This window comes from Actinomycetospora aurantiaca (genome assembly GCF_037401875.1).
GTDB classification, from domain to species: Bacteria; Actinomycetota; Actinomycetes; order Mycobacteriales; family Pseudonocardiaceae; genus Actinomycetospora; species Actinomycetospora aurantiaca.
The window spans coordinates 908,019-963,475 of sequence record NZ_JBBEGN010000001.1 but is presented as its reverse complement, the minus strand read 5'-3'; the positions used below and the strand labels follow the sequence as shown (position 1 = coordinate 963,475).

Annotated in this window: 56 protein-coding genes and 2 tRNA genes (2 of these 58 cut by a window edge); 34 read left to right on the top strand and 24 right to left on the bottom strand. The window is 74.1% G+C overall.

Features of this window, described 5'->3' with window-relative positions:
- The 3 genes in view from WCD74_RS04490 to WCD74_RS04480 are tightly spaced (at most 50 nt apart) and all read left to right on the top strand, a layout consistent with a single transcriptional unit that may run on beyond the window.
- A protein-coding gene (locus WCD74_RS04490; protein ID WP_337693616.1) for an amidase crosses the window boundary here: on the top strand, positions 1–1,424 show its 3' portion. 40 nt of this gene lie to the left of the window's left edge; the window shows 1,424 of its 1,464 coding nt (coding positions 41–1,464); its start codon lies beyond the left edge, outside the window; its stop codon occupies positions 1,422–1,424.
- Positions 1,425–1,474: 50 nt separating this feature from the next.
- Complete coding sequence (ctaJ, locus tag WCD74_RS04485) at positions 1,475–1,723, top strand: aa3-type cytochrome oxidase subunit CtaJ (RefSeq protein ID WP_337693615.1); 249 nt, start codon at positions 1,475–1,477, stop codon at positions 1,721–1,723.
- Positions 1,710–2,231: a DUF5130 family protein gene (locus WCD74_RS04480; protein ID WP_337693614.1), complete on the top strand. Its 522-nt coding sequence runs from the start codon at positions 1,710–1,712 to the stop codon at positions 2,229–2,231. The genes ctaJ and WCD74_RS04480 overlap by 14 nt, the downstream gene beginning before the upstream one ends.
- A 57-nt stretch (positions 2,232–2,288) precedes the next feature.
- On the opposite strand, the gene pepN is transcribed toward WCD74_RS04480, so the two are convergent.
- Positions 2,289–4,886 carry an aminopeptidase N gene (pepN, locus tag WCD74_RS04475; RefSeq protein WP_337693613.1) on the bottom strand — a complete coding sequence of 866 codons (2,598 nt, stop codon included), beginning with the start codon at positions 4,884–4,886 and terminating at the stop codon, positions 2,289–2,291.
- Between the two features lie 103 nt (positions 4,887–4,989).
- Here pepN and WCD74_RS04470 point away from each other — a divergent pair, with 103 nt between their 5' ends.
- Positions 4,990–5,601, top strand: a complete 612-nt coding sequence (locus WCD74_RS04470) for a mycothiol-dependent nitroreductase Rv2466c family protein (RefSeq protein ID WP_337693612.1) — start codon at positions 4,990–4,992, stop codon at positions 5,599–5,601.
- A gap of 59 nt (positions 5,602–5,660) precedes the next feature.
- Here the strand turns inward: WCD74_RS04470 and WCD74_RS04465 are convergent, their stop codons facing one another.
- Positions 5,661–7,208, bottom strand: a complete 1,548-nt coding sequence (locus WCD74_RS04465) for an acetyl-CoA acetyltransferase (protein WP_337693611.1) — start codon at positions 7,206–7,208, stop codon at positions 5,661–5,663.
- Positions 7,205–8,329 carry a nitronate monooxygenase gene (locus tag WCD74_RS04460; protein ID WP_337693610.1) on the bottom strand — a complete coding sequence of 375 codons (1,125 nt, stop codon included), beginning with the start codon at positions 8,327–8,329 and terminating at the stop codon, positions 7,205–7,207. The genes WCD74_RS04465 and WCD74_RS04460 overlap by 4 nt, the downstream gene beginning before the upstream one ends.
- A 99-nt stretch (positions 8,330–8,428) precedes the next feature.
- Between WCD74_RS04460 and WCD74_RS04455 the strand changes: the two genes are divergently transcribed.
- Positions 8,429–9,856 carry an aldehyde dehydrogenase family protein gene (locus tag WCD74_RS04455; protein ID WP_337693609.1) on the top strand — a complete coding sequence of 476 codons (1,428 nt, stop codon included), beginning with the start codon at positions 8,429–8,431 and terminating at the stop codon, positions 9,854–9,856.
- 90 nt (positions 9,857–9,946) lie between these two features.
- On the opposite strand, the gene WCD74_RS04450 is transcribed toward WCD74_RS04455, so the two are convergent.
- Entirely contained in the window at positions 9,947–10,747 is an 801-nt protein-coding gene (locus tag WCD74_RS04450; RefSeq protein WP_337693608.1) for an IclR family transcriptional regulator, read from the bottom strand.
- A gap of 118 nt (positions 10,748–10,865) precedes the next feature.
- Here WCD74_RS04450 and WCD74_RS04445 point away from each other — a divergent pair, with 118 nt between their 5' ends.
- From WCD74_RS04445 to WCD74_RS04420, 6 genes are all read left to right on the top strand, one after another.
- Positions 10,866–11,723 (top strand): isocitrate lyase/PEP mutase family protein, encoded by an 858-nt coding sequence (locus WCD74_RS04445; protein ID WP_337693607.1) that lies wholly within the window; start codon positions 10,866–10,868, stop codon positions 11,721–11,723.
- A 12-nt stretch (positions 11,724–11,735) separates the two neighbouring features.
- Positions 11,736–12,995 (top strand): 3-isopropylmalate dehydratase large subunit, encoded by a 1,260-nt coding sequence (locus WCD74_RS04440; RefSeq protein WP_337693606.1) that lies wholly within the window; start codon positions 11,736–11,738, stop codon positions 12,993–12,995.
- Complete coding sequence (locus WCD74_RS04435) at positions 12,992–13,522, top strand: 3-isopropylmalate dehydratase small subunit (protein WP_337693605.1); 531 nt, start codon at positions 12,992–12,994, stop codon at positions 13,520–13,522. Before WCD74_RS04440 ends, WCD74_RS04435 begins: the two co-directional genes overlap by 4 nt.
- Before the next feature lie 53 nt (positions 13,523–13,575).
- On the top strand, positions 13,576–14,901 hold the full coding sequence (locus tag WCD74_RS04430; RefSeq protein ID WP_337693604.1) for an MFS transporter: 1,326 nt from the start codon (positions 13,576–13,578) through the stop codon (positions 14,899–14,901).
- Positions 14,902–15,016: 115 nt separating this feature from the next.
- A complete protein-coding gene (locus WCD74_RS04425; RefSeq protein ID WP_337693603.1) occupies positions 15,017–16,327 on the top strand; it encodes a DUF1996 domain-containing protein in 1,311 nt (436 codons plus the stop codon).
- Positions 16,324–17,232, top strand: coding sequence for a hypothetical protein (locus tag WCD74_RS04420; RefSeq protein WP_337693602.1), 909 nt, complete (start codon positions 16,324–16,326; stop codon positions 17,230–17,232). Before WCD74_RS04425 ends, WCD74_RS04420 begins: the two co-directional genes overlap by 4 nt.
- On the opposite strand, the gene WCD74_RS04415 is transcribed toward WCD74_RS04420, so the two are convergent.
- From WCD74_RS04415 to WCD74_RS04405, 3 genes are all read right to left on the bottom strand, one after another.
- Positions 17,198–19,027 (bottom strand): S9 family peptidase, encoded by a 1,830-nt coding sequence (locus WCD74_RS04415; RefSeq protein ID WP_337693601.1) that lies wholly within the window; start codon positions 19,025–19,027, stop codon positions 17,198–17,200. The two genes, WCD74_RS04420 and WCD74_RS04415, sit on opposite strands and share 35 nt — an antisense overlap.
- Before the next feature lie 109 nt (positions 19,028–19,136).
- Entirely contained in the window at positions 19,137–20,915 is a 1,779-nt protein-coding gene (locus WCD74_RS04410) for an N-acetylglutaminylglutamine amidotransferase (protein WP_337693600.1), read from the bottom strand.
- Between the two features lie 34 nt (positions 20,916–20,949).
- Complete coding sequence (locus tag WCD74_RS04405; protein WP_337693599.1) at positions 20,950–23,520, bottom strand: glutamate--cysteine ligase; 2,571 nt, start codon at positions 23,518–23,520, stop codon at positions 20,950–20,952.
- Positions 23,521–23,639: 119 nt separating this feature from the next.
- Here WCD74_RS04405 and WCD74_RS04400 point away from each other — a divergent pair, with 119 nt between their 5' ends.
- Genes WCD74_RS04400 through WCD74_RS04380 form a run of 5 tightly spaced genes read left to right on the top strand, consistent with a single transcriptional unit; the run spans position 23,640 to position 26,908 of the window.
- Positions 23,640–24,101, top strand: a complete 462-nt coding sequence (locus WCD74_RS04400) for a ribose-5-phosphate isomerase (RefSeq protein WP_337693598.1) — start codon at positions 23,640–23,642, stop codon at positions 24,099–24,101.
- Positions 24,094–24,894 carry an Fpg/Nei family DNA glycosylase gene (locus WCD74_RS04395; RefSeq protein ID WP_337693597.1) on the top strand — a complete coding sequence of 267 codons (801 nt, stop codon included), beginning with the start codon at positions 24,094–24,096 and terminating at the stop codon, positions 24,892–24,894. Before WCD74_RS04400 ends, WCD74_RS04395 begins: the two co-directional genes overlap by 8 nt.
- Before the next feature lie 56 nt (positions 24,895–24,950).
- Positions 24,951–26,351, top strand: coding sequence for a hypothetical protein (locus tag WCD74_RS04390; protein WP_337693596.1), 1,401 nt, complete (start codon positions 24,951–24,953; stop codon positions 26,349–26,351).
- Positions 26,352–26,409: 58 nt separating this feature from the next.
- A complete protein-coding gene (locus tag WCD74_RS04385) occupies positions 26,410–26,532 on the top strand; it encodes a hypothetical protein (RefSeq protein WP_337693595.1) in 123 nt (40 codons plus the stop codon).
- Positions 26,533–26,536: 4 nt separating this feature from the next.
- A complete protein-coding gene (locus WCD74_RS04380; protein WP_337693594.1) occupies positions 26,537–26,908 on the top strand; it encodes an MmcQ/YjbR family DNA-binding protein in 372 nt (123 codons plus the stop codon).
- Here the strand turns inward: WCD74_RS04380 and WCD74_RS04375 are convergent.
- Entirely contained in the window at positions 26,892–28,520 is a 1,629-nt protein-coding gene (locus tag WCD74_RS04375; protein WP_337693593.1) for an APC family permease, read from the bottom strand. The two genes, WCD74_RS04380 and WCD74_RS04375, sit on opposite strands and share 17 nt — an antisense overlap.
- Before the next feature lie 97 nt (positions 28,521–28,617).
- On the opposite strand from WCD74_RS04375, the gene WCD74_RS04370 reads away from it, so the two are divergent.
- On the top strand, positions 28,618–29,304 hold the full coding sequence (locus WCD74_RS04370) for a PIG-L deacetylase family protein (protein ID WP_337693592.1): 687 nt from the start codon (positions 28,618–28,620) through the stop codon (positions 29,302–29,304).
- Here WCD74_RS04370 and WCD74_RS04365 read toward each other — a convergent pair.
- Positions 29,301–30,473 (bottom strand): FAD-dependent oxidoreductase, encoded by a 1,173-nt coding sequence (locus tag WCD74_RS04365; RefSeq protein WP_337693591.1) that lies wholly within the window; start codon positions 30,471–30,473, stop codon positions 29,301–29,303. The genes WCD74_RS04370 and WCD74_RS04365 overlap by 4 nt on opposite strands.
- A gap of 170 nt (positions 30,474–30,643) precedes the next feature.
- Between WCD74_RS04365 and WCD74_RS04360 the strand changes: the two genes are divergently transcribed.
- From WCD74_RS04360 to WCD74_RS04345, 4 genes are all read left to right on the top strand, one after another.
- Positions 30,644–31,537: a LysR family transcriptional regulator gene (locus WCD74_RS04360; protein ID WP_337693590.1), complete on the top strand. Its 894-nt coding sequence runs from the start codon at positions 30,644–30,646 to the stop codon at positions 31,535–31,537.
- Between the two features lie 121 nt (positions 31,538–31,658).
- Positions 31,659–31,850, top strand: a complete 192-nt coding sequence (locus WCD74_RS04355; RefSeq protein ID WP_337693589.1) for a ferredoxin — start codon at positions 31,659–31,661, stop codon at positions 31,848–31,850.
- 60 nt (positions 31,851–31,910) lie between these two features.
- Positions 31,911–32,588: a TetR/AcrR family transcriptional regulator gene (locus WCD74_RS04350; RefSeq protein ID WP_337693588.1), complete on the top strand. Its 678-nt coding sequence runs from the start codon at positions 31,911–31,913 to the stop codon at positions 32,586–32,588.
- Positions 32,585–33,994: a uracil-xanthine permease family protein gene (locus WCD74_RS04345; protein WP_337693587.1), complete on the top strand. Its 1,410-nt coding sequence runs from the start codon at positions 32,585–32,587 to the stop codon at positions 33,992–33,994. Before WCD74_RS04350 ends, WCD74_RS04345 begins: the two co-directional genes overlap by 4 nt.
- Here WCD74_RS04345 and WCD74_RS04340 read toward each other — a convergent pair.
- Both WCD74_RS04340 and WCD74_RS04335 read right to left on the bottom strand, forming a co-directional pair.
- Complete coding sequence (locus WCD74_RS04340; protein ID WP_337693586.1) at positions 33,894–34,553, bottom strand: TetR family transcriptional regulator; 660 nt, start codon at positions 34,551–34,553, stop codon at positions 33,894–33,896. The genes WCD74_RS04345 and WCD74_RS04340 overlap by 101 nt on opposite strands.
- A gap of 95 nt (positions 34,554–34,648) precedes the next feature.
- Positions 34,649–34,939, bottom strand: a complete 291-nt coding sequence (locus WCD74_RS04335) for a hypothetical protein (protein WP_337693585.1) — start codon at positions 34,937–34,939, stop codon at positions 34,649–34,651.
- A 357-nt stretch (positions 34,940–35,296) separates the two neighbouring features.
- On the opposite strand from WCD74_RS04335, the gene WCD74_RS04330 reads away from it, so the two are divergent.
- The 3 genes from WCD74_RS04330 to WCD74_RS04320 are packed head-to-tail and all read left to right on the top strand — an operon-like array spanning position 35,297 to position 37,018.
- Positions 35,297–35,614, top strand: coding sequence for an ArsR/SmtB family transcription factor (locus WCD74_RS04330; RefSeq protein ID WP_337693584.1), 318 nt, complete (start codon positions 35,297–35,299; stop codon positions 35,612–35,614).
- Positions 35,611–36,087 carry an SRPBCC family protein gene (locus tag WCD74_RS04325; protein WP_337693583.1) on the top strand — a complete coding sequence of 159 codons (477 nt, stop codon included), beginning with the start codon at positions 35,611–35,613 and terminating at the stop codon, positions 36,085–36,087. The genes WCD74_RS04330 and WCD74_RS04325 overlap by 4 nt, the downstream gene beginning before the upstream one ends.
- Positions 36,088–36,100: 13 nt before the next feature.
- A complete protein-coding gene (locus tag WCD74_RS04320) occupies positions 36,101–37,018 on the top strand; it encodes an alpha/beta hydrolase (protein WP_337693582.1) in 918 nt (305 codons plus the stop codon).
- 107 nt (positions 37,019–37,125) lie between these two features.
- On the opposite strand, the gene WCD74_RS04315 is transcribed toward WCD74_RS04320, so the two are convergent.
- The 3 genes from WCD74_RS04315 to WCD74_RS04305 form a co-directional block, all read right to left on the bottom strand.
- The gene (locus tag WCD74_RS04315) at positions 37,126–37,329 is read right to left on the bottom strand and encodes a cold-shock protein (protein WP_337693581.1); all 204 of its coding nucleotides are present in this window, start codon (positions 37,327–37,329) and stop codon (positions 37,126–37,128) included.
- Positions 37,330–37,514: 185 nt separating this feature from the next.
- Positions 37,515–37,588, bottom strand: a tRNA-Gly gene (locus WCD74_RS04310).
- 500 nt (positions 37,589–38,088) lie between these two features.
- Positions 38,089–40,743 (bottom strand): helix-turn-helix transcriptional regulator, encoded by a 2,655-nt coding sequence (locus WCD74_RS04305; RefSeq protein WP_337693580.1) that lies wholly within the window; start codon positions 40,741–40,743, stop codon positions 38,089–38,091.
- Positions 40,744–41,037: 294 nt separating this feature from the next.
- Here WCD74_RS04305 and WCD74_RS04300 point away from each other — a divergent pair, with 294 nt between their 5' ends.
- From WCD74_RS04300 to WCD74_RS04290, 3 genes are all read left to right on the top strand, one after another.
- A complete protein-coding gene (locus WCD74_RS04300) occupies positions 41,038–42,444 on the top strand; it encodes an FAD-binding oxidoreductase (RefSeq protein ID WP_337693579.1) in 1,407 nt (468 codons plus the stop codon).
- Complete coding sequence (locus WCD74_RS04295; protein WP_337693578.1) at positions 42,423–43,118, top strand: ester cyclase; 696 nt, start codon at positions 42,423–42,425, stop codon at positions 43,116–43,118. The genes WCD74_RS04300 and WCD74_RS04295 overlap by 22 nt, the downstream gene beginning before the upstream one ends.
- Before the next feature lie 49 nt (positions 43,119–43,167).
- A tRNA-Pro gene (locus WCD74_RS04290) sits at positions 43,168–43,244 on the top strand.
- Between the two features lie 27 nt (positions 43,245–43,271).
- Here the strand turns inward: WCD74_RS04290 and WCD74_RS04285 are convergent.
- Positions 43,272–43,703 (bottom strand): ArsI/CadI family heavy metal resistance metalloenzyme, encoded by a 432-nt coding sequence (locus WCD74_RS04285; RefSeq protein ID WP_337693577.1) that lies wholly within the window; start codon positions 43,701–43,703, stop codon positions 43,272–43,274.
- A gap of 86 nt (positions 43,704–43,789) precedes the next feature.
- Here WCD74_RS04285 and WCD74_RS04280 point away from each other — a divergent pair, with 86 nt between their 5' ends.
- Genes WCD74_RS04280 through WCD74_RS04265 form a run of 4 tightly spaced genes read left to right on the top strand, consistent with a single transcriptional unit; the run spans position 43,790 to position 46,858 of the window.
- Positions 43,790–44,185 carry an ArsR/SmtB family transcription factor gene (locus WCD74_RS04280; RefSeq protein ID WP_337693576.1) on the top strand — a complete coding sequence of 132 codons (396 nt, stop codon included), beginning with the start codon at positions 43,790–43,792 and terminating at the stop codon, positions 44,183–44,185.
- Complete coding sequence (gene arsB, locus WCD74_RS04275; protein ID WP_337693575.1) at positions 44,182–45,279, top strand: ACR3 family arsenite efflux transporter; 1,098 nt, start codon at positions 44,182–44,184, stop codon at positions 45,277–45,279. The genes WCD74_RS04280 and arsB overlap by 4 nt, the downstream gene beginning before the upstream one ends.
- Positions 45,272–45,679, top strand: coding sequence for an arsenate-mycothiol transferase ArsC (locus WCD74_RS04270; protein WP_337693574.1), 408 nt, complete (start codon positions 45,272–45,274; stop codon positions 45,677–45,679). Before arsB ends, WCD74_RS04270 begins: the two co-directional genes overlap by 8 nt.
- Before the next feature lie 3 nt (positions 45,680–45,682).
- Positions 45,683–46,858 (top strand): MFS transporter, encoded by a 1,176-nt coding sequence (locus tag WCD74_RS04265; protein WP_337693573.1) that lies wholly within the window; start codon positions 45,683–45,685, stop codon positions 46,856–46,858.
- A gap of 25 nt (positions 46,859–46,883) precedes the next feature.
- On the opposite strand, the gene WCD74_RS04260 is transcribed toward WCD74_RS04265, so the two are convergent.
- The 4 genes from WCD74_RS04260 to WCD74_RS04245 all read right to left on the bottom strand — a co-directional run bounded on the left by WCD74_RS04260 (position 46,884) and on the right by WCD74_RS04245 (position 49,980).
- Positions 46,884–47,354: a BLUF domain-containing protein gene (locus tag WCD74_RS04260; RefSeq protein WP_337693572.1), complete on the bottom strand. Its 471-nt coding sequence runs from the start codon at positions 47,352–47,354 to the stop codon at positions 46,884–46,886.
- A gap of 72 nt (positions 47,355–47,426) precedes the next feature.
- Complete coding sequence (locus WCD74_RS04255) at positions 47,427–48,293, bottom strand: metal ABC transporter permease (RefSeq protein WP_337693571.1); 867 nt, start codon at positions 48,291–48,293, stop codon at positions 47,427–47,429.
- The gene (locus tag WCD74_RS04250; protein ID WP_337693570.1) at positions 48,290–49,039 is read right to left on the bottom strand and encodes a metal ABC transporter ATP-binding protein; all 750 of its coding nucleotides are present in this window, start codon (positions 49,037–49,039) and stop codon (positions 48,290–48,292) included. The genes WCD74_RS04255 and WCD74_RS04250 overlap by 4 nt, the downstream gene beginning before the upstream one ends.
- The gene (locus WCD74_RS04245) at positions 49,036–49,980 is read right to left on the bottom strand and encodes a metal ABC transporter substrate-binding protein (protein ID WP_337693569.1); all 945 of its coding nucleotides are present in this window, start codon (positions 49,978–49,980) and stop codon (positions 49,036–49,038) included. Before WCD74_RS04245 ends, WCD74_RS04250 begins: the two co-directional genes overlap by 4 nt.
- A gap of 86 nt (positions 49,981–50,066) precedes the next feature.
- Between WCD74_RS04245 and WCD74_RS04240 the strand changes: the two genes are divergently transcribed.
- Positions 50,067–50,399 carry a DUF4180 domain-containing protein gene (locus WCD74_RS04240; RefSeq protein ID WP_337693568.1) on the top strand — a complete coding sequence of 111 codons (333 nt, stop codon included), beginning with the start codon at positions 50,067–50,069 and terminating at the stop codon, positions 50,397–50,399.
- Between the two features lie 4 nt (positions 50,400–50,403).
- Positions 50,404–50,877 (top strand): NUDIX domain-containing protein, encoded by a 474-nt coding sequence (locus WCD74_RS04235; protein ID WP_337693567.1) that lies wholly within the window; start codon positions 50,404–50,406, stop codon positions 50,875–50,877.
- Here the strand turns inward: WCD74_RS04235 and WCD74_RS04230 are convergent.
- Positions 50,859–51,461 carry a DinB family protein gene (locus WCD74_RS04230; protein WP_337693566.1) on the bottom strand — a complete coding sequence of 201 codons (603 nt, stop codon included), beginning with the start codon at positions 51,459–51,461 and terminating at the stop codon, positions 50,859–50,861. The genes WCD74_RS04235 and WCD74_RS04230 overlap by 19 nt on opposite strands.
- Positions 51,462–51,574: 113 nt before the next feature.
- Between WCD74_RS04230 and WCD74_RS04225 the strand changes: the two genes are divergently transcribed.
- The gene (locus WCD74_RS04225) at positions 51,575–52,255 is read left to right on the top strand and encodes a hypothetical protein (RefSeq protein WP_337693565.1); all 681 of its coding nucleotides are present in this window, start codon (positions 51,575–51,577) and stop codon (positions 52,253–52,255) included.
- 6 nt (positions 52,256–52,261) lie between these two features.
- Here WCD74_RS04225 and WCD74_RS04220 read toward each other — a convergent pair whose 3' ends face one another.
- The 4 genes from WCD74_RS04220 to WCD74_RS04205 all read right to left on the bottom strand — a co-directional run.
- Positions 52,262–52,906, bottom strand: coding sequence for a response regulator (locus WCD74_RS04220; protein WP_337693564.1), 645 nt, complete (start codon positions 52,904–52,906; stop codon positions 52,262–52,264).
- Positions 52,907–52,919: 13 nt separating this feature from the next.
- Positions 52,920–54,068: a sensor histidine kinase gene (locus WCD74_RS04215; RefSeq protein WP_337693563.1), complete on the bottom strand. Its 1,149-nt coding sequence runs from the start codon at positions 54,066–54,068 to the stop codon at positions 52,920–52,922.
- The gene (locus WCD74_RS04210; protein ID WP_337693562.1) at positions 54,020–55,069 is read right to left on the bottom strand and encodes a DUF418 domain-containing protein; all 1,050 of its coding nucleotides are present in this window, start codon (positions 55,067–55,069) and stop codon (positions 54,020–54,022) included. The genes WCD74_RS04215 and WCD74_RS04210 overlap by 49 nt, the downstream gene beginning before the upstream one ends.
- 76 nt (positions 55,070–55,145) lie before the next feature.
- A protein-coding gene (locus tag WCD74_RS04205; protein WP_337693561.1) for an NAD(+) synthase crosses the window boundary here: on the bottom strand, positions 55,146–55,457 show its end. 1,758 nt of this gene lie beyond the right edge of the window; 312 of the gene's 2,070 nt are visible here — the last part of the coding sequence; the start codon falls outside the window, past its right edge; its stop codon occupies positions 55,146–55,148.

Below are 55,457 nucleotides of genomic sequence, written 5' to 3'. Positions count from 1 at the left end.
ACGTCGTCCGACGGGGGGAGGCCTCCGTCCTCGACGTCGTCGACCACGCCCTGGCGCGCGCCGAGACCGTGGGCGCGCGCCTGGGCGCGTTCGCCGTCGTCACCCCCGAGCGGGCCCGGGAGGCCGCGCGGGCGCTCGACGTCGCGGGCCCGGGGTCCGGTGGGCCGCTGCAGCCGCTGCGTGGTGTGCCCCTCGCCATCAAGGACCTCAGTGCGACGGCGGGCGTGCGGACCGGGCGCGGGTCGGTCGTCCACCGCGACCGGGTGCCCGAGGTCGACGACGACCTCGTCGGCCTGCTGCGCGACGCCGGGACGGTCAGCATCGGCAAGACCGCGGTCCCGGAGTTCGGGCTGCCCTGCTACACCGAGCCCGCGGACGCGCCGCCCGCGCTCACCCCGTGGGACCTCTCCCGCTCGGCCGGAGGGTCCTCCGGCGGTGCGGCGGCGGCGGTCGCGAGCGGGGTGCTGCCGGTCGCGCAGGGCTCCGACGGCGGCGGCTCGATCCGGATCCCGGCGTCGGTGTGCGGGCTCGTCGGGCTGAAGACCACCCGCGGGCGCGTGCCGGCGGGGCCGGCCGGGGGCGACCCCGCCGGGCTGTCGGTGCCCGGGCCGCTGGCACGCACCGTCGCGGACGCGGCGGCGTTGCTCGACGCCCTGTGCGGCGGGCGGACGTGGCCGGGGGAGCCGCTGGTGCCTCCCGGTCCCCCCGACGGCGGGTACCTGCGCGCGCTGGGCCGTCCCGGCCCGCGGCGGCGGATCGGCGTGTGCACGTCGGTGCCGTACGGCGACCTGACCGGGGTGCTGGGCCCGGAGTGGACCGGCGCGTCGGTGGACCCGGTGTGCGCGGCCGCGGCCGAGGACACCGCGCGCGTGCTGGAGTCCCTCGGCCACGTCGTGGAGCCGGTGGAGATCCGGCTGCCGGACGAGGTCGTGGGCGCCTTCCTCACGCTGTGGGCGACCCTCGCGCTGGGCGACCCGGTGTCGCCGGACGACGAGGTCCGGCTGCAGCCGTTGACCCGGCTCCTGCGGACGCGGGGCCGTGCGGTGTCCGGGATCGGCGCGCTCGGGGCCCTGCAGACCGTGCAGGTGGCGACCCGGCGGATGGTCGCGGCCCGCGCCGGGCTGGACGCGGTGCTGACGCCGTCGGTGGCGCTGCCGCCGCGGCCGGTGGGCTGGTTCTCCGCGGACGGGCCGGAGACCGACTTCGCCCGGCAGGTCGCCTTCACGCCGTGGACGGCGATCGCGAACATGACCGGCGAGCCGGCCCTGGGCCTGCCCACCGGGTGGCCGACCGTCGACGGCGTGACCCTGCCGGTGGGGGTGACCCTGCGCGGGCGGCGCGGCGAGGAGGACGTGCTGCTGGGGCTCGGGGCGGAGGTCGAGGCCGCGGTGCCGTGGGCGCACCGTCGGCCGCCCGTGTGGTGACGGGTACCTACGACACGACGTCGGAGCGGCTTTCCACTACGGTTCGGCGCGTGAGTCCGATCGAGACGATCCTGATCTATGCGGTGATCCCGGTCGTCGCGCTGCTGCTGCTCTTCGCCATGACGATGGTCAGGCGGGGCGGCAAGGCGTCGTCCTACCGTTCCGGTGACGACTGGCCGCACGAGCCGCTCTGGTGGATCGGCAACCCCAAGGGGACCGGGCTGCCCGAGCCGACCGTGGAGGCCGTCGGGGCCACCGCGACCCGTACCGCCCGAGGAGGCGCACGTGGCACCTGGTGACGTCGCGCGCCCGCAGGCGCGTCCCGGCGAGACCCCGATGATCCGCGAGACCGGACTCGCCGAGGACCCGGTCTACGGGCACGCTCGCGTGCCGACCGCGTCCGGACGCATCTCCGAGGCCACCGAGATCCTGGCCGACGACCAGCGGGTGCCGTTCTCGTCGTCCCAGCTCTCCCGCATCGACGAGGCGCTCACCCGCACCTCCGCCGAGACCGGGCTGCTGTTCAGCGTGTGGGTCGGTGAGCTCGGCGGGCGCTCCCGCGAGCGGGCCGAGGAGCTGCACGCCGCCTTCGGCGCGCAGGCCGAGGACGCGGTGCTGGTCTGCGTGTCCCCGGGGGAGCGCGTCGTCGAGGTCGTCACCGGCGAGGAGTCCGTGCGCCGCGTCGACGACCGGGGCGCCAAGCTCGCGGTGATGGCCATGGTCTCGTCGTTCACCGAGTCCGACCTGGTCGGCGGCATCGTCGAGGGCCTCCGCGTGCTCGGCGACCACGCGGGGTCGAAGCACTAGGTGCGAAGCCCGTGAGTACTTGTGGCGGCTATCGCCGCCACAAGTACTCACGAGTCGCTAGGCACCTCGGTCGGACTCCCGCGCCGCCAGGGCCCGGACGACGCCCGCGCGGCCCTCGGTGACCAGGCGGCGCAGCGCCGCCGGGTGCTCCCCGGCGAGCCAGCGGTCCGCGGCGTCCACCGTGGCCTGCTCGACGGCCCACGACGGGAACAGGCCCTGCACCATCGGCTGCGCCTGCTCGCTCGAACGCCGGCCCCACACCTCGTCGACCACCGCGAAGTACTTCTCGCGGTAGTCGGTGAGCAGGGCTCCCTGGGACGGGTGCGCGAAGCCCATGATGATCGCGGCGTTGATCGCGTTGGGCAGCGTGTCGTCGTGCACCGCCCGCTCCCACGCGGTCGCCTTGGCCTCCGGCGTCGGCACCAGCGCGCGCGCACGCTCGGCCATGCGGAGCCCGGTCGCGGTGTTGTCCCGCGCCAGCTCGGCGTCGATCTCGTCGGCGCCGGCCGCACCGTGGGCGACCAGGGCGTGCAGCAGCCGCCAGCGCAGGTCGGTGTCCACGACGAGCCCCTCGAGCGGCCGCTCGCCCGAGCGCCACCCGGCGAGCGTCTCCAGCGCCTCCGGGGTCAGCACCGAGCCGGACAGCGCGTTGACGAACGCGAGCTGGTGGTCCGACCCCGCCTCGGAGGTGCGGGCCAGGTCGAGCAACGTGGCCACGAACGACGGCCAGCCCTGCTCCACCGCCCACGTCGGGTCGGCGTAGGACGCGAGCGCGGTCTGGGCCTGCAGCAGCAGCCGCTGCACCACGCCGACCTCGCTCTCGGCGGCGACCCCGCCGACGACGAGCGCGACGAAGTCGCGGGCGCGCATCTCGGCCTCGCGGGTCATCTCCCACGCCGCCGACCAGCACAGCGTCCGCGGCAGCGGCTCCGCGACGTCCCCGATCCGCTCGACGAGCGTCGCGAGCGAGGTGTCGTCGAGGCGCATCGTGCAGTAGGTCAGGTCGTCGTCGTTGACCAGCACCAGCGCGCCCGCCGGCACGCCGACCAGCTCGGGCACCTCGGTGCGCTCCCCGGTGACGTCGAGCTCGGTGCGGTGCACGCGCACGAGCCGACCCGCGTCGTCGGGGGAGTAGATCCCGACGGCGATGCGGTGCGTGCGGGTCTCCCCGGCGCCCGGTCGGGCGCCGCCCTGCTCCACCGCGAAGCTGGTGTACGAGCCGTCGTCGCCGACGGAGAACGACGGCGAGAGCGAGTTCAGCCCCGTCGTCCGCAGCCATTCGGCGGACCAGCCGGAGAGGTCGCGCCCGCTGGACTCGGTCAGCGCGCCCAGCAGGTCGTCGAACGTCGCGTTGCCGTAGGCGTGCCGGGAGAAGTAGAGGCGCAGGCCGGCCAGGAACTCCTCCTGCCCGACGTAGGACACCAGCTGCTTGAGCACCGACGCGCCCTTGGCGTAGGTGATGCCGTCGAAGTTGACCTCGACGGCCTGCAGGTCCGGGATGTCCGCGGCGATCGGGTGCGTCGAGGGCAGTTGGTCCTGGCGGTAGGCCCACGACTTCTCGACGTTCGCGAACGTCGTCCACGCGTTGCGGTACTCGGTGGCCTCGGCCTGGCTGACGACCGAGGCCCACGTCGCGAACGACTCGTTCAGCCACAGGTCGTCCCACCAGCGCATCGTCACGAGGTCGCCGAACCACATGTGCGCCATCTCGTGCAGCACGGTCTCGGCGCGGCGCTCGTAGAGGTAGCGCGTGACCCGGCTGCGGAAGACGTAGTCCTCCAGGAAGGTCACCGCGCCGACGTTCTCCATCGCGCCCGCGTTGAACTCGGGGACGAAGAGCTGGTCGTACTTCGCGAAGGGGTAGGGCACCCCGAAGTTGCGGTGGTAGAAGCCGAAGCCCTGCTTGGTCTCGGCGAAGAGCCGGTCGGCGTCCATGTGCTCGGCGAGCGAGGAGCGGCAGTAGATGCCGAGCGGGATCTCGCCGTGCTCGTCGGAGTACGTGTCGGTCCAGCGGGCGTACGGCCCGGCAATCAGCGCGACCAGGTAGGTGGAGATCCGCGCGGTCGTCTCGAAGGCGTGGTGGACCGCGCCGGACTCCAGCGTCGTCGTCGTGTCCGGCGCGCCGTTGGAGATCACGTGCCAGTCCGGCGCGGCCACCGCCGTGAGGGTGATCGTGGCCTTGAGGTCGGGCTGGTCGAAGCAGGCGAACATGCGCTTCGCGTCCGCCGTCTCGAACTGGCTGTAGAGGTAGACCGCGCCGTCGACCGGGTCGACGAAGCGGTGCAGGCCCTCGCCGGTGTTCATGTAGCGGCAGTCGGCGTCGACGACCAGCTCGTTCTCGGCCGCGAGGTCGGGCAGCGCGACGCCCTTCTCCTCGTCGTACCCGGAGACGTCGAGGGCGACGCCGTTGAGCGTGGCGCCGCGCAGCCCCGCGGCGACGATGTCGATCCAGCTGGAGGCCCCGGGCGAGCTGCTGCGGAACCGCACCGTCGTCGTCGAGCGGAAGGTCGTCTCGCCCGGCCGGTCGGAGCCGTCGGTTCCATCTCCCGTCGCTTCGCTCGCCGCAGTCAGGTCGAGGGCGATCGTGTACGAGTCGACCTCGAGCATCTCGGCGCGGGTGCGCGCGTCGTCCCTGGTCAGGTTCGGAGCAGCCACGACCGCACCCTATCCGCGCGGCCCGTCGCGGACCGGGGGAAGACACTTGTCCCTCGAACCGTTGCCCCGGATACCTGCCGTCGATCGAGGGAAGCCTGCAGCCATGAGCAGTGAGAAGGCACGCGTCGATTTCTGGTTCGACCCGCTCTGCCCCTTCGCGTGGATCACCTCGCGCTGGGTGCTCGAGGTCGAGAAGGTCCGCGACATCGAGGTGGCCTGGCACGTGATGAGCCTGTCGGTGCTCAACTCCGGCCGGGACCTCGACGAGAAGTACCAGTCGATGATGGACGAGGGCTGGAAGCCGGTCCGGGTCTGCATCGCGGCCGCGCAGCGCCACGGCGACGAGATCCTGGCCCCGCTCTACACCGCGATGGGCACGAAGATCCACAACGAGGGCAACAAGGACTTCGACGACGTCATCGCGAAGTCCCTCGACGAGGTCGGCCTGGAGGCGGACCTCGCGAAGGCCGCCACCTCCACCGACTACGACGACGCGCTGAAGAAGTCCCACCACGAGGGCATGGACCCGGTGGGCATGGACGTCGGCACGCCGGTCATCCACGTCGAGGGCTCGGCGTTCTTCGGCCCGGTCATGACCCGCATCCCCAAGGGCGAGCAGGCCGGCCAGGTCTGGGACGGCGCGAAGCTCCTCGCGGGCTACGAGTACTTCTACGAGCTCAAGCGCACGCGCGACACCGAGCTGTCCTTCGACTGAGGCGTTCCCGACAGAGCAACAGAGCACGCCGATAGGGGGTGCCGGTGCGGCACCCGTCGTCAGGCGAGGGTGACGCGGAGGCCGCGGTCCGCCGGGGTGACGATGACGGTGCTGCCGAGCGGGTCCGCCGTCGCGAACGTCCCGAGCGTGGCCGTGTCGTCCGAGGCGACGCGCGCGAGGACGCGGTGCTCGCCCTCGTGCAGGCGCCCGACGACGACCGCGCCGTGCGGGGTCCCGTCGCGGGAGTACTCCACGGTGTAGGTCTCCACCGTCGCCGGTCCCTCGGCCCGCCGCACGGTGCCGGGGGCCTTCGCGTGGGCCGCGTCCACCTCGGCCTGCGCCGCGGCGCCGTCGCCCTCGCGCCACGGCGCGGCCCGCGTGGAGTACACGCCCGCCGAGTACTTGTGGATCGCGCCGCCGTTCGCGCCGACCAGCCCGAAGGTGCCCGGGCGGGCGCGGAGCGCGGTGACCGTGTCGGCGATCGCGTGCATCGAGTAGTCGTTGCCGGGGCCGCCGAAGAACGGCAGGCCTCCCGTGACGGTGAGCCCGCGCGGGTCGTCGGCGGCCAGACCGAGCTCGTCGGTGACGACGCGGACCGCGATCGGGAAGCAGCTGTAGAGGTCGACCGTCGCGAGGTCGTCGACGCCGATGCCCGCGAGGGCCAGGGCCCGCCGGACCGCCGTCGCCGCCGCCGGGCTCGCGCCCAGGTCGGCGCGCTCGAGCAGCGGGGGCTCGACGAGGTCCGCGTGCCCGTGCAGGTGGACCCACCGGTCGTCGGGAACGCCCAGCTCCCGCGCGGCGTCGGCCCCCGCGACGACCACCGCGGCGCCCTGGTTGACTTGCTCGCGGGCGACGAGGTGGCGCAGGTACGGGTCGGTGATCGGACGGTTGTCGCTCGTGGCCGCGGCCAGCTCGTCGACCGACCGGGCGGTGGGCGCCGCCGCGTGCGGGTTCCGCGCCGCGACGGCCGAGAGCGGCGCGAACAGCTCGGCCATCTCCCGCCGGTGCTCGTCCCGCGAGAGCCCGAGCCGCGCGCGGCGGGCGTGCTCGAGCAGGGCGTACTGCAGCACCGGCGTCAGGACGTCGTTCTCGACCTGCTCCGGCACGATGTAGGACTCCAGCCCGAGCCCCCGGTCCTCGAGCTGCCCGCCGACGTGCTCGGTCCAGTCCGGCCGGCCGGCCTCGGAGCCCAGCAGGCGCCGGACGGTGGAGAGCGCCTCGGCGCCGACGAGGACCACGACGTCGGCCTCGCCGGCCGCGATCAGGCCGGCCGCCTCGGTGACCAGGTGCTGCGGCGACTGGCCCCCCACCACCTCGAGCACCGCACGTCGCGGGTCGGCGCCGATCCGGGCCGCCACCGAGCGCGGGTAGTTGTCCGACCGCCCCAGCGGGGCCTGGGCGCCGGGCGCGGACATCTCGAACTGGCGGACGGCGGCGACGAGGTCGACCCGCGCGGCGACGGCGGCCGGGTCGGCACCGGTGTCGGCCAGCGCGCGCCGGGCCGCCTCGGCGCCCAGCTCGACGGGGGAGAGGGCCCGGTAGCCGGGATCGTCGAGGCGCTCCGAGCACTGGCCGACGCCGACGACGACGGGCGTGCGGTCGGTCATCGCGCGAGCTCCCCGAGAGCGCGCAGCCGACGGGTGCAGTCCTCGATCATCGTGCGGGCGATGTCGCCCGCGGGCCGCAGCTCGCGGAACCCGCCGACGACCTGCCCGATGAAGTAGGTGTCGAGCGCCGTCGCCCCCGGGTGACCCTCGGCCGCCGCGGCGTGGAGCCGGTTCCAGGCCCGCCCGGCGAGCATCGGCTGCAGGGGCAGGGGGAGGGGGGCCGGGGCGTCCGGGCGGTCCCAGGCGTCGTGCCAGGCCGAGCGCAGCTGGCGGGCGGGCTTGCCGGTCATGGTCCGCGAGCGCAGGGTGTCGCTGCTGCCGGCGGCGAGGAACTTGTCCTTGATCGCCCGCGGCGTGATGTCCTCGTGGCTGGCGAGCCACACCGATCCGCACCAGACGCCGGCGGCGCCGAGCGCGAGGGCGGCGGCCATCTGGTCGCCGGTGGCGATGCCGCCCGCGGCCAGGACGGGGTGGTCACCAGCGACCTCGACGACCTCGGGGGTCAGCACGGTCGTCGCGATGGTGCCGGTGTGCCCGCCGGCCTCCGTGCCCTGCGCGACCAGGACGTCGACGCCGGCCGCGAGCTGGCGTTCGGCGTGCTTGCGCTGCCCGACCAGGGACGCGACGACGACGCCCGCGGCGTGCGCGCGCTCGACCAGGTCGGCCGGGGGCGGGCCGAGGGCGTTGGCGACCATCGCGATGGGGTGCGCGAACGCGACGTCGAGCAGCGCCTCGGCGCCGGCCGGGTTGATGGCGGCGGCGATCTCGTCCAGCGTGTCGGCGTCCGGGTCCTCGACGGCGGGCACCTGGTACTCGTCGAGGAGCGAGTCGACGAAGGCGCGGTGCTCGTCGGGGATCTGGGCGCGGAGGCTCGCGACGAGGTCGTCGGGGTCGCTCGCGGCGAACTTCTCCGGGACCAGGAGGTCGACGCCGTAGGGCCGGCCGTCCACCTGCTCCTCGATCCAGCGCAGCTGCGCGTCCAGCTCGGCCGGGGTGTACATGCTGGCCGCGAGCACGCCGAAGCCGCCGGCGTTGGTGACCGCGGCGACCACGCCCGGGGAGCGGTTGAACCCGACGAGCGGGTGCTCGACGCCCAGGAGGTCGGTCAGGGCGGTGCGCATACGGGGGTCCTCGTCGTCGTCGGATCGTGTGTGACTCGGTGTATCACATAAGCGGTGTCATGGATGCCGCGCGGGCGGTCGTCAGGAAGGATCGGCGGCATGACCTCGAGCATCGGGACGCTGACCGACCACTGGATCGACGGGGCACGGGCCGGGGGCGGCTCGGGCACGATCGAAGTGGTCGACCCGGCCCACGGGACCGTACTGGCCGAGGTGCCGCGCGGCGGTGTCGCCGAGATCGACGCCGCCGTGCTCGCGGCGCGGCAGGCGTTCGGGGCGTGGTCGCGGGTCCCGGTGGCCGACCGCGCGGCGATGGTGCTGCGCATCCGCGAGGGGATCAAGGCCCGCCACGAGGAGCTGGCGCGCTCGATCACCGCGGAGATGGGCTCGCCGATCTCCTTCGCGCGTTCGGTCCAGCTCGGGATGCCGATGGCGACCTCGAAGGGCGTCGCGGCGCTCGCCGAGGACTTCGCCTGGTCCGAGGAGATCGGGAACTCGCTGGTGGTGCGCGAGCCGGTCGGCGTCGTCGGGGCGATCACGCCGTGGAACTACCCGCTGCACCAGGTGGTGGCGAAGGTCGCCCCGGCGCTCGTCGCGGGGTGCACGGTCGTGCTGAAGCCCTCCGAGGTCGCACCTCTGACGGCGGGCGTGCTGGCCGAGATCACCGCGGACGCGGGACTCCCGGCGGGCGTGTTCAACGTCGTGCACGGCACGGGCCCCGAGGCCGGCGAGGCCCTGGCCGCGCACCCGGGGGTCGACATGGTGTCGTTCACCGGTTCGGTCGCCGCCGGGCGGCGGGTGCAGGAGGTGGCGGCCGGGACGATCAAGCGGGTCGCGCTGGAGCTGGGCGGCAAGTCGGCGAACATCGTGCTGGACGACGCCGACCTGACGCAGGCGGTGAAGGTCGGGCTCGGGAACTGCTTCATCAACGGCGGGCAGACGTGCACGGCGTGGACGCGCCTGCTGGTGCCCTCCTCGCTGCACGACCAGGTGGTGGAGCAGCTGGTGGCGGCCTCGGCGAAGTACACCGTGGGCGACCCGGCCGACGAGTCGACGCGGATCGGGCCGATGTCGTCGGCGGCGCAGCAGTCGCGGGTCGAGGGGTACATCACTCGGGGCGTCGAGGAGGGTGCGGAGCTCGCCGTCGGCGGGCCGGGGATGCCGGAGGGGCTGACGGAGGGCGCCTACGTGCGGCCGACGATCTTCGCCGGCGTGCGCCCGGACATGACGATCGCCCAGGAGGAGATCTTCGGGCCCGTCCTCTCGGTGCTGCCGTACTCCGACGTCGACGAGGCCGTGACGATCGCCAACAACACGATCTACGGGCTCGCCGGGGCGGTGTTCGCCGGGTCGCAGGAGCGCGGGGTCGAGGTGGCGCGCCGGATGCGGACCGGCCAGGTCGACGTCAACGGCGGCGCGTTCAACCCGCTCGCGCCGTTCGGGGGCTACAAGCAGTCGGGCACCGGTCGGGAGCTGGGCCGCTACGGGCTGGAGGAGTTCCTCGAGGTGAAGTCGATCCAGCTGTAGGGGGCGCCGCCGTGACGTCAGCGATGGCCCATCGCTGACGTCAGGTGTGCGAACGGCGCCACTCGCGCATCCGTGGCGGGAGCGGTGGGATCAGGCCGGCGCGCTGCGCAGCAGCGCGCTCAGCCGGTCCGCCGCCGCCCGCACGGCCTGCCCGCGCTCGTCGCCCGCGGCCCCCGCGAAGTCGTCGCTGCGCCCCCCGAGGCTCAGCGTTCCGAGGACGCGCTCGCCGGGGCCGAGCAGTGGGGCCGCGACCGCGGACACGCCCTCGAGGTAGTCGCCGTGGCTCTGCGCGACGCCCGCCGCCCGCACCGCGTCGAGGTGCCGCGTGAGGTCGGCCGGGTCCGTGCGCGTCGCCGGGGTGAAGGCCGGGAGCCCGTCGGCGAGCGCCCGGGCCCGCAGCTCGTCGTCGAACGCGAGCATGGCGACGGGTCCGGCGGCGGCGTGGAAGGGCAGGACGGTCCCGACCGCGATGCCGGCCACCACGAGCGGCTTGCCGCCGTCGATCTTCTCGATGCACACCGCCCCGTGCGCCGAGGGCACCATCAGGTACGCGGTGTCGCCGAACGCATCGGCCAGGGCCTGCATCTCCGGGCGCGCCTCGGTCCGCAGGTCGAACCCGGACAGCGCCGCGGCACCGATCGCGAAGAGGTCGAGCCGGACGCGGTAGGCGCCCGCGGGGTCGCGGGAGACCCACCCGGCCTCGACGAACGTCGACATCAGGCGGTGCACGGTCGGCTTGTTCATCCGACTCTCCGCCGCGAGCTCCGCCAGGCCGATGACCGGCCGCGACGCCGAGAAGTGGCCCAGCAGCCGGCACCCCCGCAGGACGGCGGCGACGGTCTCGCGCGTCCCCGCCTCGTCCTCGACCGCCCGCACGTCCGGTGCTGCCATCCACGCTCCTCCCGCCGCCGGGGCACGGTAGCCGGGCCCTCGATGTGCGTCTTGACACAGCATGCCATGACCTCGCACAGTTTCGGAACGCGTAACGCATGACGAAACGGAGGCGGAAATGCTCGCGGAGCAGATCGAGCGCGGCCTGGTGTACGCACCCGGGGTGTGGGACGGGCTGACGGCCCGGCTGGCCGAGCAGGCCGGGTTCGCGGCGCTGTGCGCGTCGGGGTTCGCGGTGTCGGCCTCGTTGGGCTATCCGGACGCCGAGCTCTACACGATGTCGGAGAACCTCACCGCGGTCCGCACGATCCGGGAGGCGAGCGGACTGCCGCTGGTCGCCGACATCGACACCGGCTACGGCAACGCCGTGAACGCCGCGCGCACCGCGTCGCGCTTCGCCGACGCCGGGGTCGCCGCGGTGTTCATGGAGGACCAGCGCTCGCCGAAGCGCTGCCCGCTGATCCCCGGGGCGCCGGTCGAGCTCACCGACCTCGAGGAGGCCGCGGGCAAGGTCCGGGCCGTCGTCGACGCGGCCGCCGGGCGGATGCTGGTCATCGCGCGGACCGACGCCCGCGACGACGAGGCCCTGCGTCGCGCCGAGGCCTACGTCGCGGCGGGTGCCGACCTCGTCATGCCGGTGACGAGGACCTTCTCCGACCTCGAGGGCTGGCGGCGCTGCCGGGAGGTCGCGGGGCGGCCCCTCGTCGCCACCCTCACCGCCTCGGCCTGGACCGAGCGCGAGTTCACCCCGCAGGTGATGGAGGAGATCGGGGTCCGGCTCGCCCTGCTGCCCACCCAGGTGCTCATGGCAGTGACCGGTGCGGCACAGGCCTGCCTGCGCCGCCTGGCCGCGGGGGAGCCGCCGGCCGAGGTCGGCGTCGGCGCGACCGACCACCACGACTTCGTGGAGCTGATCGGCATGCCGGAGATCGAGCGCCTCCAGCAGAAGTACCTGCCCGCCGCCGCGACCGCCTGAGGAGGCCCTCCAGTGCCGAGCACGATCACCGAGAAGATCCTCGCGCGCGCCGCGGGGCGCGACGAGGTCCGCGCGGGGGAGAACCTGCCGTTCCGCCCGGACCACATGATCGCCTACGACTTCCCCGGCTACACCGACGTCATGTTCCGCCAGATGCACGACGACTTCGGCATCCGGCAGCTCGACGATCCCGAGCGCTACGTCGTGTTCATCGACCACATGCTCACCCGCGGCGACGCCCGCGAGGACGAGGTCCACGGGGTCACCCGCGACTGGTGCCGGTACTACGGCATCGACCTGCACGAGGGCCGGGGGATCGGACACCAGGTCATGGCCGAGATGGGCTACGCCCTGCCCGGCTCCTTCGTCATCCACTTCGACGGGCACGTCTCCGGGGCGGGCGCCTTCGGGGCCCTGGGCTGGGGCGTGCGCCGCGACCTCATCGAGGCGTGGGTCTCCGGGCGCATCTTCCTCGACGTGCCGGCCACCACCCGCTTCGAGCTCGTCGGCGAGTTCGCGCCGGGGGTCGACAGCCGGGACCTCGTGCACCACATCATCGGGACCCTGGGTGCGGACGGCTGCGCCCACCAGGTCATGGAGTTCGGCGGGCCGGGCGCCCGTGCGATGCCGATCGACCAGCGCCAGTCCCTGTGCGGCATGGCCATGTTCACCGGGGCGGTGTCGGCGGTCTTCGAGCCCGACGAGGCCGCACGGGCCTACGCCGACGCGGTGGCCCGCCGTCCCTACGAGGCGGTCCACCCGGACCCGGACGCGCAGTACGTCGCGGTGCACACGATCGACCTCGCGACCCTGCGTCCCCAGGTCGTCCTGCCCGGCTCGGCGCGCGCCGCGAACACGCGGGACGCGGCCGAGCTCGCGGGGACCACGGTCAGCCGGGCGTTCATCGGGTCCTGCGCCAGTGGGCGCATCGAGGACATCCGCTCCGCGGCCGCCGTCCTCGCGGGCCGCCGCGTCGCGCCCGGCGTCGAGCTGAACGTCGTCCCCACCTCCGAGGCGGTCCACCGGCAGGCCGAGGACGAGGGCCTCCTCGACGTCCTGCGGGAGGCCGGCGCCCACGTCGTGCGCTCGAGCTGCGACTTCTGCTTCGGCTACCAGAAACCGCTCGCCGAGGGCGAGGCCTGCATCTCCACCGGCGTCCTCAACATCTCCGGACGCATGGGCAGCCCCCGCGCGGAGATCTACATGGGCTCGGCGGCCACGGTGGCCGCGAGCGCCGTCGCCGGCTCGATCAGCCCGGCGGTGCCCTCGTGAGCCGGCGCTACCCGCCGCCCCCCGACACCGTCCGGGGCCGCGTCGCGTGGGTGTTCGGCGACGACTTCGACATCGACCTCGTCGTCGGGGTCGAGAACATCAAGTCCTACGACGCCGACCACCTGCGGTCGGTCTGCATGACCGCCATCGACCCGACCTTCGTGGACCGCGTCCGGCCCGGCGACGTGGTGGTGGGCGGCCGCAACTTCGGCTACGGCCACCCGCACTACCCGCCGATGGTCGCGCTGCGCGACCTCGGGATCGCGGCGGTCCTCGCCGAGTCGTTCTCGCCGGGCTTCTGGCGCGGCGAGACCCACAACGGGATGCCGCTGATCACGGTGCCCGGGATCGCCACGGCGGCCACGGTGGGCGAGGACGTCGAGCTCGACTGGCGGGAGGCCACGGTCCGCCTCGGGTCCGGCCGCGTCCTGCACGGCACCCCGCCCAGCGACCGGGTCGCCCGCACGATCGAGGCCGGCGGGGCCCTCGCCCTGCTGCTCTCCGAGCACGCCCCCGCCACCACCTGAACGCTCTCCCCGCACGTCCCCTGCCCCGTCCCACCGCCGTACCGGAGCCCGCCATGACCGACGTGTCGCCGACCGCGCCGCCGTCGCCCACCACCGCCACCGACCCGCGGTCCACCACCGCACGCCGCGCCGCCCTCGCCGGGGGCGTCGGGACGTTGATCGAGTACTACGACTTCAGCGTCTACGCCTTCCTCGCCGTCACCATCGGCCCGCTGTTCTTCCCGAGCACCGAGCCCGGGGTGTCGATCCTGCTGACCCTCGCCGTCTTCGGCTCCGCGTACGTGATGCGCCCGCTCGGCGGCTGGTTCTTCGGGCGGCTCGGCGACCGTCGCGGCCGCCGGCACGCCCTCGTCGTCACGGTGGTCGCGATGGGCATCTGCTGCGGCCTGCTCGGGCTGCTGCCGACGTACGCCGCGATCGGGGTCGCCGCCCCGGTGCTGCTGCTCCTCATCCGGCTCGCGCAGGGCTTCTCGGCCGGTGGGGAGATCGGCGGGGCCGCCACGTACATCGCCGAGTCCGCGCCGGCCCGTCGCCGGGGGCTCTTCGGCTCGTTCACCCCGGTCGGCTCCACGCTGGGCTTCGCCGTGGCCGCGGCGGTGGTCGGGCTCGTCACCACCTTCACCACGGCCGACCAGCTCGCGGCGTGGGGCTGGCGCATCCCGTTCCTGATCTCGATCCCGCTCGCCGTGATCTGTCTGCTCGTGCGGGTCAAGCTCGAGGACACCGAGGAGTTCACCGAGATGGCGGCCCGCCAGGAGATCGTGCGGAGCCCGCTGCGGCAGGTGGTGCGGGAGAACCCGCGGGCCGTCCTGCAGGTCGTCGGCATCGCGATCGCGATGAACGGCACCGGCTACATCGGCCTGACCTACTTCAACGTCTACCTCGTGCAGAACCTCGGGTTCTCCAAGGCCGCGGTCTCCTGGACCTCGGCGATCGCCATCGCCGCGGCCTGCCTGACCTATCCGCTCGCCGGGATGCTCACCGACCGCTTCGGGCGCCGTCCCGTGCTGGTCTCCGCGTACGTGCTCTACCTCGTCATCGCCTGGCCCGCCTTCGCGCTCATGGGGGCGACCGGGAGCCTCGTCGTGGTCGGGCTCGTCCTCGTCGTCTACATGGCGGTCAACGGGCTCGCCCAGGTGCCCGCGTTCCCGCTGTTCACCGAGCTCTTCCCGCGGCGGGTGCGCTACACCGGGGTCGCGCTCGGCTTCAACATCGGCACCATCGTCGCCGGGGGCTCCGCGCCCTACGTCGCGGCGCAGCTCGTGGAGAGCACCGGCAACGTCATGTCCCCGGCCTTCTGGGTCATCGGCGTCGCCCTCGTCGGGCTCGTCACGGTCGTGACGCTGCGCGAGACCTCCCGCCGCGAGCTGCCGGTCTGAGCACCGGCCCGACGAGTTTTCCCGAACCGCACCCACGGCCGACGGCGTCGGCCTAGCGTCCGCTCCCGGAGGTGGGTGGATGCGGCGGACCGCACCAGGGGCCCGGCGACGAGCGATGCTCGTCGCCGGGTTCGTCGTCGTGGTGCTCGTGGTCGGGGCGGGGGTGCCGCTCGGGCTGGCCGGGCTCGTGCGGGCGGCCGCGGAGAGCGCGGCGGCCGCCGTCGGGGTGGTCCTCGTGGCGGAGTCCGACGGCGGGGACGACGGTGACGACGGCGGGGGCGACGACGGCGGGGGCGACGACGAGGACGACGGCGGGTCCGAGGAGGAGCAGGACTCCGGGGACTCCGGGGACTCCGGGGACTCCGGGGAGCAGGAGCAGGCCTCCGACGGCGACGACGCGCAGTTCGCCGGCCGCGACCAGGCCGGGAAGGCGTCGGCCCAGGAGTACGTGTCCATCGCCGACGTCGAGCCCAACGGCAACATCAAGAACGGCGGCGACTTCTCCGGCGGCAGCTACTCGTTCTCCTGCCCGCTCTCGGACCACCACAACTCGGACAACTTCATCGTCGCCCCCGGCAAGCGCAACGGGGCCCAGCACACGCACGACTACGCGGGCAACGAGTCCACCAACGCGGCGTCCTCGGAGAACCAGGACGCCCTGGAGCAGGCGGAGACGACCTGCACCAACGGCGACCGGTCGCCGATCTTCTGGCCGGTGCTGCGCGACCTGGAGGGGGTCGGGCCCGACGTCGGGATGGACGGCGGCAGTCTCGACGGCAACGTCGGGTCGTTCGTGGTGCCGGCCTCGGTCGACTACACCTTCCACGGGCACGGGACGCGCCGCACCGAGCCGATGCCACTGAACATGCAGCTCATCACCGGGTCGGCGAAGGCGGGGAGCACCGGGGAGGGGTCGAACTCGAAGTTCACCTGCTCCGGCGCGGCCGACCGGCTCACCGAGCTGTACCCGATCTGCCCGCAGGGCTCGCAGCTGCAGCGGGTCTACGACTTCCCGAGCTGCTGGAACGGCGAGGACCTGTCGTCCGAGGACTTCGTCAGCCACCTGCAGTACCCCGACGAGACCGGGGAGTGCGAGGAGGACCTGATTCCGGTGCCGGCCCTGCGGATCACGGTGTCCTACGACCAGCCGCCGGGACGGTCGTTCGCGATCGACAGCTTCCCCGAGCAGCAGCACGACCCGGTGACCGACCACGCCCTGCTCGAGTACCTCTCCACCGAGTCGCGGGCGCAGGCGGGCGCGGACTGCATCAACGAGGCCCGCCGCTGCGAGCAGGGCCCGGGCGAGGCCGCCGCGGGCTCGGGCCCCCGCGGCCGCAGCGACGAGCTCGCCGTCACGAAGAACTTCGCGACGGCGATGGCGGAGCACAGGAACGCCGGCGCCGCGCACGGCGGAGCGCACCGGTGAGTCCCCGGGTGGTGGCCCATCTGGTGCTCGCCGCGCTGCCGCTGCTCTCGATCACCGCGCACGTCGCCGGGCTGGTCCCGATGCACGTCTCGGCCGGGATCGTCATCGTCCCGGCCGCCGCGGTGCTGGTGCTGCTGGCGGTGTTCTCCCCGGCGCCGGAGGACCGGCTGGTGCTCGACGGCCTGCGGTGGGGCCTGATCGCGACGGCGGTCTACGACGTCTTCCGCCTCGACACGGTCGCGCTGCTGGGCTGGTGGGACGACTTCATCCCGACGATGGGCACCTGGCTGCTCGACGTCGACCCCTCCGAGCAGGTGCTCGGCGGGGTCGCGGGCTACGTGTGGCGGTACGCGGGCGACGGCGGCGGCCTGGGGGTCGTGTTCGTGACGCTGGCCGCTGCGACCGGGCTGCGCCGGCTCGGCCCGCGGTGGACGGTGGGCGCGGCGGTGCTCTTCGCGGTCGGCCCGACGTGGGGCGGGCTGATGGCGACGGTGCTCCTGCCCCGTGGGCAGACGCTGATGTTCGCGCTGACCCCGGTCACGGTGACGCTGTCGTTCCTCGGTCACGTCGTGTTCGGGCTCGTCCTCGGGCTGGGGACCTGGCGCCTGCGAGGGATCGAGGAGCGGTGGAGCGGACCGCTGCTGGTGGACCTCCCGGCCCTGCTCCGTCGTCGGACGCCCGTTCCCGACGACGAGCCGGTGCGGGCGCTGCGCCCCGTGCCTCCGGTGCGCGAGCCCTACGACCCGTACGCCGCCGACCCGCTGCCGCTCGACCCGTGGCGGCCGGCGCCGTTCGAGGACCCGGCCCCCACCGGCGAGGTGGCGGTGCTGCCCTGGGGCAGCCATCGGTCGTCGGGACGGAGCCCGGACGTCACCGCGAGAAGTGCGTGGTCAGCCAGTCGGTGACGGCGTGGACGAACGTCCGCCGGTTCTCCAGGCGCTGGATCTCGTGGCCCTCGTCCTCGAAGAGCAGGTACCGCACGTCGACGCCCGCGGCCTTCGCGCCGTGCACCGCGAGCTCGGCCTCGTGGACGGGGACGTTGGTGTCGTTGCGGCCGTGCACCACGAGCAGCGGGGCACGGAGCCGGTCCATGCGGTGCACGGGGGAGAGCTCGCGGAGCAGGTTGCGGTCGTGGATGGGGTGGCCGTACTCGCCGACCGCGGCGTCGGCGATCCACGGCTCGGTGCGGGCGAAGAAGGTCTCGAAGTCCGCCATGCCGCACACGTCCACCCCGACCGCGAACAGCTCCGGGTGGTTCACCAGCGCGGCGAGGGTCAGGTAGCCGCCGTAGGAGCGGCCCATGACGCCGACCCGGTCGGCGTCGGCGATCCCCGCCGCGACGAGGTGCTCCGCGCAGGTGGCGACGTCGCGGATCGCCCCGAAGCGCCCCGCGCCGTCGTCGGCGTTGACGAACGAGCGCCCGAACCCCGACGACCCGCGGACGTTGGCGGCGTACACGGCGATCCCGTGGGCGAGGAGCACCTGGTAGAGCGGCGTGAACACCGGGCGCTCCTGGGCCTCCGGCCCGCCGTGCAGGTAGATCACCGTCGGCAGCGGGCCCACCGCGCCGCGGGGGCGGTAGAGCCAGCCGGGCAGGGAGAGCCCGTCCGGGGTCGACACGGTCTCCAGGACGGGGTGCACCACGGCCGACCGGTCGGTGTCCTCCTGCGGGCAGATCAGCGCCGTCGTCTGCGAGGACAGCTCGTGGCACCACACCGCGGCCGGGACGGCCGGGGCCTGGATGCCGAGCACCAGCGAGTCGCCGTCGTGGCTGAACACCGCGGAGGTGACGACGTCGCCGGGCGGGGTGTAGGGCGCGGGCTTGCCGGTGGCGAGGTCGAGCAGATCGACCTCGCTGCGCCCGGTCACGTTCCAGACGACGGCCGCGGTGGCGGCGTCCTCGGTCAGGGCGAACCGCTCGAGCTCGGCGTCGTCGCGCTCGGCGAGCACCTCCGGGTACATCGGCCGGGCGTCCGTCGCGACGTCCACGCTGACCAGCGCGGCCCGCTCCCGCCCGCCGTCGGTGAGGATCAGCATGCGCGTGCCGTCCGGGGTGAAGCGGGCGGCGACCACGGACGAGTCGCGGGTGATGGCGACCGGGTGCTCCACGGCGCCGGGCGGACCGCCGGGCCCGCGGCGGCTGTCGATCTCGTGCCAGCCCTCGGTGCCGTCCAGGTCGACGATCCCGACGTGGCGCGACCCGCGCCGTCCGCGGCGCAGCAGGGCCCGACGGCGGTCGCGGGACACGTCGAGGATCTGCAGCGCGTGGCCGGACCCCAGGCGCTGACGCAGCGCGGTGTCGACGTCGACGAGCCAGGCGGTGGTCGTCTCGTAGTCGGACTCGGTGACCGCGACGACGGAGCCGGTGTGGGTCCAGCGGTCCAGCGAGACCGCGCCGCGGTCGCCGTCGCCGACCCCCTGGATCGGGCGCAGGTCCGTGCCGTCCGGGCGCACGACGTAGACCGACGTGCGCTCGCCGCCGTCGGGCGCGGCCTCCACCCCGAGCCACCGCCCGTCGGGGGACCACTTCACCGTCGAGACCAGGTCGTCCCCGGTGTCGAGCGACCACTCGCGTCCGGTGCGTCGCTCGTGCATCCGGACGACGGGGCGGCCGTCGCCGTCCCAGACGAACGCGATCGTCGTGCCGTCGGGCGAGGGGCTGGGCGACCAGCATCGGGTGGCGCCGATCCACTCGTCCACCGCTGCCGACCTCCCTGGAGTGCGCGTCCCGCCGCCGATACCACCTACGAATGTGACGTCCAGCGTCAGCATGGCCGCAGTGCTGACATCACGAGAGGGCGAACCTACGTCAGTCGATGCCGTGGGCCTGCAGCCACATCTCCAGGAGTGCGACCTGCCACAGGGCGTTCGCGCCCAGGTTGGTGCGCCCGGAGTTCGGGTCGTCGAGCATCGTCGCGACGGCGTCGGTGCGGAACAGCCCGCGGCGCCGCGCGGCCGGGTCGGTGAGGGCCGCGGTGACGCGCTCGAGGACCGGGCCGGAGAGCTGCCGGATCGCCGGGACCGGGAAGTAGCCCTTCTTCCGGTCGATGATCTCGTCCGGCAGCAGCCCGCGGGCGGCCGCCTTGAGCACGCCCTTGCCGCCGTCGGCCATTTTGTACTCCGGCGGGCAGGCGCCCATGGTGTCGACGAAATCGTGGTCGAGGAACGGCACGCGGGCCTCCAGGCCCCACGCCATCGTCATGTTGTCCACCCGCTTCACCGGGTCGTCGACGAGCATCACCGTCGTGTCGAGGCGCAGCGCCGCGTCGACGGCCTCGTCGGCGCCGCGACGGGCGAAGTGGTCCCGCACCAGGTCGAGCGACGGGTCGTGGTCCACCAGGTACTCCGGGGCCACCAGGTCGGCGATCGCCGACGACGGCCGGTCGAAGAAGGCCCGGTGGTAGGCGTCGACGGCACCCTCGCGGCCCACCCGCGCGATCGGCGGGTACCAGTCGTAGCCGCCGAGCACCTCGTCGGCACCCTGCCCGGACTGCACCACCTTGATCGAGCGCGAGACCTCGCGGGAGAGCAGGTAGAACGCGACGACGTCGTGGCTGGTCATCGGCTCGCTCATGGCCGCGACGGCACCGGGCAGGGCGTCGTCGGTGTCGGCCTTCGGCACGTCGATCTTGACGTGGTCGGTGCCGTAGGTCTTCGCGACCAGGTCCGAGTAGTCGAACTCGTCGCCGGCCTCCCCGGCCTCGGACTCGAAGCCGATCGAGAACGTCTTCAGGTCCTTCTGGCCCTCCTCGGCGAGCATCGCCACGACGATCGAGGAGTCGATGCCGCCGGAGAGCAGCACGCCGACGGGCACGTCCGCGACCATCCGCCGCTGCACCGCGGTCCGCAGCGACTCCCGGGCGATCTCGGCCCACTCGCCCGCGGAGTGCTCCGTGGTGCCGCGCACGAACTCCGGCTGCCAGTAGGTCCAGTCGCTGGACGAGCCGTCGGGCTCCACGGTCCGGACGACGGCGGGCGGCAGCTTGCGGACCCCGGCGAGGATGGTGCGCGGGGCCGGGACCACGGCGTGGAAGCTCATGTAGTGGTGCAGGGCCACCGTGTCGATCGAGGTGTCGACGCCGCCCGGTGCGAGCAGGGCGGGCAGCGACGAGGCGAACCGCAACGCGCCCGACACGGACGCCGTGTAGAGCGGCTTGATCCCGAGCCGGTCGCGGCCGAGCACGAGCCGGCCGGTGGTGCGGTCGGCGATCGCGAAGGCGAACATGCCCTTGAAGTGCTCGACGCAGCGCTGGCCCCACCGGTGGTAGGCCTTGATGATCACCTCGGTGTCCGAGGTGGAGAAGAACCGGTAGCCCTCGCGGCCCAGCTCCTCGCGCAGCTCCGGGTAGTTGTAGATGCACCCGTTGAACACCGCGGTCAGGCCGAGCTCGGCATCGACCATGGGCTGCGACCCGGTCTCGGTCAGGTCGATGATCTCGAGCCGCTGGTGCGCGAGGGCCAGGGGTCCGTGCCCGACGACGCCCCAGCCGTCGGGGCCGCGCGGCTCGAGCACCTGCGCCATCGCCAGGACCGCACCGACCCGCGCCGCGCCGCCGTCGTACCGGAACTCCCCGGCGATGCCGCACATGCGTCGATCGACTCCTCGAGATCGGGGGATGGTGTCAGCGCAGGAGCCAGGTGTCCTTCGAGCCGCCCCCGCGCGACGAGTTGACCACGAGGCTCCCGACGGGCGCGACTCGCGTCAGGGGGGTCGGCAGGACCGCGGGCGCCGCCCCGAGCACGACGAACGCCCGCAGGTCCACGACGCGGGGCGCGAGGTCGGCACCGGTGAAGGTCGGGTGCGTGGAGATCTCCACCGTCTCCTGGGCGACGTAGCTCGCGGGGTGCGCGCGCACGTCGGCCGCGGCCGCGGCGAGCTCCTCGGCGGAGGCGTCCCGGCCGATGACGATGCCTGCCCCGCCGTAGCCGTCGACCGGCTTTAGCACGAGCGTGTCGAGGTGCGCGAGGACGTGCGCGAGCTGGTCGGGGTCGGCGCAGGAGTAGGTGGTGACGTCGTCGAGCAGCGGCTTCTCGCCGAAGTAGTACTCGGTCAGCGAGCGGACGAACGGGTAGACGGCCTTGTCGTCGACCAGGCCGTTGCCCGGCGTGTTGAGCAGCGCGAACCGGTCCTCGCGCACCGCGGCCTGCAGCGGGTCGCGCAGGGTGCGCCCGTCGGCGTCCGGGGCGGCGTAGAGCTTCTCCTCGTCGATGCGGCGGTAGGCCACGTCGATGCGCTGCCCGGAGACCGCGACCGTCGGCGTCCCGTCCGCGGTGATCCGGATGCCGGAGGGCTCGAGGAGGGGCACGCCCATCTCCTCGGCGAGCATCGCGTGCTCGAAGTAGGCCGAGTCGTGCGGTCCCTCGGTCAGCACCACGAGGCCCGGCTCGTCGCCGGCGGCGGCCGGGGCGCAGCTCAGGAGCGCCTCGCGCAGCATGCCGGGTCCCTCGTCGGAGTCGACGATGCCCTCCGGGGCCTGCAGCTCGGGCAGGACCGACCGCACGACGCGGCGGTCGGCCATCGCGTAGGCGATGCCGGAGGGGATGCGCAGGTTGTCCTCGAGGACCTTCCAGCGGCCCTCGCCGTCGCAGACCACGTCCAGCCCGCTGACCAGCGCCCGGGTCGAGCCGGGCGGGACCAGCGACGAGGCGTCGCCGGGCTCGGGCAGCCAGCGCAGCGCCGCCGCCGGCAGGACGCCGTCGCGCAGGCAGGCCCGCTCGCCGTGCAGGTCCTGGAGCAGCGCCTCGAGGGTGCGGGCGCGCTGCACGAGCCCGGCCGAGAGCGCCGCCCAGTCGTCGGCGGTGATCAGGCGCGGGATCAGGTCGAGGGGGAAGAGCCGCTCCGGGTCGTCCGGCTGCGGGAAGAACATCGAGCGGGCCCGCTGCTCGGCGTCGCGGCTGCGCTCGTGCGCGAGCAGGCCGCCGGGCCCGATCCGTTCCAGCGCCGACACCATCCAGCCGTAGGTCGGGCGGACGTGCCCGGCGGTGTCCACGGCCTCGTCGTACGACGGCGGGCGGTAGGCCCCGAGCAGGACCGGCGCGACCGCCTCGGGCGCCGGCACCTCGAGCCGGACCTCGACCTCGCCCCGGGTCTCGGCGACGAGCAGGTCGACGACGCCCTCGAGCGTGCCGGTCCGCCCGAAGCGCTGGCGCTGGCGGGCCGCCGACGACCCGCGCGCGAGGGCCTCCAGCGCGAGCTCGGACACCTCGTCCCAGTCGCCGGTCGCCTCGAGGTCGTCGCGCAGGTGGTCGAGCAGGAGGCGCACGGCGCGCGACGGCGGGACCAGCTCGCGGCCGGTGACGTCGACGAGGTCGCCCTCCATGCCCGAGCGGGCCGCGCGCCAGGACGCCGCGCGCAGCAGCTCGGGGCGGTACGCCGGCTGCGGCCGGCCCGCGAGGTGCGCGCGGACCCCGTGGTTGACCATGGCGCGGGCCAGACCCGCGATCAGCACGACGCCGTCGACCGTGGGGGAGGCGTCGCAGATCCGCAGCTCGACGGTCTTCTGGTGCGCCGAGGGACGCATGTCGAAGTACACCATCCCCGGGTCGGACATCGTCCCGGAGCGCAGCAGGTCGTCGATCAGCGCGTCGTACTCGGCGGCGTCGCGCAGCGGCGCGGGTGGTCCCGCCGTCGGCCACCGGTGCCAGGCCAGCGTGCGCGAGCTGGCGTAGCCGGTGTCCTCGGAGTGCCAGAAGGGGCTGGACGCCGACATCGCCAGCAGGATCGGCAGCCACGGCGCCGAGTGCTGCATGACCGCGACCGCGGTGTCGCGGTCGGGCACGTCCACGTGCACCTGGGTCCCGCAGATCTGCTGCTCGAACGCGAGCATCTGGTACTCGTCGCGCATCCGCTCGTAGCGCGGCGACGGGGTGATGCCCAGCGCCGAACCGTCCACCAGCGGCACCGACCCGGCCCCGACGACGCCGAGCCCGCGGGTCTCGGCCATCGAGGAGAGCATGCGGCGCAGCCGGAGCAGGTCGCTGCGCAGGTCCGCCAGGGACGACGTCGGGTCGGAGTTCGTCTCGATGATCGACGGCTTGAGCTCGGCGGCGAACGCGTCCGCGTCCAGGGCCGCCAGCTCGTCGAGCATCTCCGGCACGCGCGGCACCGCACAGCGCGAGTCGAGGTCGACGAGGTGGAACTCCTCCTCGACCCCGAGGACGACGCCGCCCGGGTCCGCCAGCTCCTCCGCCATGCGTGCACGCTAGAAGCACCGTGTCACAGGGATGTTTCACGGGTCGCGGACGTGACGATCGCCCGTCGTGCGCGCACCCGCCGCCCGGATCGGGTACGGGGGTGCGAGGATTCGGCGCCGTGCGCGTCTACATCGGTTCCGACCACGCCGGCTTCGAGCTCAAGGCCCACCTGCTCTCGGCGCTCGCCGACGCCGGGCACGAGGTCATCGACGTCGGGCCCGCCGAGTACGACGCGGCCGACGACTACCCGCCGTACTGCACCGCGACCGGCGAGCGCGTGCGCGACGACGCCGGCTCGCTCGGCGTCGTCATCGGCGGCTCCGGCAACGGCGAGCAGATCGCCGCGAACAAGGTGCGCGGGATCCGCGCGGTGCTCGCGTACGACACCGCGACCGCGGAGCTCGGGCGCAAGCACAACGACGCGCAGGTCGTGGCCGTCGGCGCGCGGATGCACACGCCCGAGGAGGCGACGTCGATCGTCACGACGTTCCTCGCGACCGCCTTCGAGGGCGGCCGCCACCAGCGCCGCATCGACATGCTCGCCGAGTACGAGACGACCGGACACATCACGGGTGCCTGAGGGCCACACCATCCGGCGGCTCGCCCGCTCGCACACCCGGCACTTCCGCGGGGAGGCCGTCGAGGTCACCTCGCCGCAGGGGCGGTTCCTCGCGGGCGCGGAGCTCGTCGACGGCCGGGTCCTGCGCGAGGTCGACGCGCACGGCAAGCACCTGTTCCACGTCTACGAGGCGGACCTGGTGGTGCACGTGCACCTCGGGCTGTACGGGAAGTTCTCCCTGAGCTCCCTTCCCGACGACGGGGCCGGGCCGCCGACGCCGGTCGGGCAGGTCCGGATGCGGATGGTCGGGCCGACCCACTACGCCGACCTGCGCGGCGCCACCGCCTGCGAGGTGCTCACCGAGAGTGAGGTGGAGACGCTCCACGCGCGGCTCGGTGCGGACCCGCTGCGGCCCGACGCGGACCCGGAACGGGTGTGGGCGCGGGTGTCGCGGTCGCGCGCGCCGATCGCGACGCTGCTCATGGACCAGGCCGTGATCGCCGGGGTCGGGAACGTCTACCGGGCCGAGGTGCTGTTCCGCCACGGACTGGACCCGTTCCTCGAGGGCCGCGCGCTCGGCCGGCTCCGGTTCTTCGCCGTGTGGGACGACCTGGGGGAACTCCTGCGCGACGGGGTGCGGCGCGGCTCGATCCGCACCCTCCGTCCGGAGCACGCCGACCTCGCACAGGACCGCCCGGTCTACGTCTACCGGCGGGACGGCCGGCCATGCCTGCTCTGCGGCACCGAGATCGTCCGGAGTACGCACGTCGCCCGGAACCTGTTCTGGTGCCCGTCCTGTCAGAACACGGGCTGATGCAGGTGCTATAACGGCGGGGTCACTCGACCGGGTGACACGCGAGGAGGTCCCCTGTGCGTTCCGTAGTGCGGCTGCGCACGCGCCCCGGCCGGCCGGTCTGGCAGTTGACGACCCGGCCCTCGACCGCGCTCGTCCTCGCCCTGGTCTCGTTCGCGGCCGCGGGCGTGCAGGTGGCGCTGTTCTCCTCGCCGACACCCTGGTACCAGGTCGCCGTCGTCGCGTTCTGGGGCGTCGTCGGGATCGCCTTCGTCGCCTCCGCGCTGGGCACCCGCTCGCGTGCGCGACGCACCGCGGCCGCCGCCGCGGCCCGTCCGCCCGTGGATCCCATGCCGTTCGTGCCGGTCCCGGTGCGGCCCGCCCGTCCGCGCCGCCGGGAGGAGCCGGCCGCGTCCGGGGCCACGCCGGACGCCGCGTCGGACACCGGCTCCGAGGTCGGGGAGCCGACCGACCCGATCGCCGCCCGTCCGAGCCCGACGCCCCGCCGCGCGGCACCCGCTGCTCCTGTCACTGCTGCCGCCGCTCCCGCCGCGGACCGCACGGCGACCGTCGCCCGGCCGACGCCGTCTCCCCGGCGCCCCGTGCCCGCCGAGGACGACGGCGTGGCCGTGACGGCGCGGCACGCGGTCCGCGCGGTGGCGTCGGCCGAGTCGGTCTCCCGGCCGGTGCCGGTGCCCACCGAGGTGGTGCCCGCCGCGGCCGGCCGGACGGGAGGCGCCCGCCGGCCCGTCACGGCCGAGACCCTCGCGATCCGCGACGGCCGGGTCCGCACGCCCGACCGCATCGCGCTGCCGCCGCGAACCACCGCGGTCGCCCGGCCGAGCGGGTCCGACCGTGCCGTGGCCGCGGACCGTCCGGCACGGGCCGAGCGTCCCGCTCCGGCCCCCCGGGCTCCTCGCCCGGCCGGATCGGCTCCCGCCCGCTCCGAGACCGCCGCTGAGCGCTCCGCGCCGGTCGAGCGGTCCACCGGAGGGCGCCGACGCCTCGCCGAGGACCGCAACGCCCCGACCCCCGCCCCTGCGCCGCGACGGGGCGGTGCCGCACCGACCGGGGCCGTGCCCGTCCCGCGCAGCGCCCCCGCCGAGGAGCGCCCCGCGGGTGCGTCCCGGCCCACGCCCGGCGTCGCGGCCGGCGCGGCGGTGGCCGGACGCCGGTCCGCCCACGCGAAGCGGACCGCGGCGGAGGCCCGCGACACGCCGCCGCAGCCCCGGCCGCGTCCGCGGACTGCCGCCACCCGCCGTCGGGACGAGCCCGTGCCGGCCACGTCGGCCGAGACCACGGCGCCCTTCGGCGGCGGGATGACCTTCGGCGGTGCGCCCGCTCCACGGGCCTCGCCGCCCGAGGCGCCGGCCGGTCGGCACTCCTCGGTCGCCGCGCCGGAGCAGGCCGAGGTGGCCCGCTCTGCCGCAGCACGCCATGCGGTCGCGGTCGAGCCGGGACGCCGCCGGGCGAGCTAGGTTCCCGAGTGCCGGTAACCTCGCAACCGGACGAACCGGACGACGCGAGGGGTACGGAGTGGACGACGAGCCGCGCGAGGGCGCCACCACCACGAACCACGCACCGTGGACGAAGATCGTCACCCTCGTCGTCCTGGCGGTGTTCATCCTGTCGCTGCTGGTGGGGGCTCTGCTCTTCTAGGGGCGTGGAGACCGACCCGCTGCTGGAGCGCGTGCGCGCCGCCTGCCTCGCGCTGCCCGAGGTCGTCGAGCGGATGAGCCACGGGACCCCGTGCTGGTTCGTGCGCGGGAAGAAGACCTTCGTGATGTTCGCCGACCACACCCACGGCGACCCGCACGTCGCGATCTGGGCCGCCGCACCGCCCGGGGCCGCGGCCCAGCTGATCGACGACGAGCCGGCGCGCTTCTTCCGGCCGCCCTACGTCGGCGGCCGCGGGTGGCTCGGGCTGCGTCTCGACCTCGACGGCGAGGACGCGCTCGACGACGACGAGCTGCGCGGCATCGTCGTCGAGGCCTACCGCCACGTCGCGCCGAAGCGCCTCAGCGCGTTGCTGTGACGCCCTCCTCGGGCGCGTCGCCCCGGTCGGCGTCCGCCTCGGCGCGCAGGTCCCGCACCATCTCGGGCCGCGCGAGCATGTGCGCGACCCCGCTGCGCACACCCCAGCCGTAGATCGCGAGCGCGAAGACCGCCACGACCACGCTGTCCCACGGCGCCGGCAGCAGGCCCGCGCCGTCGAAGCTGCCGAGCGCGGAGAGGACCGTGATCCCGGCGAGGTAGACCACCAGCCACCAGCCCCCGGACAGCTGTCCCGCGGGTCGGCCGGAGCGCAGCCACACCACGACGTAGACGACCACCCCGATCACGGTGATCGCCATCGCGACGCGCAGCTCCGTCCACGACACCCAGAAGATCACCAGCGACGACACCACGAACGCCACCGGCGCGATCACGGTCATGCCCCGCAGCCGCGTGTCCTGCCGCGTCAGCCCGGACCGGCGGAAGGCGATGAGCGAGACGGACCCGATCTGGAAGGTGAACGCCGCGATCGACCCGGTCACCGAGATGATCGAGTGCCAGCTCGGCAGCGGCAGCAGGTACGCCAGGCCGATGACGAAGTTGACCGCGAGCGCCCGCGCGGGGACGCCTCGCGCGTTCAGCCCGGTCAACCACGTCGGGAAGAAGCCGTTCCTGGCCAGCCCGAACACGTTGCGGGCGTTGGCGGCGGTGAACACGATCCCCGAGCCGGACGGCGAGATCATCGAGTCGGCGATCAGCGTCCACGACAGCCAGGTCAACCCGAGCACCATCGCGAGGTCCGCGAACGGGGAGTCGAAGTTCACGCCCTGCCAGCCGCCGAGCAGCGACGACGCGGGGACGGCGCCCAGGAACGCCAGCTGCAGGCCGAGGTAGAGCACGATCGTCACGAGGATCGTCGTGATGAGGGCGCGGGGGACGGTCCGGCGCGGGTCGCGGGCCTCGCCGGAGAGCTCGACGACGTTGCGGAAGCCGGTGTAGGCGAACACCATCCCCGCCGTCGCGATCGAGCCCAGCGCCGCGCTCCAGCCGTACGGGGCGAACCCGCCGTGGTCGGTCAGGTTCGACGAGTCGAACCCGCTGGCCACGAGGAGGACGACGGTGGCGACCGGGATCAGGATCTTGACGGCGGTGATCGTGGTGTTGGAGCGGGCGAACAGCCGGACGCCGAACCAGTTCAACGCGACGAAGCCCGCCATCAGGACGACGGCGAGCGCGATGCCGGGGCCGGTGAGCTGGTCGTCGACGTAGACGCCCGGGAGGTAGGCCGCGGCGTACTGCACCACGCCGGCCGCCTCGGTGGGCGGGTTGCCGACGTAGCTGATCCAGTTCGCCCACCCGACGATGCCCGCGGCGAGCCCGCCGTGGCTGTACATGGGGTAGCGCACCAGGCCGCCGGACTCCGGCTTGGCCATGCCCAGCTCGGCGAACACCAGCGCGACGCACAGCATCAGCGCGCCGCCGACGACCCAGGCCAGCATCGCCGCCGGGCCGGCGTCCTGGGCGGCGTAGAGCGAGGAGAACAGCCACCCGGACCCGATCACGCTGCCGAGCCCCGCCGCCAGCAGCGACCAGAACCCGAGGTCCTTGCGCAGGCCTGTGTCTGCACGCGTCGACTCGCGGGTCCCGGTCATGGAGGAGGCACTACCCCGGGTCCGGAGATCGTTACGCTGCGTGCCCGATTCGTCCCGTCTGGACCTCGACCGCGGTCCAGGGTGCACGCTGCGGGCCATGGAGACCTTCCCGGACGACTGGTCGCGCGCCCTCGCCGTCGCCGCCCATCCCGACGACCTGGAGTACGGCGTGTCCGCCGCGATCGCCGCGTGGACGTCCGCGGGCCGGACGGTGACCTACCTGCTGGTCACCCGCGGGGAGGCCGGGATCGCGACGACGCCGCCCGCCGAGGCCGGGCCGGCCCGCGAGGCCGAGGAGCGGGCGTCCGCCGCGGTGGTGGGCGTGCACGACGTGCGGTTCCTCGACCACCCCGACGGCACCGTCGTCGAGTCGGTGGCCCTGCGCCGCGACATCGCCCGCGTGATCCGCGACGTCCGCCCGGACCTCGTCGTCACGATGAACCACCACGAGCAGTGGGACGGCGGCGGGTGGAACTCCGCCGACCACCGCGCCGTCGGCCGGGCGGCGATCGACGCGGTGTCCGACGCCGGGACCCGGTGGATCTTCCCCGACGACGGGGCGGCGCACCAGGTGCGCCACCTGGCGGTCGCGGCCTCGCCCGCACCCACGCACGAGGTCGACGTCACCGGCTTCGTCGAGACCGCCGTGGCGTCGCTGGCCTGCCACCGCCGCTACCTCGCGGCCCTCGACGACGCGCCCGTCGAGGACCAGGCCCGCGCGGTCGTCGAGCAGATGGTCGGCGGCGCCGGTTCCCCGCGCGTGCCGTTCGAGCTGCTCTCCTAGAACCCGAAGCGGCGCTCGAAGTCGGGGTCGAGCAGGGCCGGGCGGTCCAGCGAGAACGTGTCCACCGGGAAGCGGGAGCGTCCCGCCGTCGCGAGCTCGGCCAGGACGCGCCCGATCAGGGAGGCGTAGGCGGCGCCGTGGCCGGCGCCCACCGCGACGTGCACGCGCGGTGCCTCGGGGACGGTGTCGACGACGAGGTGGTGGTCGGGGGCGATCGCGGAGTGGTGGGTCCGCGTCGTCAGCTCCGGGCCCCCGAAGCCGGGGACGTGCTCGGCGAGGAACTCCTCGCGGCGCTTCCGGCGCAGCGCCGCGGCCTCGAACGACCCCGAGTCGGCCGCGACGCCGTGCCCGTCGAGGTGCTGGTCGAGCGTCGTCGCGACCTCGCCCAGGACCGGGTGCCCGTGCACGTGCTCGGCGCCGTACCAGCGGAAGGCGGGGAAGTGCTCGCCCGAGAAGTCCAGCAGGTGCGGGGTCGCGTAGGTGGTGACGTGCTCCTCGAGGGTCGTGAGGCGCAGGTCCCGTCCCACGCCCGCGAGGACGTCGGTGGTGAGCCCGTCGGCGGTGACGACGACCTGGTCGGCCCGCAGTACCCCGTCGTCGGTGACGACCTCGACGTGGTCGCGGGTGGGGTGCAGCGCCCGCACCGCGGTGTGGTCGGCGACGTCGGCGCCCTGCCCGCGGGCGAGCGCGAGGTGGGTGGCCTCGGCGCGGCGGACGTCCACGACCCCGGAGTGCCGCTGGTGGATCGCGTGCTCGGTGCCGGCGAGGCGGAACTGCGGCCAGCGGGCCGTCACCTCCCGCGCGTCCAGCTCCTCGATCACGGTGCCGTGCCGCGCGGCCACCGCGCGGTGCCCGTCCAGGGTGGCGGGCCCGAGGCGGTCCTCGCCGTCCTCGATCAGCAGCTCCCCGGTCTCCGCCAGCAGCGTGCGACCCGAGACGCGCTCGACGGCCCGCCACGCGTCGTGGGCCGCGGGGGCGAGCGCGGCGTAGACGTCCTGGCGCTGGGCGTGTCCGAGGAGCCGGCCGTCCGGGCGGTCGCCGCCGAGCGCGCCCGCCTCGAGGCCGAGCACCGCACCCCGGGCGCCGCCCGCGGCCCGGGCCAGCCAGTACAGCGCGGCGGCGCCGAGCCCGCCGCACCCCACGACGACGTGGCGGTGGTCGCTCGTCATGACAGCACTTCCGTCCTCCGGCGGCGGGCGTGCGATCCACCTTGCGTCCCGACGACGGGTCGCGGTGCGGTTCGGCGATCGGCGTCGCTTCTGCTCCGAGAAGGGTCGCCTTATGGACCGCGGCGCGCGTCGTCGCGACCCCGGGGGAGACGGTCGTGCACCATCGATCCATGGACCTCGAGCTCCGGCAGCTGCGGGCCTTCCTCGCGGTGGCCTCGGAGCTGCACTTCAGCCGCGCGGCGCGACGCCTGCACGTGAGCCAGCCCGCCCTGTCCCAGCAGATCCGGGCGCTGGAGAAGACCCTCGGGACCGCGCTGTTCGACCGCTCGAGCCGGGCGACGGAGCTGACCGCGGCCGGGCGGGTGCTGTTCGAGGCGGCGCCGCGGGTGCTCTCCGAGGCCGAGCGGGCGCAGTCGCTGGTGACCCAGGCGGCGAACGGGGCGGTGGGCCTGCTGACCGTGGGGTCGGTGGGGACGGCGCTGGCGTCGATCACGCCGCGCATCCTGCGGTCGGTGCGCGTGGCGTTCCCGGATCTGCAGCTCGAGGTCAGCCAGCACGACACCTCCGCGCAGCTCGTCGACCTCGCCGACGGCCGCCTCGACGTCGGGCTGGTCCGGGCCGCACAGCCGACCGAGACCGTCGCCGTCGAGCACCTGGTGTCCGAGCCGCTGCTGTGTGCGGTGCCGACGGACCACCCGCTCGCCGCGGGCCCGACCGTGTCGCCGGAGTCCCTCGCCGACGAACCGTTCGTGCTCTGGCCGCGGGCGCTGGGGCGGGCGTTCTTCGACATCATCGTCAGCTACTGCCGCGGCCACGGGTTCAGCCCGCGCATCGTCGCCGAGGGCGCCGACATCGAGACCCAGCTCGGCCTCGTCGCGGCCGGGCTGGGCGTGTCGCTGCAGCCCTCCTACTACGCGAACCTGCGCCCGCCCGGCGTCGTGTTCCTGCCGCTCGACGGCGAGGTCCCGCAGGTCGCGCTGCAGGTCGCCTACCGGCGCACCGACCGCTCGCCCGCGGTGGCGCACTTCGTCGCCGCGGCCAAGGAGTGCGCCGAGGCGGGATGACATCTGGGAGCCGCCTCCCGTTTGCGCTGCTACCGTCGGGTCAGGGGCACGCTGCGCCATCTGCCGGTCACCTGGTGAGATCGACCCGCCCTTCCGTCCACCACCGGAGAGGAACCACCCCATGAAGATCCGAGCCGACCGCGACGTCTGCATCGGAGCGGGCAACTGCGTGCTCGCCGCCGAGAACGTGTTCGACCAGGACGACGACGCGATCGTCGTCGTGCTGGAGGAGACCCCGGAGGGTGAGGACGTCGAGGCCGCGCGCAACGCGGTCGGGTCGTGCCCGTCCGGTGCGCTCTCCATCGAGGAGTGAGGCGATCCGGTCGTGCACGACACGGCCGGAACGCCTGGTCACGCTGCTAGCGTCCCGCTCGTGACCGAGCTGTCGTCGCGTCCGTTGCGGGCGGATGCCGCCCGCAACCACCGCGCGATCGTCGCGGCGGCGCGGGAGGCCTTCGAGGAACTCGGGTCCGACGTGCCGCTCGAGGAGGTCGCGCGGCGCGCCGGGGTCGGTCCGTCCACGCTGTACCGCCGGTTCGGCGGGCGGGACGAGCTCGTGACGGCGGTGTTCGCGGAGTACTTCGCGGAGGCCGTCGAGCCGCTGTTCGCCCGGGTCGAGGCGGAGCCCGACCCGGCCCGCGCCGTGGCGGACATCGTCGAGGGCATCGCGCGCGCGTTCGTGCACCAGCGTGGCATCCTGCGTGCCGCCAGGGACGCGGGCGCGTTCACCCCGGAGCTCGTCCTGCGTTTCATCGGGCCGCTGCACGACCTCGTCGAACGGGCCCGCGAGGCCGGCGCCGTGCGCACCGACCTGGAGGCCCGCGACCTCCCGGCGGCCGCGCACATGGTGGCGTCGGTCGCCGCGCCGTTCGGCACCGAGGTCGACGCGGTGGCCTGGAACCGCTATCTGACCCTCGTCCTCGACGGGCTCGGCGCCGACGCCGAGCACACCACCCTGCCCGCCCTGGAACCGCCGCCGCGCGCCGAGGTCGCCGAACGGCTCGGACGGACCGGGTCGGCCGGCGACGACCACCCCAGGAGCCGCGCGTGACCCGGACCCTCCGCTGGACCCTCCATGGCGACGGCCGTGCTCCGGGCCCGGGGGAGGTGGTGCGGCCCGAGGAGCGCATGAGCTGGGGCCGCACCGTCGGCCTCGGCGCCCAGCACGTCCTCGCGATGTTCGGGGCGACCTTCGTCTTCCCGGTGCTGATGGGGCTGGACCCGAACCTCGCGATCCTGCTCTCGGGGCTCGCGACAATGCTGTTCCTGCTGATGACCCGCGGGCGCGTGCCCAGCTACCTCGGCACGAGCGCGTCCTTCGTCGGGGTCGTGGCCGCGGTCCGCGCGGACGGCGGCACCAGCGCGGAGGTGACCGGCGCGATCGCGGTGACCGGCGTGGTGCTGGCCCTGGTCGGCCTGGCCGTCCACCTCGGCGGGGCCCGGGTGATCTCGGCGATCCTGCCGCCGGCCGTCACCGGCGCGGTCGTCCTGCTGATCGGGTTCAACCTCGCACCCGTCGTCGCGGGGACCTACTGGCCGCAGGACCAGGGCGTGGCGCTGGTGACCATGCTCGTCGTCATGGTGGTCGCCGTGGCCGGCCGCGGGATGCTCGGACGGCTGTCGGTGCTGGTCGGGCTCGTCGTCGGCTACGTGCTGTCGATCGTGCTGGACGCGGTCCTCGGGCCGATCACCGCGCCGGACGCCTCCGGGACGGTGTCGACGCACGCGCGCCTGGACTTCTCGGCCGTCTCCGACGCGCCGTGGATCGGCCTGCCGCTCGGCACCCCCGACGCGCCCGGCCTCCACCTGCCGGGCTTCAGCGCGGGCGCGATCCTGCTGGTCGTGCCGGTGGTGGTCGCGCTCATCGCGGAGAACACCGGGCACGTCAAGGCGGTCGCCTCGATGACGCGGGAGGACCTCGACCCGTACCTGGGTCGCGCGCTCGCCGCGGACGGCATCGCGACCGCGGTGGCCGGTGGCGTGGGCGGGTCCCCGACCACGACCTACGCCGAGAACATCGGGGTCATGGCCGCGACCCGGGTGTACTCGACCGCCGCCTACTGGGTGGCGGCCGTCGTCGCCGTCGCGATCGGCTTCTGCCCGAAGTTCGGGGCCGTGGTCGCGGCGACCCCGGGTGGGGTGCTCGGCGGGATCACGGTCGTGCTCTACGGGATGATCGGCCTGCTCGGGGCCCGCATCTGGGTGGAGAACAAGGTCGACTTCTCCCGGCCGGAGGTCCTCGTCCCCCTGGCCGCCGGCATCGTCATCGGGGTCGGCGACGTGACCATGGAGTTCTCGGGCGGGCAGTTCGGCGGGATCGCGTTCGGCACGGTCGTGACGATCGCCAGCTACCACCTCATGCGTCGTCTGACGCCCGGTCGCCCGGACCCGATGCCGGCGGCGACGCAGGAGCCGCGGGAGGACCAGGAGCCTCCAGGCCCCGCAGCAGAGCGATGAGGGTGCGGCCGAAGAGGTCGTCGGGGACCGTCTCCGGGCTCATGCGGCGGTAGTGCACCAGGCCGCGGGCCAGGGCGGTCGCGACCGTGCCGACCTCCCCGTCGGTCATCGCGAGGGTGGTCCCGCGGCGCTCGCGCTCCCGGGTGACCATCTCGACGACGACGTCGTGCACCCGCCGGTGGTGGGCGGCGAGCTCGGCGCCGAAGCCGGGGGAGCGCAGCCCGTAGAGCCAGGCCTCCGCGCCGAGCTCCGCGAGGTGCGCGGAGTCGGCCTCGGCGAGCAGCTGGCGGTTGAGGGCCGGGACGGCGGCCTCGAACCCGTCGGCCAGCGCTGCCTGGGCCGTGGCGAACTCGCCGGCGGAGCGCCGCTCCATCAGGGCGACGAACAGCTTCTCCTTGCTGGTGAAGTGCGCGTAGACCGAGCCGACGGACACCCCGGCCGTCCGGGCGATCTCCTCGACCGACGCGGCGCCGTACCCGCGCTCGGCGAACACGGTCGCCGCCGCGTCCAGGAGGTTCTCGTGGGTGCGCGCCTTCGCGGCGGCGCGACTGCCGGACATGCCGACAGTCTCCCCTCTGCGGTTGGATCGGCGGGGCGGGTGGGTGATGGTTCCAGCATCACCCACCCGCCCCGCGTCACCCCTGCGGCGGCGGGTCAGCTCGAGGGGCCGCCGAACAGCCCGGTGGTGACACCGCCGACCAGCGGGCCCGCGACGCCGTCGACGCCGCCCACGACTCCGCCGACGAGGTCGGTCACGCCGCCGACCAGCTCGCCGCCGGCGCCCACGAGGCCACCGACGAGGCCCTTGCTCGACGAGCCGTGGGTGGACTCGTGCGAGCTCGTGTGGGAGTGCGACTCGCTGGCGCTCGCCGCGCCCGCCATCGCGAGCGTGCCGACGCCCGCGAGCATCGTCGTGGCGGCCAGCTTGGTGGTCATGCTGCTCATGGAGCCTCCTGGTGGATCGTGCGACGCCGGGTGCGTTCCCTGCCGTCCCGGTCGTCGTTGGACGGACGAGCGGACTCTCTCCTGAACCTGAGAAGCGCTCTCATCTCGGGGTCGTTCAGTGAACGCTCCCTCAGTGAACCGATCGGCCCCGCCTCTGCCGCCCGTCGGCCGCAGCGCGAGCGGCGTTCAGCCGCTGAAGCCGCTCGATCAGGTGGCTACCTGCTCTGTTCAGGTGAAGTTGATCGACGGACGTAACGATTCGTGATGCCTGCAGCTCGCGCAGATCCCCGTTGACTTCCCGGCCTTCCTGGTCCTATGTTCGTACTCAACCGCAAGGTTGAATATTGGGGAGGAGCCGTGGACGACGAGCTGTCCCGGGCGTTCGCGGCGCTCGCCGACCCGATCCGACGCGACATCGTCGCCCGCCTCACGGCGGACGACATGACCGTCACGGAGATCGCGTCGTCCTACGACGTGAGCCTCCAGGCGGTCTCGAAACACCTCCGGGTGCTCGAGGCCGCCGGACTGGTCAGCCGCCGCCGGGACGGCCAGCAGCGCTGGGCGCACCTGGAGGTCGACGTGTTCGACCTGCTGACCGGCTGGATCGACACCTACCGACGCCGTGCCGAGCTGCGCCACCAGCGGCTCGACGAGATCCTGAGGAGACCGACGTGAACACCACCCTGCAGACCACCATCGAGGCCGACCCGGCCGTGCCGGCCATCCGCATCACCCGCGAGTTCGACGCCCCGCCCTCCGCCGTCTTCCGCGCGCACGTCGACCCGGAGCTCGTCGTGCAGTGGCTCGGTCCGCGCCGGCTGACGATGACCGTGCAGCGCTGGGACGCGCACACGGGCGGCGGGTACGCCTACACCCACGTCGGGGAGGACGGGGTCGAGCACCACTTCCTGGGGTCGTTCCACGAGATCCGGGACAACGAGCGGATCGTCCAGACGTTCGCCTACGTCCCGTTCGCCGACCAGGTGGCCCTCGAGACCATGACCTTCACCGAGCTTCCCGGCGGGCGCTGCCGGCTCGAGGGCTTCTCGCTGTGCGGCTCGTTCTCCGGACGCGACGCGATGCTCGCCTCCGGGATGGACGAGGGTGTCATCCAGGGCTACGAGCGCCTGGACGAGGTGCTGTCCTGACGAGAGGGGACGCATGACCTGGTGGGACCCGGAGTACGCCGACGTGGTGGCCGCGCTCCCCGCGGGGCGCGGCGACCTGTCCGACCCGGCGATGCTCGCCCTGCTCCGCGACCCGGGCGCCGACCCGGCGCCCGAACCCGACGTCACGTGGTCGTCGGCGACGGTGCCGAACACCGCCGGCGACCACGACGTCCCGGTGCGGGTCTACCGGCCGGCGCAGCCGCACCCGCGTCGTCCGGGCTACGTCCTGTTCCACGGCGGCGGGCTGTCGTTCGGGCACCTGAACACCGAGCACCGTCGCTGCGTGGCGTTGTGCCGCGACACCGGGGCCGTTGGGATCAGCGTGGACTTCCGGATGGCCCCGGACCATCCGCCCGCGACGATCCTCGACGACGCGTACTCGGTGCTGCGCCACGTGAGCGAGCACGCGGAGGACTGGGGTGTGGACGCGCGACGCCTGGCTCTGACCGGGTCGAGCGGCGGCGGGATGCTCGCGCTCGCGCTCGCGCAGCTGGCCCGCGTCCGCGGGGACACCGCGCCGGCGCTGCAGCTCGCGCTCTACCCGAACACCGACGACCGGGCGCTCCCGGAACACGGCTCCCGGCGGGAGGGCCTGCCGGTGATCCCGGAGGAGGCGATCGCGCAGGTGATGGCCAACCTCGGCCCGCCCGCGCCGCCGATCATCCCGAACCGGGCGGAGGACCTCGGCGGTCTCTGCCCCGCCGTCGTGATCGTCGGGCAGAACGACCCGCTCCGCGACGAGGCGGTGGACTACACCTGGCGGCTGATGCGCGCCGGCGTGCCGACGGAGCTGCACGTCCTGCCGGGGCTGCCGCACGGATTCGACGTGCTCGTGCCGGGTGCGCAGGCGACCCGCGACGCGGACGCCCTCGCGGCCCGGGCCTTCCGGCGGTGGGTCTCCGGAGGCTGAACGGACGAGAGGGGCTGTGGGCCCACGGGTATGAGGCGTGGTCCCACAGCCCCGGCAGGTCGGGCGTCAACGCCGCACACGGCGGCGCCCGACCCGGTCGGTGCCGGCTAGAGCGCCTGCACCTGCTCGGCCTGCGGGCCCTTCGCGCCCTGGGTGGACTCGAAGCTCACCCGCTGGTTCTCCTCGAGCGAGCGGAAGCCGCCGGCCTGGATGGCCGAGTAGTGGACGAAGACGTCCTTGCCACCGTCGTCAGGGGCGATGAAGCCGAACCCCTTCTCGGAGTTGAACCACTTCACAGTTCCTTCAGCCATGCATCCTCTTCCGGGTGGAGCGCTCGCGGACGATCTGCGCGCGAGCGTTGCCCGACGCCGGGGCACGAGACGGAGGAGGCGTTCCTCCCGTGATGCTGGCCGGGCCGGTGTCACATGATCCACGGCACCGAGCACGGGGAGGAAAACGAGACTGCAACGAGATCAACCGTACAGCAGCCCGATGGTGGAGCGGGCGACGGGAATCGAACCCGCGTAGCCAGTTTGGAAGACTGGGGCTCTACCATTGAGCTACGCCCGCGCGACCGGCAGTGCCGGACCCGCCCACCGTAGCCGATCCCCGACCGGCGGCAGGGGCCCGGGCGTCCCTCTCAGGACGTTGCTCCGTCCAGGTGGTTGCCCGCCGGGGTGAAAGTCGGGTTACTGGATCGTTCAGTCCACGCTCTGTCACGGTCCAGCCCTTGGCGGGACGGCATGTGAACGGGTACACAAGCGCGGTCGCCGGACACGGTGGGGCCTCGCGGGGTTGTTGATGTGTGACCCTCACCTGGTACTTCACGGTAGGTCCGGCGACGCGGCAACCATGGACGGTGGCCGATGAGAGCGACCGGAAAGGACCGGAGCATGGACACTGAGCGCGACAGCAGGATCACCGAGACCGACGAGGACCACATCGTCCGCGGTCTGGACTGACCTGACGGTGACGGGCGCGGACGACGACGTCCGCCGGCCCGTCGAGTGAGAGAACGTCTCCGGCCGGAGCGGCGACCGTCACCCGGCCGTCGAGGACCCGGCGGCCCGTCACGACGAGGCCGCCGACCCCCGACCGACGCCCCGGGGTGACCCCCCGGCGCCGGCGTCGTCGAACAGTTCCGCGAGGTCGGCGCGGCCCGGGACACCGAGCTTCGCGTAGACCTGGTGCAACGTGTTGTCCACGGTGCGGACCGAGATCACCAGCCGGTCCGCGATGACGCGGTTGGTCAGACCGCTCGCCGCGAGGCCGGCGATCTCGTGCTCCCGGCGCGTGAGGCCCGGGGGCTCGGTGAGGGCGGACAGCGCCGGCGTGCGCGCCCCCTCGCACCGTGCGGCGAGGCCTCGGGCCCGCCGTGCCGCGGCCGTCGCCGACGACGTCCGCCCCGCCTCCCGGTGGGCCGTGGCGGCGTGGGCGGCCGCCTCCGCGGCGAGCAGGAGACAGCCCAGCGTGACGAAGCCGTCGGCGACCGCGTCGAGCTCGGCGCCGTCGCCGTCGGCCGCCGCCCGTGCGTGTCGCGTGTAGAGCCGGGTCGACGAGCCGCCCGCGTCCGGCGCGAGTTCGGTGAGACGGTCGACGACCGTTTCGGGGGCTCCGAGGCGCACCGCCTGGTGCAGGGTGAGAATCTCCCAGCGCCGCTGCTCGTCCCGCCGGGCTCGTGTGGCGCCGTCCCGGGCGAGGGCGATCGCGGCCGTCGGCTCACCCCGGGCGAGCGCCACCCACGCGGCGCTCGAGTCACCCCAGACGTCGAGCATCCCGCTGCCGCCGTCGTCCCAACGACGTGCCTCGTCCAGCGCCTCCTCGGCCTCGGTCACCTCGCCGAGCAGCGCCGCGAGCCGGGCGCGCTGGAGGGCGCGGAGGCGGGTCGCCCAGGTCTCGAAGGGTTGGCGGTCGCGGGCGGCGAGCGCGGTGGCCTCCCGGACGTGGCCCAGGGCAGTGCGTACGCGGCCCCGCTGGAGGGCGACCTCGGCGCGCCAGGAGGTCCACATCGCGGTCCCGGGCCGCCATCCCGTGGCGGCGACCCGCCGCATGCTGGCCTCGACGATCTCCTCCGCCGTGTCGAGCTGGCCGCCGTAGAGCCGGACGGAGACGATCCCGGCCCGGATCTCCTCGGTCGCCATCGACCAGTCCCCGTGGTGGAGGTGTTCGTCGAGCTCCAACGCCTGGTCCCCGGCGTGCAGGGCCCGCTCGTCGGCGCCGCCGGCGCCCGCGATCTGACAGGTGATGGTGAGGGCGCGGAGCCGGGCGGCTGGGTGGGTGTCCGGGCGCTCGAGCACCGACTGCGCGAGCCGGAGCGCCGGCCCCACCCGCCCGCCGTAGCCGTGGGCGATCGCCCGCTGGACGTCGAGCAGGTCGTGTCCGGTGGTGACCGACCTCGCGGCCCGATCGAGTACTCGCTCGGCGTCCTGCGCGCGGGACAGCCCGAAGGTCAGGTTCCACGCCCGGAAGGCGACGACCTCGGCGCGGACGGGATCGGGCAGCTCCGGGGTGTCGAGGTCGGCGAGCAGCTCCTCCGCGTCCTCGGCGTGCCCGCGCAGCACCATCACCATGGCCAGCAGGCGTCGGGCGTCCGGGCCGCCGCCCGCCTGGTCCGCGCCCGTCGCGAGGCGTTGTGCCAGCTCGAGGTCGAGCGCGGCCAGGGCGCGCGCGGCTCCGCGCGCGAGGACCTCGGCGTCCGGGACCCCGCCGTCGAGATACCAGGTGGCCACCCGGACCGGATCCTCGTCGACCGGACACGCCTCGGCGAGGCGACGGCAGAGCGTCCGGCGTCGCAGGGAGGTCGTCCGGGCCCGCGCGACCTCGCCGAACATGGGGTGGGCCAGGCGGACCTCGACGTCGTCGGCGACGGCCGCGGTGCGGAGCACCCCGGCCCGCTCGGCGTCCTCGAGCGCGGACAGCGCCACCCCGGCCCGCTGGAGCAGCGCGGCGTGCAGGGGCTCGCCGAGGGCGACGACGTCGATGGCGTCCCGGATTGCCGGCGGCTGGGCGTCCAACCGGGCGTCCACGAGCGAGCTGAGCGCGGGCGCCACCGAGACCCGGCCCGGCCAACACCATACCCCGGTCCGCCAGGTCAGGGCGCCGGAGACCAGGCCACCCCGCACCAGCTCGTCCACGTACAGCGCGTTGCCCCGGCTCAGCTGCCAGAGCTGCTCGGAGGCCACCGGGTCGACGGCGCCTCCGAGCAGCGACTCGACGAGGAGCGCGGTCTCCGACCGGTCCAGGGGAGCGAGGTCGACGCGGGTGGCGGGCCCGTCCTTCCAGAGCGCGGTGACGGGTCCCGGCTCCGGCTCCCCCGTCCGGAGCGTGGCCACCACGACCGCGACGCCCGCGGCCACCGCCCGCCCGATGAGCGCGGCGGACCCGTCGTCGAGATCGTGGGCGTCGTCCACCCCGAGGACGACGGGGCGGTCGGTCGCGGCGCCGGCGAGCCACTGCTCGGCGGCCCGCAGGACGCGCAGGCGGTCCGAGGTGTCGACGTCAGGGACCAGATGGGCCACCGCACCGAACGGGATCGACGCGGCTGCCTTCGACGCCGCGACCCAGACCGTCGTGCGCTCCGCGGCCCGGGCGCGTGCCAGCGCCTCCCGGGCCAGCCGGGTCTTCCCGACACCGGCCGGCCCGACGAGCACCACGCCGCCGTGCTCCAGCGCGCCCGCGACGTCCTCCAGTTCCTGGTCGCGGCCGACGAACGGATGGACCTGCACGCGACACCCCCGTCCCCAGCGGTCCGGTCACGTGGAGTCCAGCGTGGCCACACCGCGGGCCGGTGCATACGGGCATCCGGGTGATGAGCAGTGGCAACGACCTCGTCGGATGACGCAGGGCGACCGACGATGCTCCATCGGTGACTGAGTGACCAGGAGGGCCTTCCGAGTACCCCCAGCCGTCCGGCCCCCGGGAACCGAGCAGGTCGGTGCTCCCGACAGCGCGCGGTGCCCTCCCTAGCGTCCGTCGGGCAGGGGCCCGCAGGCGGCCTCGTCACGAACGGGGGGAGAATGATGACCGAGCTCAGATCGGGGTCGACGACCGGCACCGGGACGGTGCTGACACCGGGCGACGCGGGGTACGACCAGGCCCGCACCGTGTGGAACGCGGACATCGACCGGCGGCCGGCCCGGATCGCCTGCTGCCGGTCGACGGCCGACGTCGTCGACGCGGTCCGGTCGGCCCGACGGGACGGCCTGGAGATCGCGGTCCGCGGGGGCGGCCACAGCTCGTGGGGCGCCTCGGTGTGCGACGACGGCGCGATGGTGCACCTGGGGGGTCTGGACGAGATCCGGGTCGACCCGGACGCGCGGCGGGCGCGGGTCGGGGGCGGGGCGACGCTCGGAGCCGTCGACCGCGCGACCCAGGTCCACGGTCTGGCGACGACGCTGGGGACGAACACCACGACCGGGGTCGGCGGCCTGACCCTGGGCGGCGGGATCGGATGGCTCGCGCGCGGGCACGGGCTCTCGATCGACAACCTGGTGGGCGCCGAGGTCGTGCTGGCCGACGGCTCGGTCGTGCACGCCTCGGACGACGAGCACCCCGACCTGTTCTGGGGGCTGCGCGGCGGCGGGGGCAACTTCGGCGTCGTCACCGAGTTCGAGTTCGCGCTGCACGAGGTGGGGCCCCTCGTGCACGTCGGCGTCTTCTTCTGGCCGCTCGCCCGCGCCGAGGAGGCCTACCGGGTCGGCCGCGAGGTGCTCGAGGCGCTCCCGCGTGACGCCGGCGGCGGCATGATCGGGACGCACGCCCCGCCGGCCCCGTTCCTGCCGGAGGCCCTGCACTTCACTCCGGGTGTGCTGCTGCTGATCGCGGGCTTCTCCACCCTGGAGGCGCACCTGGCGCTCTGCGAGCCGGTCCGGGACGCCCACCCGTCCGCGGAGTTCCTCACCCCCATGCCCTACGTCGCGCTGCAGAGCATGATCGACGAGGCCGGGGCCTGGGGCCGGCTGGCCTACGGCAAGGGCCTGCACCTGCCGGAGCTGACCGACGACGCTCTCTCCGTCGTGCTCGAGTACCTGCCCCGCAAGGCCTCCCCGATGTCGGTGTTCGTGATGGCGGGCCTCGGCGGTGCGGTCGCCGACGTCGGCGACGACGACACCGCGTTCGCGGGCTCGCGCTCGACACGGTTCAGCCTCGCCATCGATGCCGTCGCGCCGACCCCGGACCTGCTCATCGCCGACCGGGAGTGGTCGCGGTCCTTCTGGGAGGCCCTGCGGCCGTACGCGGCCGGGAGCTACGTCAACTGGAACCACGAGGTCGACGACGACCGCATCCGCGCTGCCTACGGGGACGCCAAGTACGAGCGGCTGCGCCGGGTCAAGGCGACCTACGACCCGGACAACGCCTTCCACCGCAACGTCAACATCCCGCCCGCCGTCCGAGGAGAACGATCATGGTCCACGCGTTCGTCATGACCCCGCACCTGCAGGAGTCCGAGTACCACCGCGTCGCCGAGGAGGTCGGGACCGCGCCGGTGGACGGCGTGATCCTGCACCTCTGCGTCCGCGGGCCGGAGGGCGTGCAGTACGTCGAGCTCTGGGAGTCCGAGGAGGTCTTCGCGCGGAGCGCGGCCGAGCACATCGTCCCCGCCGTGGAACGCGCCCTCGGGTCCGTGCCCGACGAACCGCCCCGCGTCGAGCCGTTCGACGTCATCAGCCTCGTCGGACCGTTCGGTCCCACGGAGTCCAGGAAGATCGCCTGGGCCGGGGCGGACGCCTGGAACGCCCACGACCTCGACGCGTTCCTCGCGCTCTACGGCGAGGACTGCGAGCTGGCCACGCCGTCCGGCGACGGCAAGGGTCACCAGGCCGTCCGGGACTTCTGGAATGAAACGATGACGGCGTTCCCCGACTCCCACCTGACCGACGTCCGCATCACCGCGGCGGGGGACCAGGTGTTCGAGGAGGGTGTCGTGGTCGGGACGAACACCGGACCCTCCCGGGCGCCCGACGGCTCGCCGATCCCGCCCACCGGACGCTCGGTGTCGCTGCCCTACGCAGCCTTCCACCGCGTCGCCGACGGGAAGGTCGTCGCGTCCCGCTTCTACTGGGACCAGCTCGGCATGATCGGGCAGATGGGCCTCATGTAGGAGTGCTGGCGCGGAACCCGCGTGCCCTTCGCCCTACACTCGTGCGCCACGGGGTGTAGCGCAGCTTGGTAGCGCACTCGCTTTGGGAGCGAGGGGCCGTGGGTTCGAATCCCGCCACCCCGACCACGCCCGACCCGCACGAACGGCGACGGCTCACCCGTCGGCCTGCGCGGCCGAACGCATGGGCCGGCTGGCGACCCCGTCCTGGCCGTAGTCCTGGGAGTCCTCCGTGACGGTGTAGACCTCCCACGGCTCGTGACCGGGGCCGTGCACCCAGACCTTGTCCTGGCGGGCGTAGCAACAGGTGGTGTCGTTCTCGACCTGGGTGAACAGGCCGAGCTCGTCGAGGCGGGCCGTGGCGTCGTCGACCTCGGTGGTCGTCGCGACCTCGACGCCGAGATGGTCCATGACGGTCGGGCGGTCGGGTTCGCCCTCGAGCAGGACGAGCTTGAGCGGGGGTTGGGCGATGGCGAAGTTGGCGTACCCGGGCCGGCGCTTGGCCGGTTCGGCGCCGAAGAGCTTGCTGTAGAAGCGGATCGATCCCTCGAGGTCGGAGACGCGGAGGGCGAGCTGCACGCGCGACATCGCTGGTTCTCCTCGAACTGCGGCTGTTTCGATGGCTGTCGAGCCAGACCTTGCGCCCCTGTTTCGAGCAATGTCAAGGTAGACGCATGTCGAAGCAGGAGGCGGAGGAGCGGGTCCTGGCCCAGCTCGCCGACGTGGTCGGGTGTTGCTCGCCGCTGGCGCGGGAGCCGCTGTCGGCCGAGCAGTCCGGTGAGCTGGCGCGGGTGTTCAAGGCGATGGGCGACCCGGTACGGCTGCGGCTGCTCTCGCTGATCGCCTCCCATGCCGGGGGCGAGGCCTGCGTGTGCGACCTGACCGACGTGTTCGACCTGTCCGGTCCGACGATCTCGCACCACCTCAAGGTGCTGCGCGAGGCCGGGCTGATTACCGGGGAGCGCCGGGGCACGTGGGTGTACTACCGGGTGCGCCCCGAGCTGCTCGCCCAGGTCGCCACCGTGCTCGAGCCCGCGGCGAGCGACGCGCTGCCGGTGGTGGACGCGTGAGTGCTCCGCCGCAGGAGGAGGCCTCCGTCGTCGGGAAGCTCTCCACGCTCGACCGGTTCCTCCCGGTGTGGATCCTCGCGGCGATGGCGGTGGGGCTGCTGGCCGGCCGCCTGGTCCCGGGGCTGGGGGAGGCCCTCGGGGCGGTCGCGGTCGACGGGGTCTCGCTGCCGATCGCCCTCGGTCTGCTCGTGATGATGTACCCGGTGCTGGCGAAGGTCCGCTACGACCGGCTCGACTCCGTCACCGGCGACCGGCGCCTGCTGGTGTCCTCGCTGGTGCTGAACTGGCTGCTCGGCCCGGCGCTCATGTTCGCGCTGGCGTGGCTGTTGCTGCCCGACCTGCCCGAGTACCGCACCGGGCTGATCGTGGTCGGGCTCGCCCGCTGCATCGCCATGGTCGTCATCTGGAACGACCTCGCCTGCGGGGACCGCGAGGCCGCCGCCGTGCTCGTCGCGCTGAACTCGGTGTTCCAGGTGATCGCGTTCGGGGCGCTGGGCTGGTTCTACCTCTCGGTGCTGCCCGGCTGGCTCGGGCTCCCGACGACAGGTCTGGACGTTTCGCCGTGGGCGATCGTCCGGTCGGTGCTGATCTTCCTCGGCATCCCGCTGCTCGCCGGGTACCTGACCCGCCTGCTGGGGGAGCGGGCGAAGGGCCGCGACTGGTACGAGTCCACGCTCCTGCCGCGGATCGGGCCGTTCGCCCTGTACGGGCTGCTGTTCACCATCGTCATCCTCTTCGCCCTGCAGGGCGACGCCATCACCTCCCAGCCCCTCGACGTCGTCCGGATCGCGCTGCCGCTGCTGATCTACTTCGCGGTGATGTGGGCGGGCTCCTACGCCCTGGGACGTGCGGTCGGGCTCGGGTACGGGCGCACCACGACGCTGGCGTTCACCGCTGCGGGCAACAACTTCGAGCTCGCCATCGCGGTCGCGATCGCCACCTGGGGCGCCACCAGCGGCCAGGCCCTCGCCGGGGTCGTCGGACCGCTGATCGAGGTCCCCGTGCTCGTCGCCCTGGTCTACGTCTCGCTGTGGCTGCGCCGCCGGCTCCTCCCGACGATCGACCCTGCGCCCGAGGAGCCCCGCCGTGCCTGACGTGCCCGAGGTGCTGTTCGTCTGCGTGCACAACGCCGGCCGCTCGCAGATGGCCGCGGCCCTGCTCGCGCACCACGCCGGGGACCAGGTCCGGGTCCGCTCCGCGGGCTCCGCTCCCGCCGACGAGGTCAACCCCGCCGTCCGCGCCGTGATGGCCGAACTCGGCATCGACCTCGCGCACGAGGTCCCCACCGAGCTCAGCCATGCCGACGTCGACGCCGCCGACGTCGTGATCACGATGGGGTGCGGCGACGCCTGCCCGGTGTTCCCCGGTAGGCGCTACCTCGACTGGGAGCTCACCGACCCCGCCGGCCGGGACGTCGACGAGGTCCGCACGATCCGCGACGACATCGACCGGCGCGTCCGCGCGCTGCTCGTCGAGTTGACCGCCACCGTCTGACCCGTGATTCCCGGGGGCGGCGCACCGTCGACGAGGGCGCGCTCGCTCACCGGGGCGGTCCTGCTCGACCTCGCGGTCAGCCCGCTGTTCGCCTGGGACGTCTTCACCGACACCCTGCGCCGCGATCTCGGAGCCGCGGACGCCCTGCTGGCCGGGGTGTTCTCCGTCGGGCTGCTGGCCTTCATGCTCGGCGTGCTGGTCGGCGGCCGCGTCGCCGACACCACCTCTCCGCGCCGTCTCACGCTGGTCGCGCTGCTCGGCACGGTCGCCGGGCTGCTGGCCACCGGCGCCGTCACCGCGCCCGGGGCGCTGTTCGTGACCTTCGGCGTCCTGGTCGGTGGTTCGACCGGACTCGGCTACGCGACCGCCGTCCGGGTCGCCGGGACCGTCACCACCCGCCGCGGTCTCGCGCTCGGGCTCGTCGTCAGCGCCTATGCCGCCGGAACCGCGCTCCTGGCTCCTCTGGCGTCCCGGCTGCTCGACCTGCTCGGACGCACCCCGACCTTCCTCGTGCTCGCGGCCGTGCTCGGAGCCGTCCTCGCGGTCGCCGCCGTCCTCGTACCCGGAGCGTCGCCCCAGCCACGGCGCGAGGAGTCCGGGTCGAGCCGTCCTCGGGCGACCGCGCCGCGTGGCGCGGTCGTGGCGCTGTGGCTGGCGTTCGGACTCGGCAGTGCCCCCGGCCTCGCCGCGTTCGCCCAGGCCGGCGCCCTCACCGGCACCCCCGGGGCGACCGTCCTGGCCGTCACGTCGATCAACGTGGGGAACTTCGCCGGACGGCTGGTCGCCGGACCGGTCTCCGACCGTCTCGGCCGCCGGACGGCGCTGCACCTCGACACGGCGGTGCTGGTGCTCGCGTGTCTCCCACTCGCCCTGGGCGTCACCGGTCCTGTGGCGCTGGCCGGTCTGCTGCTGCTCGGCGCGCAGTACGGGGCGCTGTCGGCGCTCGCACCGGCTGCCACCGCCGACGTCGTCCCGGTGCACCGTTTCGGCACCACCTACGGGCAGGTGTTCACCGGCTGGGGCCTCGCCGGCCTCGTCGCACCGGTCGCCGCGACCTCCCTCGCCGCCGCCACCGGCTACGCCACCGTCTACGCCGCGTTCCTCGCGGTCGCGGCCCTCGCGTGGATGGCGGTGATCGGCTACGCCAGGCTCTCGCGGGCGCCGTCGTCAGAGACGTGACGTGATGTGAGGCGCCTGACGGACGTCAGATCGGCTCGATGCCCGGGTCGGCGTACTCCCGCATGAGGTCGAGCAGCATCTCCTGACGCCGGTCCTCGAGTCGAGGCGTCGCGTGCGGGGCGTCGGGAGCCTCCTCGCCGCGCGCGGCGGGCAGGTCGGCGCCCTCGTCGTCGGAGACGTGCGCCATGGCCCACTGCCCGAAGGCGCGGGCGGAGACCACGCTCTCGTCGAGCGTCTCCACCTTCTCGTGGCGCGGGTCGGCGGCGATGGTGGCGTAGAGGTCGCGCACCGCCCCCTCGTCGCCCTCGAGCACCTGGACGAAGGTGTCCTGCCACACGAGGAGCGCTCCGGTGAGTCCGAGACCCGGGTTCTTGCTCCGCGACACCTCGAAGATCTCCTCGATCTCCGCGGGCCGGTTCTCGCTGCCCATGGTCGTGTGGCTGCGGTAGACCAGGCGGAAGACCTGCTCACCGAGGTCCGCGGTCGTGTCGGTCACGTCGTCGTACTCCTTCGTCGTGCTCCGGGAGGGGCGGGAATGCCCGGGTCCGGTGCCGGCCACACCCCGTCGTCAGGCCGCCTGCCGCGCCCGTCGCCGCGTGAGCCGGCGGCCCAGCAGACCGTGCCGCGGCGCCAACAGGTACACGGCGACGAAGGCGAGGGCCTGGCAGACCACGATCGTGCCGCCGGTCGCGAGGTCGACGTGGAAGCTCAGGTAGGTGCCCAGCACGCTCGTCAGGACGGAGGTCCCGCTCGCGTAGAGCAGCATCCGCTCCATGCGATCGGTGAGCAGGTAGGCCGTGGCACCGGGGATGATCAGCATCGCGACGACGAGGACGACGCCGACCGCCTGCAGCGCGGTCACCACGGAGAGGGCGAGCAGCCCGAGCAGCAGGACCTCGGTCCGCCGCGGCGAGATCCCGACGGCATGGCTGTGGACGCGGTCGAAGGCGAACAGCGTCAGGTCCCGGTGCTTGAGCCCGACGACGAGCAGCACGACGGCGCCCAGCGCGCCGATCTGCACCAGGTCGGCCGTCGAGACCCCGAGCAGGTTGCCGAACAGGATGTGGAACAGGTCGGTGTCGCTGGGCGTCCGCGAGACCAGCACGATCCCGAGCGCGAACAGCCCGGTGAACACCACGCCGATCGCGGCGTCCTCCTTGACCCGCGACGTCCGCCGCACGACGCCGATGGCTCCGACCGCGCCGGCCCCGAAGACGAAGGCGCCGACGCCGAAGGGGATGCCGACGATGTAGGAGAGCACCACGCCCGGGAGGACGGCGTGCGAGACCGCGTCGCCCAGCAGCGACCAGCCGATGAGGGTCAGCCAGCACGAGAGGACCGCGCCGACGAGGCCGGCGACGACGGCGGCGAGCAGCGCCCGCACCATGAACTCGAACTGGAGCGGCGCCACGATCCAGTCGACGACCGCGCTCATGCGGACCTCGTCTCGTCGGTGACGAACCCGAACACCCGGCTCAGGACCTCCGGCGTCAGGACCTCCTCGGGTGGCCCGGCCGCGAGCACGCGCTGCTGGAGCAGCACGGCGCGGTCGCACAGCCGTCCCACGCCGGCGAGGTCGTGGGTCGCGACGAGCAGGGTCGCGCCCTCGGTGCGCAGCTCGCGCAGCAGACTGCTGATGGTCGCCTGGGAGCGCGCGTCCACTCCGGCGAACGGCTCGTCGAGCAGCAGCAGGCTCGCCTGCTGCGCGAGCGCGCGGGCGAGGAACACCCGCTGGCGCTGGCCACCGGACAGGGCACCGATCTGCCGGTCGGCGAGGTCGGCCAGGTCGACCCGCTCCAGGGCCTCGTCGACGGCGGCCCGATCGGCCCTCGACGCCCGCCGTCGGAAGCCCATCCGGCCGTAGCGCCCCATGGTCACGACGTCGCGCACGAGCACCGGGAAGGTCCAGTCCACGGCGCTGACCTGCGGCATGTACGCGATGCGGCCCGCGCGGCGCGCCCGGTCGGACGGACCGTCCAGGACCCGGACCTCACCCTGCTGCGGACGGACCAGGCCCATGACGGCGTTGAAGAGGGTCGACTTGCCGGAACCGTTGACGCCGAGGAGCGCCCCGAGGGTGCCGGCCGACAGGTCGAGGTCCACGCCGTCCAGGGCGAGGACCTCGCCGTAACGGACGCTGAGGTCCCGGATCCGGAGGACCGGCTGGTCGCCCGCCGTCACGGCGCGGTGGTGAGGGTCGAGCCGATGGTGCGGGCGTCGTGGCGCAGCAGCTCCAGGTAGGTCGGCACCGGGCCGTCCGCCTCGGAGAGCGAGTCGACGTAGAGCGGCGGCCCGAGGCGCGCGCCCGTGTCCGCGGCGACCTGCCGCTGGGCGCCGTCGTTGACGGTGGACTCGCAGAAGACGGCCGGCACGTCGTTCTGCCGCACGAACTCCACGGTGGCGGCGATCTGCTGCGGGGTGCCCTCCGCGTCGGAGTTCACCGGCCACAGGTAGCCCTCCCGCAGCCCGGCGTCTCGCGTCAGGTAGGAGAACGCGCCCTCGCAGGAGACCAGGGCCCGCTGGTTCGGCGGCAGCGCGGACAGGGTGGCGACGAGCTCGTCGTTCACCCGCCGCAGCTCGCCGGTGTAGCGCTCGGCGTTCGCGCGGTACTGCGCGGCGCCGGCCGGGTCGAGGCGGGTCAGGGCGTCGCGGATGTTCTCCACGTAGACGACGCCGTTGAGGGGCGACATCCACGCGTGCGGGTTCGGCGCTCCGGTGTAGCTGCCGGACGTGATGGGGATCGGGGTCGTGCGGTCGCTCAGGGTGGCCGCCGGGGTCTCGGCGCGCTCGATGAACTGGTCGAACCACCGCTCGAGCCCGAGGCCGTTGTCGAGGATCAGGTCGGCGTCGGCGCCGCGGACCAGGTCGTCCGGCGTCGGCTCGTACTCGTGGATCTCGGCTCCCGGCCGGGTGACGGACTCGACGTCCACGCGTCCGCCCGCCACCTCGCGGGTCATGTCGGCGATGACGGTGAAGGTGGTGAGGACCGTGAGCCGCCCCCCGTCGTCCTCCTCCGGCGGAGACCCGCACCCGGCGAGCAGCAGGCCGAGCGTCGCGGCGAGGGCGACGAGGCCCGCGCCGGGCCGACGATTTCGCCATACGACGTGATCGTTGTTCGGCACGCCGAAAACGTAGTGGTGGTGCCACCGAACGGCAAGACCGGACAATTCGGTTGTCCCGGGGGCCGTCGGACGCTGGGATCGGCGACATGGAGAACGTCCTGGCCCTGCCCGACGACGGCCCGCTGATCGACGGCGAGCGCGCCGCGGTCGACGTGCTGGGCGAGGCGTTCGGGGCGGGCGCGGACACCGTCGTCGTCCCGGTCGCGCGGCTCTCACCGGACTTCTTCGTCCTGCGGACCGGCGTCGCGGGGGCGATCACGCAGAAGTTCGTCCAGTACGGGATCCGGTTGGTCGTCCTGGGGGAGCCCACCGCGGTCGCGGGGCCGGTCGCGGACTGGACGCGGGAGGCGAACCGGGGACGGGAGCTGTGGTTCGTCACCGACCGGGCGGACCTGGAGGACCGGCTCGCGCGAGGATGACGCCGTGGCCCGCGTGGACTTCTTCGACGACCCGTCCGCTCCCCGGGCGACCACCCGCATCCCGGGAGCCTCGGCGGCCGTCCGGGACGAGCGGGGTCGGCTGCTGCTGATCCGCCGGGAGGACACCGGGCAGTGGGCGCTGCCGGGCGGCATCTTCGAGCTCGACGAGACCATCGCCGAGTGCGCGGTGCGTGAGACGCGGGAGGAGGCCGGCGTCGAGATCGCGGTGACGGGCCTGGTCGGGATCTACACCGACCCGCGGCACGTGGCCCTGCTCGACGACGGGCGGGCGATCCAGCCCCTCGGCGTGTGCTTCCACGCGCGCCCGGTCGGCGGTGAGGCCCGTCCCGACGGGGTCGAGACGACCGCCGTGGCATGGGTCGAGCCGGAGCGGCTCGGGGAGTACGAGCTCTTCCCCACCCACCGCGAGCGGATCGCCGACGCGCTCTCGGGCTCCGATCAGCCCCGGCTGGCCTGACCGGCGGCGCGCAGGGCCTCCCGCTCCAGGCGCGCGACGTGGCCCTGGCGCTGGGCGGCGGCGAGGTTGCCCAGGTTGTCGTGGTCGCGGCGCAGGCCCGCGGCGCCGTCGACGAGCTCGCGCAGGATGTCCGCGTGCCCGGCGTGCCGGTGGGTCTCGGCCGTCATGTGCACGAGGATCCGGTGCAGGGTGACCTCCGCCCGCTCCTCGGGCCAGTGCGGGACCCGGCCGGTCGCGTCGAGGTCCAGTGCCTCGATGGTGGCGTCCGAGTGCTCCGCTGCGCGGGCGTAGAGGTCCAGGATCGCCGCGCGGGACTCGTCGGCGGTGGCCCACAGGTCGGCCTCCGGCTCCACGTGCGCCTCGAACCAGCCCACGGTCTCGGCGAACGGCCGGTCGAAGACCTCGCCGAAGTAGCCGGACTCCACGATCGCGAGGTGCTTGACCATGCCCAGCAGGTTGGTGCCGGTCGGCGTGAGCGGGCGGCGGACGTCGTACTCGCCCAGGCCCTCCAGCTTCCAGACGACCGCGTCGCGCGCCTGGACCAGGTAGTGGTGCAACGTGCTCTTCGCATCCGGGGCGGCCACGGCCGCCCACCCTGCCACGACCGCCCCGCCCGGAGGGCCCCACGGACGATGAGGCATCGTCGGGGTGCGGCGCGCCCTGCGCCGGCACCGGCGAGGAGGGAGCAGGACCCGCGATGACCGAGGGACGGACGGGCGTCGACGAGGCGGACACGGAGGTCGGGCGCACCTCGGCGACGCCGGAGCCCGCCACCGAGGACACCGGGGACACCGTGGACGGGCAGGCGACCGCCGGGCCGCAGCCGGGCGAGACGGTCCCCGCGGCGGACCTGCCCGGCGAGCCGCAGGACACCGGCGCCGTCGCCGCCGACGAGGGCCGGCACTCCGCGCCCGAGGACGACGAGGCGTGGGCCGACGCGGAGGACAAGGCGTACAAGAAGGAGCTCCGCAAGGGCCTCGCCTTCGGGGCAGCGGGTGGTCTCGTCCTGGGTGCGATCGTCGCGCTGCTGCTCGGAGCGTTCGTCTACCCGGGCTATCTCGGCGGCCCGGGGAGCCCGGAGGACACCGCGAACCAGGCGGTCACCGCGCTCACCGCCAAGGACGCACCCACGCTGGACCAGCTCTCCTGCCGCGGCCCGGACGGCGCGCCGGTCTCGGCCCTGTCCCCGCAGGTGCTGCAGCTCGTGGCCTCCGTGCGGCCGACCGGCCCGACCACGACCGTGATCGACACCGAGGCCCGCACCCCGGTCGACCTCACCCTGACCTTCCAGGGCCAGAGCCAGACGCTGCCCTCCGAGGTCGTGCTCGGGCAGACGGGCGGCTCGTGGTGCGTGAAGGGGCTCGCGCAGCGTCAGTAGGCGGACCTACGGCGCGATCCCGGCGGCGTGCGCGAGCAACCCGACCTGCGTGCGGTTGTCGCAGTCGAGCTTGCGCATCGCCGTCGAGACGTAGCCCTTCACGGTCGCCTCGGAGAGGAACAGCCGCGCCCCGATCTCGGCGTTCGACAGCCCGGCGCCGACCGCGGCGACGACCTCGGTCTCGCGCCCGGTGAGGACCGCCAGCCGCTCGGCGGCGCCGGCGCGGGCGCGGGACGTCTCGGCCGAGGCGCCGACCAGCCGGGCCGTCGCCTCCGGGGACAGCACGGAGTGGCCGTCGGCCGCGACACGGACCAGACGGACCAGGTCGCCGGGGTCGGTCGACTTCAGTAGGAAGCCGGAGGCGCCCGCGCCGAGGGCCCGCAGGACGGCGTCGTCGGCGTCGAAGGTGGTCAGCACGACCACCCGCGCGCCCGTGTCGACCAGTGCGGGCAGGGCCGCGAAACCGTCGACGCCGGGCATGCGCAGGTCGAGCAGGACGACGTCCGGGCGGTGCCGGACGGCCAGCTCGACCGCCTCCGCGCCGTCGCCCGCGGTGCCGACCACCGCGAGCTCCCCGGACGCGTCCAGGATCGTCCGCAGGTGCGCGCACACCATCGGCTCGTCGTCGACGACGAGGACCCGGACCGGCACGCCGCGGAGCGTCTCACGTCCCGGTCGGCACGTAGGCGGGCAATCGGGCGCGCACCGCGAACCCCGACGCCTCCGGACCGGCCTCCAGCGTCCCGCCGACCATCGCGACCCGGCGTCGCAGGCCGTCGAGGCCCGCGCCGCCGCCGGTCGCCGCGAGCTCGGGGTCCGGCTCGCCGCCGGAGTCGACCACCGCCACCCGCGCCCCGTCGTCGTAGGTGACACCGACGCTCACCCGGGCACCGCGGGCGTGCTTGCCGGCGTTGCTGAGCGCCTCCTGCACGACCCGGACGAGCGTGCGCGCGACCGTCGGCGCCAGGGACGCCGGGTCGCCCCGCTCGGTCAGCGAGACGTCCATCCCCACCCCGCGCGACGCCTCGACCAGGTCGGCGACCGCCTCGCGGTCGACCTCGGTGTCCGCGGCGGGGGAGCCGGCCGTCCCCGGACCGCCGCCGCGCAGGACCCCGACGAGGTCGCGCAGCTCGGCCAGCGCCGCCCGGCCCGCCCGCCGCAGTTCCTCTGCGGCGGTGGCGACGGCGGGGTCGGTCGACGTGGCCTGCAACGCCCCGGCCTGCAGGACCATGAGGTTCACGCGGTGGGTGACGACGTCGTGCATCTCGGCGGCCAGCCGCGCGCGTTCCTGGGCGCGGGCGGTCTCCTCCGCCCGGTCGGCGCGCTCGTGGGCCGCGGCGATCAGCTCGCGGCGGGTGCCCACGTAGAGCCCCGCGAGGGCGACGAGCACGGACATGCCCAGCAGGAACGCGTGGTCGTTGATCCGGAAGGCGATCCAGCCCCGCTCGCCGACGAACGCGGCCCCGAACAGCAGCGGCACCAGCCACCACAGGTGCGCGCGTCGGTGCAGGTACGCGCCGGCGGCGTAGATCGCGCCGTAGACGAACCAGTTGCCGGCGAGCGCGAGGGTCAGACCCGCCGTCAGGACGGCCACCGCCACCGGCCGGACGCGGCGGAACAGCAGGACGACCGTGAGGGCCACCGCCACCGCGAGCTCGCCCGCCGGCGGGAGCGCGACGAGCGGGTGCGGGGAGGCGGGGAACAGCACGACGAGGCCGACGCCCCACACCCCGAAGGCGAGGGCGACCGCGACGTCGGTCCGCGTCACCCCCGACGCAACGGCGCGCGCCGGCCCCAGGTCAGGCACCGCCACCCCCACTCCACCGGGCCGTAGGTGAAGTGTCGCAGCCAGAGACGGCTCCAGAGCACCTGGACGACGAGGATGCCCACGGTCAGCCCCGCGATCGCGGGACCGTCCGCGAGCGAGTCGATCCCGAGCAGCGGCCCGAGGGTGAGGAACAGGACCGTGGCGGCCAGGTAGTTCGTCAGCGCCATGCGACCCACCGGCGCGAACACCGCGTCCATCGCCGGCCCGAGCGGGGTGCGCAGCAGGAGCAGCACCAGGCAGGAGTACGCGATCGCGCCGGCGACCGCGGCGGTCGCGTGCAGGAGGTCGCCGCCGAGTGCCCCGCCGAAGACGCTGACGACCGGGAGCCGCACGTCGGCGAGCTGGGCGGCCGTCCACGCGAGCACCACCACCGCGCCGACCGCGAAGGCGACGGCGACCCGGCCCGGGTGCCGCCGGAGCCCGTCCGGCACGCCGACCCGGGCCAGCCCGAACCCGAACGGCAGCAGGCCGGCGATCAGCCCCACGCTGGTCTGCACCTGCGGCAGCAGCACGAGCAGCACGATCCCGACGACGAGGCATGCGCGTGGGGGCAGGAACGACATCGGGATCAGCAGCACGAGACCGACGAGCGCGTACGGGAAGAGGGCCTCCCCGACGTGGAAGAACTGGTGGACGCCGCCGATCACCAGCAGGACCGCGAGCCGTCGGGCCAGCACCAGCCGGGGACGCTCGGTGCGCCGGGCCGCACGCTCGAGGAACAGGCCGAACCCGACGCCGAAGAGCATCGCGAAGATCGGCATGAACCGTTCGTAGAAGATCAGGTCCACCGCGGTCGGCAGCACGTTCCGGGCCGACGGGTCGCCGCGCAGCCAGACCAGCTGCTGGTAGACGTTGATCACCAGGATCCCGCAGAGCGCGACGCCGCGGAGGACGTCGAGCTCGGAGATCCGGTCGCCCGGCGTGGAGACGGCCTCCGGCTCGCCGCGGGCGGGCCGGCGGCGGGGCACGGTCGGGTCGGCGGTCATGTCGACGAGCATGGTCGGCGACGGCGGCCCGGCGCTGCCCCCGACCGTCGTCGCCGACCCCGACGAAAGTCGGGCGTCAGGCCGGCCATGCCTCCGGCACCTCGCGGGCGATCTCGTCGAGCCAGATGCGCGCCGAGGAGTCCGAGGGCGCCCGCCAGTCGCCGCGCGGGGAGAGCGCCCCGCCCGCGGAGACCTTCGGGCCGTTCGGCACCGCGGAGCGCTTGAACTGGGCGAACTGGAAGAAGCGCTGGACGAACACCTCGAGCCAGCGGCGGATCTCGGGCAGGTCGTAGGCGACCCGGTCGTCGTCGGGGAAGCCGGGCGGCCACGGCCCGGCCGCCGCGTCGTGCCACGCGTGCCACGCCAGGAACGCGATCTTCGAGGGCCG

What these genes read in the sequence shown, in the direction of transcription:
- WCD74_RS04470 (WP_337693612.1), top strand. Translation starts at nt 4,990, where the DNA reads ATGAGCAGTGAGAAGGCACGCGTCGATTTCTGGTTCGACCCGCTCTGC.
- WCD74_RS04465 (WP_337693611.1), bottom strand. Translation starts at nt 7,208, where the DNA reads ATGACCGACCGCACGCCCGTCGTCGTCGGCGTCGGCCAGTGCTCGGAG.
- WCD74_RS04460 (WP_337693610.1), bottom strand. Translation starts at nt 8,329, where the DNA reads ATGCGCACCGCCCTGACCGACCTCCTGGGCGTCGAGCACCCGCTCGTC.
- WCD74_RS04455 (WP_337693609.1), top strand. Translation starts at nt 8,429, where the DNA reads ATGACCTCGAGCATCGGGACGCTGACCGACCACTGGATCGACGGGGCA.
- WCD74_RS04450 (WP_337693608.1), bottom strand. Translation starts at nt 10,747, where the DNA reads ATGGCAGCACCGGACGTGCGGGCGGTCGAGGACGAGGCGGGGACGCGC.
- WCD74_RS04445 (WP_337693607.1), top strand. Translation starts at nt 10,866, where the DNA reads ATGCTCGCGGAGCAGATCGAGCGCGGCCTGGTGTACGCACCCGGGGTG.
- WCD74_RS04430 (WP_337693604.1), top strand. Translation starts at nt 13,576, where the DNA reads ATGACCGACGTGTCGCCGACCGCGCCGCCGTCGCCCACCACCGCCACC.
- WCD74_RS04425 (WP_337693603.1), top strand. Translation starts at nt 15,017, where the DNA reads ATGCTCGTCGCCGGGTTCGTCGTCGTGGTGCTCGTGGTCGGGGCGGGG.
- WCD74_RS04410 (WP_337693600.1), bottom strand. Translation starts at nt 20,915, where the DNA reads ATGTGCGGCATCGCCGGGGAGTTCCGGTACGACGGCGGCGCGGCGCGG.
- WCD74_RS04405 (WP_337693599.1), bottom strand. Translation starts at nt 23,520, where the DNA reads ATGGCGGAGGAGCTGGCGGACCCGGGCGGCGTCGTCCTCGGGGTCGAG.
- WCD74_RS04375 (WP_337693593.1), bottom strand. Translation starts at nt 28,520, where the DNA reads ATGACCGGGACCCGCGAGTCGACGCGTGCAGACACAGGCCTGCGCAAG.
- WCD74_RS04370 (WP_337693592.1), top strand. Translation starts at nt 28,618, where the DNA reads ATGGAGACCTTCCCGGACGACTGGTCGCGCGCCCTCGCCGTCGCCGCC.
- WCD74_RS04365 (WP_337693591.1), bottom strand. Translation starts at nt 30,473, where the DNA reads ATGACGAGCGACCACCGCCACGTCGTCGTGGGGTGCGGCGGGCTCGGC.
- WCD74_RS04360 (WP_337693590.1), top strand. Translation starts at nt 30,644, where the DNA reads ATGGACCTCGAGCTCCGGCAGCTGCGGGCCTTCCTCGCGGTGGCCTCG.
- WCD74_RS04355 (WP_337693589.1), top strand. Translation starts at nt 31,659, where the DNA reads ATGAAGATCCGAGCCGACCGCGACGTCTGCATCGGAGCGGGCAACTGC.
- WCD74_RS04340 (WP_337693586.1), bottom strand. Translation starts at nt 34,553, where the DNA reads ATGTCCGGCAGTCGCGCCGCCGCGAAGGCGCGCACCCACGAGAACCTC.
- WCD74_RS04335 (WP_337693585.1), bottom strand. Translation starts at nt 34,939, where the DNA reads ATGAGCAGCATGACCACCAAGCTGGCCGCCACGACGATGCTCGCGGGC.
- WCD74_RS04320 (WP_337693582.1), top strand. Translation starts at nt 36,101, where the DNA reads ATGACCTGGTGGGACCCGGAGTACGCCGACGTGGTGGCCGCGCTCCCC.
- WCD74_RS04315 (WP_337693581.1), bottom strand. Translation starts at nt 37,329, where the DNA reads ATGGCTGAAGGAACTGTGAAGTGGTTCAACTCCGAGAAGGGGTTCGGC.
- WCD74_RS04300 (WP_337693579.1), top strand. Translation starts at nt 41,038, where the DNA reads ATGACCGAGCTCAGATCGGGGTCGACGACCGGCACCGGGACGGTGCTG.
- WCD74_RS04295 (WP_337693578.1), top strand. Translation starts at nt 42,423, where the DNA reads ATGGTCCACGCGTTCGTCATGACCCCGCACCTGCAGGAGTCCGAGTAC.
- WCD74_RS04285 (WP_337693577.1), bottom strand. Translation starts at nt 43,703, where the DNA reads ATGTCGCGCGTGCAGCTCGCCCTCCGCGTCTCCGACCTCGAGGGATCG.
- WCD74_RS04280 (WP_337693576.1), top strand. Translation starts at nt 43,790, where the DNA reads ATGTCGAAGCAGGAGGCGGAGGAGCGGGTCCTGGCCCAGCTCGCCGAC.
- WCD74_RS04255 (WP_337693571.1), bottom strand. Translation starts at nt 48,293, where the DNA reads ATGAGCGCGGTCGTCGACTGGATCGTGGCGCCGCTCCAGTTCGAGTTC.
- WCD74_RS04240 (WP_337693568.1), top strand. Translation starts at nt 50,067, where the DNA reads ATGGAGAACGTCCTGGCCCTGCCCGACGACGGCCCGCTGATCGACGGC.
- WCD74_RS04225 (WP_337693565.1), top strand. Translation starts at nt 51,575, where the DNA reads ATGACCGAGGGACGGACGGGCGTCGACGAGGCGGACACGGAGGTCGGG.
- WCD74_RS04210 (WP_337693562.1), bottom strand. Translation starts at nt 55,069, where the DNA reads ATGACCGCCGACCCGACCGTGCCCCGCCGCCGGCCCGCCCGCGGCGAG.